This window comes from Rhizobium sp. WYCCWR 11146 (assembly GCF_013591995.1).
GTDB lineage: Bacteria > Pseudomonadota > Alphaproteobacteria > Rhizobiales > Rhizobiaceae > Rhizobium > Rhizobium indicum.
The window spans coordinates 7296-48716 of record NZ_JACCEY010000019.1 but is presented as its reverse complement, the minus strand read 5'-3'; the positions used below and the strand labels follow the sequence as shown (position 1 = coordinate 48716).

38 protein-coding genes are annotated in these 41421 nt (G+C 61.0%); 17 read left to right on the top strand and 21 right to left on the bottom strand.

The genetic code is table 11. From position 1 onward, the window contains the following. The 8 genes from phaZ to HX899_RS13455 form a co-directional block, all read left to right on the top strand. A partial coding sequence (phaZ, locus tag HX899_RS35060) for a polyhydroxyalkanoate depolymerase (RefSeq protein WP_246697104.1) occupies positions 1-769 on the top strand: 769 nt, incomplete at its 5' end. Between the two features lie 145 nt (positions 770-914). Beyond that, complete coding sequence (locus HX899_RS13485) at positions 915-1349, top strand: DUF2852 domain-containing protein (protein ID WP_181292650.1); 435 nt, start codon at positions 915-917, stop codon at positions 1347-1349. 107 nt (positions 1350-1456) lie between these two features. Beyond that, complete coding sequence (locus tag HX899_RS13480; protein ID WP_138331994.1) at positions 1457-2215, top strand: M48 family metallopeptidase; 759 nt, start codon at positions 1457-1459, stop codon at positions 2213-2215. A gap of 178 nt (positions 2216-2393) precedes the next feature. After that, positions 2394-3062 (top strand): phosphoribosylanthranilate isomerase, encoded by a 669-nt coding sequence (locus tag HX899_RS13475; RefSeq protein WP_138331995.1) that lies wholly within the window; start codon positions 2394-2396, stop codon positions 3060-3062. Positions 3063-3064: 2 nt separating this feature from the next. After that, positions 3065-4285, top strand: a complete 1221-nt coding sequence (trpB, locus tag HX899_RS13470) for a tryptophan synthase subunit beta (protein WP_003544114.1) — start codon at positions 3065-3067, stop codon at positions 4283-4285. A 3-nt stretch (positions 4286-4288) separates the two neighbouring features. Continuing rightward, positions 4289-5128 carry a tryptophan synthase subunit alpha gene (gene trpA, locus HX899_RS13465; protein WP_029874599.1) on the top strand — a complete coding sequence of 280 codons (840 nt, stop codon included), beginning with the start codon at positions 4289-4291 and terminating at the stop codon, positions 5126-5128. Between the two features lie 39 nt (positions 5129-5167). Next, a complete protein-coding gene (gene accD, locus HX899_RS13460; RefSeq protein ID WP_181292649.1) occupies positions 5168-6073 on the top strand; it encodes an acetyl-CoA carboxylase, carboxyltransferase subunit beta in 906 nt (301 codons plus the stop codon). 27 nt (positions 6074-6100) lie between these two features. Beyond that, on the top strand, positions 6101-7453 hold the full coding sequence (locus HX899_RS13455; RefSeq protein WP_029874597.1) for a folylpolyglutamate synthase/dihydrofolate synthase family protein: 1353 nt from the start codon (positions 6101-6103) through the stop codon (positions 7451-7453). Between the two features lie 70 nt (positions 7454-7523). On the opposite strand, the gene trxA is transcribed toward HX899_RS13455, so the two are convergent. From trxA to HX899_RS13395, 12 genes are all read right to left on the bottom strand, one after another. Continuing rightward, complete coding sequence (trxA, locus tag HX899_RS13450; protein WP_003544118.1) at positions 7524-7844, bottom strand: thioredoxin; 321 nt, start codon at positions 7842-7844, stop codon at positions 7524-7526. 75 nt (positions 7845-7919) lie between these two features. Continuing rightward, entirely contained in the window at positions 7920-11471 is a 3552-nt protein-coding gene (gene addA / locus HX899_RS13445; RefSeq protein WP_181292648.1) for a double-strand break repair helicase AddA, read from the bottom strand. Continuing rightward, positions 11464-14655 carry a double-strand break repair protein AddB gene (addB, locus tag HX899_RS13440; RefSeq protein WP_138331999.1) on the bottom strand — a complete coding sequence of 1064 codons (3192 nt, stop codon included), beginning with the start codon at positions 14653-14655 and terminating at the stop codon, positions 11464-11466. The genes addA and addB overlap by 8 nt, the downstream gene beginning before the upstream one ends. A gap of 3 nt (positions 14656-14658) precedes the next feature. Next, positions 14659-15390, bottom strand: a complete 732-nt coding sequence (locus HX899_RS13435; RefSeq protein WP_138332000.1) for a nucleotidyltransferase family protein — start codon at positions 15388-15390, stop codon at positions 14659-14661. Between the two features lie 13 nt (positions 15391-15403). Beyond that, positions 15404-16921 carry a tRNA (adenosine(37)-N6)-threonylcarbamoyltransferase complex ATPase subunit type 1 TsaE gene (tsaE, locus tag HX899_RS13430; RefSeq protein WP_138332001.1) on the bottom strand — a complete coding sequence of 506 codons (1518 nt, stop codon included), beginning with the start codon at positions 16919-16921 and terminating at the stop codon, positions 15404-15406. Beyond that, entirely contained in the window at positions 16918-19503 is a 2586-nt protein-coding gene (locus HX899_RS13425) for a PAS domain-containing sensor histidine kinase (RefSeq protein WP_181292647.1), read from the bottom strand. Before HX899_RS13425 ends, tsaE begins: the two co-directional genes overlap by 4 nt. Positions 19504-19706: 203 nt before the next feature. Next, entirely contained in the window at positions 19707-21107 is a 1401-nt protein-coding gene (gene ahcY, locus HX899_RS13420) for an adenosylhomocysteinase (RefSeq protein ID WP_003544127.1), read from the bottom strand. Between the two features lie 158 nt (positions 21108-21265). Then, positions 21266-21541, bottom strand: a complete 276-nt coding sequence (locus HX899_RS13415; protein WP_138389322.1) for an HPr family phosphocarrier protein — start codon at positions 21539-21541, stop codon at positions 21266-21268. Positions 21542-21550: 9 nt separating this feature from the next. Further along, the gene (locus HX899_RS13410) at positions 21551-21952 is read right to left on the bottom strand and encodes a PTS sugar transporter subunit IIA (RefSeq protein ID WP_003544139.1); all 402 of its coding nucleotides are present in this window, start codon (positions 21950-21952) and stop codon (positions 21551-21553) included. 148 nt (positions 21953-22100) lie between these two features. After that, on the bottom strand, positions 22101-22553 hold the full coding sequence (locus HX899_RS13405) for an HPr kinase/phosphorylase (protein ID WP_138389321.1): 453 nt from the start codon (positions 22551-22553) through the stop codon (positions 22101-22103). Continuing rightward, a complete protein-coding gene (locus HX899_RS13400) occupies positions 22550-24340 on the bottom strand; it encodes a sensor histidine kinase (RefSeq protein ID WP_017989882.1) in 1791 nt (596 codons plus the stop codon). Before HX899_RS13400 ends, HX899_RS13405 begins: the two co-directional genes overlap by 4 nt. Before the next feature lie 185 nt (positions 24341-24525). Next, positions 24526-25260, bottom strand: a complete 735-nt coding sequence (locus tag HX899_RS13395) for a response regulator transcription factor (RefSeq protein WP_197725694.1) — start codon at positions 25258-25260, stop codon at positions 24526-24528. Between the two features lie 337 nt (positions 25261-25597). Here HX899_RS13395 and HX899_RS13390 point away from each other — a divergent pair, with 337 nt between their 5' ends. The 3 genes from HX899_RS13390 (at position 25598) to HX899_RS13380 (ending at position 28379) form a co-directional block, all read left to right on the top strand. Next, a complete protein-coding gene (locus HX899_RS13390) occupies positions 25598-27208 on the top strand; it encodes a phosphoenolpyruvate carboxykinase (RefSeq protein ID WP_138389319.1) in 1611 nt (536 codons plus the stop codon). A 108-nt stretch (positions 27209-27316) separates the two neighbouring features. Further along, complete coding sequence (gene arfB / locus HX899_RS13385) at positions 27317-27760, top strand: alternative ribosome rescue aminoacyl-tRNA hydrolase ArfB (RefSeq protein ID WP_025396530.1); 444 nt, start codon at positions 27317-27319, stop codon at positions 27758-27760. Position 27761: 1 nt separating this feature from the next. Next, a complete protein-coding gene (locus HX899_RS13380) occupies positions 27762-28379 on the top strand; it encodes an alpha-ketoglutarate-dependent dioxygenase AlkB (RefSeq protein WP_171600315.1) in 618 nt (205 codons plus the stop codon). Positions 28380-28490: 111 nt separating this feature from the next. Here HX899_RS13380 and coaA read toward each other — a convergent pair whose 3' ends face one another. From coaA to hisB, 9 genes are all read right to left on the bottom strand, one after another. Continuing rightward, entirely contained in the window at positions 28491-29486 is a 996-nt protein-coding gene (gene coaA, locus HX899_RS13375) for a type I pantothenate kinase (RefSeq protein WP_003544165.1), read from the bottom strand. After that, positions 29483-29806: a phosphoribosyl-ATP diphosphatase gene (locus tag HX899_RS13370; protein WP_017962659.1), complete on the bottom strand. Its 324-nt coding sequence runs from the start codon at positions 29804-29806 to the stop codon at positions 29483-29485. Before HX899_RS13370 ends, coaA begins: the two co-directional genes overlap by 4 nt. Positions 29807-29823: 17 nt before the next feature. Continuing rightward, positions 29824-30612, bottom strand: coding sequence for an imidazole glycerol phosphate synthase subunit HisF (gene hisF, locus HX899_RS13365; RefSeq protein WP_138389317.1), 789 nt, complete (start codon positions 30610-30612; stop codon positions 29824-29826). Beyond that, positions 30613-31359 (bottom strand): 1-(5-phosphoribosyl)-5-[(5-phosphoribosylamino)methylideneamino]imidazole-4-carboxamide isomerase, encoded by a 747-nt coding sequence (gene hisA, locus HX899_RS13360; RefSeq protein ID WP_138389316.1) that lies wholly within the window; start codon positions 31357-31359, stop codon positions 30613-30615. It abuts the gene before it with no gap. Positions 31360-31365: 6 nt separating this feature from the next. Then, complete coding sequence (locus HX899_RS13355; protein ID WP_138389315.1) at positions 31366-31923, bottom strand: hypothetical protein; 558 nt, start codon at positions 31921-31923, stop codon at positions 31366-31368. Next, positions 31920-32102, bottom strand: coding sequence for a hypothetical protein (locus HX899_RS13350; protein WP_029768237.1), 183 nt, complete (start codon positions 32100-32102; stop codon positions 31920-31922). Before HX899_RS13350 ends, HX899_RS13355 begins: the two co-directional genes overlap by 4 nt. Before the next feature lie 141 nt (positions 32103-32243). Then, a complete protein-coding gene (gene hisH, locus HX899_RS13345) occupies positions 32244-32894 on the bottom strand; it encodes an imidazole glycerol phosphate synthase subunit HisH (RefSeq protein ID WP_029874585.1) in 651 nt (216 codons plus the stop codon). Between the two features lie 2 nt (positions 32895-32896). After that, positions 32897-33382 (bottom strand): DUF2628 domain-containing protein, encoded by a 486-nt coding sequence (locus HX899_RS13340; protein ID WP_181292646.1) that lies wholly within the window; start codon positions 33380-33382, stop codon positions 32897-32899. A gap of 22 nt (positions 33383-33404) precedes the next feature. Then, positions 33405-34013 carry an imidazoleglycerol-phosphate dehydratase HisB gene (gene hisB, locus HX899_RS13335; RefSeq protein WP_181292645.1) on the bottom strand — a complete coding sequence of 203 codons (609 nt, stop codon included), beginning with the start codon at positions 34011-34013 and terminating at the stop codon, positions 33405-33407. Between the two features lie 156 nt (positions 34014-34169). On the opposite strand from hisB, the gene hslV reads away from it, so the two are divergent. The 6 genes from hslV to HX899_RS13305 all read left to right on the top strand — a co-directional run. Continuing rightward, positions 34170-34697: an ATP-dependent protease subunit HslV gene (gene hslV, locus HX899_RS13330; RefSeq protein ID WP_012759582.1), complete on the top strand. Its 528-nt coding sequence runs from the start codon at positions 34170-34172 to the stop codon at positions 34695-34697. Next, positions 34684-35196, top strand: a complete 513-nt coding sequence (locus tag HX899_RS13325) for a GNAT family N-acetyltransferase (RefSeq protein ID WP_138332013.1) — start codon at positions 34684-34686, stop codon at positions 35194-35196. The genes hslV and HX899_RS13325 overlap by 14 nt, the downstream gene beginning before the upstream one ends. Continuing rightward, positions 35193-36500, top strand: coding sequence for an ATP-dependent protease ATPase subunit HslU (gene hslU, locus HX899_RS13320; RefSeq protein ID WP_129422190.1), 1308 nt, complete (start codon positions 35193-35195; stop codon positions 36498-36500). The genes HX899_RS13325 and hslU overlap by 4 nt, the downstream gene beginning before the upstream one ends. Before the next feature lie 291 nt (positions 36501-36791). Continuing rightward, the gene (locus HX899_RS13315; RefSeq protein ID WP_138389312.1) at positions 36792-37739 is read left to right on the top strand and encodes a DUF1402 family protein; all 948 of its coding nucleotides are present in this window, start codon (positions 36792-36794) and stop codon (positions 37737-37739) included. A 48-nt stretch (positions 37740-37787) separates the two neighbouring features. Then, positions 37788-39200 (top strand): cytochrome P450, encoded by a 1413-nt coding sequence (locus HX899_RS13310; protein ID WP_138332016.1) that lies wholly within the window; start codon positions 37788-37790, stop codon positions 39198-39200. Between the two features lie 86 nt (positions 39201-39286). Continuing rightward, positions 39287-41421 (top strand): malate synthase G (locus tag HX899_RS13305; RefSeq protein WP_181292789.1); only part of this gene is annotated, 2135 nt, incomplete at its 3' end.

The window sequence follows — 41421 nt, the reverse complement described above, 5'->3', positions numbered from 1 at the left end:
CACGCATGTCATCGCCGTCTGCCAGCCTTCCGTCCCGGTGCTGGCACCCGCTGCCGTGATGGAAGAAGCCAGGGATCCGCTTTCGCCGGCGTCGATGACGCTGATGGGCGGCCCGATCGACACGCGCATCAACCCGACGGCGGTCAATAAGCTCGCCCAGGAGCGATCGCTGCAGTGGTTCTCCGACAATGTCATCATGAATGTGCCCTGGCCGCAGCCGGGCTTCATGCGCCCGGTCTATCCGGGATTCCTGCAGCTCTCGGGCTTTATGTCGATGAATCTTGATCGCCACCTCGTCGCGCACAAGGAATTCTTCATGCATCTTGTGAAGAACGACGGCGAGCCGGAAAAACATCGCGATTTCTACGACGAATATCTCGCCGTCATGGATCTGACCGCCGAATTCTATCTGCAGACGGTGGAGGAGGTCTTCATCAAGCATTCGCTGCCGAAGGGCGAACTGATGCATCGCGGCAAACGCGTCGATCCGGCGGCAATTCGCAACGTGGCGCTGCTGACCGTCGAAGGTGAGAATGACGATATCTCGGGGGTCGGCCAGACAGAGGCGGCGCAGACCATCTGCGTGAACATTCCCGAAGATATGCGCATGCACTATCTTCAGCCGGATGTCGGCCATTATGGTGTTTTCAATGGTTCGCGTTTCCGCCGCGAGATCGCGCCGCGCATCATCGATTTCGTCCGCCAGCATTCGCGTTCTGCCGTTAAGCCTCCGGTCCCGCGTGTCATCAAGGGCGGCCGGGCGGGCTGAATCAGGGATAGCTGAATTAGCAAAACGGATTCAAGGCCTTGTCCGATTTCGCGGGCAATCGTCTTGAAGGCGGTTATTGCGGTAACCACATCGATTTCAGCGTTCGGTATTCTACCGGGCGCGGAAAGCGAGGGATACCCGCACGATGAACCAGTCAGCATTGCTTCGACCGGATTGGACTCCGGCTACCATTGCCCTGATGATTCTCGGCTTCATGGTTTTCTGGCCTCTGGGTCTTGCCATGCTTGCCTACATCATCTTCGGCGACCGTCTGCGCGGCTTCAAGCGTGACGTCAACCAGGCGACCGATGGCTTCTTTGCCTCCTGCCGCCGCCCGCATGGCCGTCACCGCCCGCATTTTTCGACCGGCAACGTCGCCTTTGACGACTGGCGCAAGGCCGAACTCGACCGCATGGAGGAAGAGCGCCGCAAGCTTGACGAAATGCGCGAGGAATTCGACTCCTATCTGCGCGAGCTCCGCCGCGCCAAGGATCAGGAAGAGTTCGACCGTTTCATGCGCGACCGCAGAAACGCCAAGCGCGATGACAACGGCCCGATCGCTGAATACCAGACACCGTAAACGCCTGAACGATGAATTGATGACCGGCATCTCGCGATGCCGGTTTTTCCACGTCTGCCCTTCCGGCGATCATTTAGATTTGCCGGCGAATCGTATAGAAAACACGCATGTTCTCGCTTCTGAAAACAAGGTCGAAGGCGCGAAAGCCGGCTCCGCCCGAAATGCGGACGCTCGATGTCGCCGGCCGGCTCATGCCGCTGACGATCAAGCAGCACGACCGGGCGACACGCATCACGCTGCGCATCGAACCGGGTGGCCGCGCCTTGAAGATGACGGTGCCGAAAGGCCTTGCGGCGCGTGAGGTCAATGCTTTCCTCGATCGTCACCAGGGGTGGCTACTCACCAAGCTTGCCAAGTTTTCGACCGATACCGGCCTGCGTGACGGCGGCGAAATCCTCCTTCGCGGCGTTTCCCATCGCATCCAGCACAGCGGCAGCTTGCGCGGGCTGACGGAGGCGGTTTCCATAGACGGCATCCCGGTGTTGCGCGTCAGCGGCATGCCGGAACATGTCGGACGGCGCATTGCGGCCTTTCTCAAGAAGGAGGCGCGCGCCGATCTCGCAAGACTGGCGACGATGCATGCAGCAACGATCAGAGCGCCGATCCGCTCGATCTCGATGAAGGATACCCGCAGCCGGTGGGGCTCGTGCTCGTCGGAGGGAAATCTGAGCTTTTCGTGGCGTATCGTCATGGCGCCGCCTTCGGTGATCGATTATCTCGCCGCCCATGAGGTCGCCCACCTCAAGGAAATGAACCACGGCCCGCACTTCTGGGCTCTCTGCCGTAAGCTTTGCCCCGGTATGGAGGAAGCGAAGTCCTGGCTCAAGCGGCATGGCAGCCAGTTGCATGCCATCGATTTCGACTAGCGCATAACCCCGAAAATCGGAATCGATTTTTCGGAAAGCATTATGCGCAGATTTAAAGTGATAGAGCGTCCCTAGTGCGTCCTTTGCATGCGCGGCACTCTAGCCGAGAGCCGCGCTAAATTCAGTGTCCGTCGCAAATTGGCTCGACTCTTTCCGCATTTCGTGTCACTTCGCTGCCATGAGACCGGATATCAAGATCTGTGGTTTGAAGACGCCTGAGGCTGTCGATCGCGCGCTGAAGCGCGGCGCGACCCATATCGGTTTTATCTTCTTCGAAAAGAGCCCGCGCTATATCGAGCCGGACCTGGCGGCAAAACTTGCGGAACCTGCGCGTGGCAAGGCGAAAATCGTCGCTGTCGTCGTCGATCCGACCAATGACGAACTCGACGAGATCGTGTCGTTGTTGAGGCCGGATATACTCCAGCTTCACGGCAATGAGAGCCCCGAACATGTGCTGACCATAAAGGCGGTCTATGGTCTGCCTGTGATGAAGGTCTTTTCGGTACGCACGGCAGACGACCTGAAGCGCGTCGAGGCCTATATCGGCATCGCCGACCGTTTCCTCTTCGACGCCAAAGCGCCGAAGGGTTCGGAACTGCCTGGCGGCAACGGTATTTCCTTCGATTGGAGCCTTCTCAGCTGGCTTGACGGCAGCGTCGACTACATGCTTTCCGGCGGGCTGAACAAGGACAATGTCGCGGAAGCGCTTTTCATCACCAAGGCACCGGGTATCGACGTCTCCTCGGGAGTCGAAACTGCGCCTGGCGTGAAGAGTGTCGCGAAGATCGATGAATTTTTTGACGCGGTCGAAAAGGCGAATACGCCGATGATGGCCTCAGGGAGTTGAGAGTGAACGAGACGCCTAAACCGAATTCCTTCCGTTCCGGCCCCGATGAAGATGGCCGTTTCGGCATTTATGGCGGTCGTTTCGTGGCCGAAACGCTGATGCCGCTGATCCTCGACCTGCAGGACGAGTGGAACAGGGCAAAGAACGATCCGGCATTCCAGGCCGAATTGAAACATCTCGGCGCGCATTATATCGGCCGCCCGAGCCCGCTCTATTTCGCCGAGCGGCTGACAGCCGAACTCGGCGGCGCGAAGATCTATTTCAAGCGCGAAGAACTGAACCACACCGGCTCGCACAAGATCAACAATTGCATCGGCCAGATCCTGCTCGCCAAGCGCATGGGCAAGACCCGCATCATCGCCGAAACCGGTGCCGGCCAGCACGGCGTCGCCTCCGCGACCGTTGCAGCCCGCTTTGGCCTTCCCTGCGTCGTCTATATGGGCGCCACCGACGTCGAGCGTCAGGCGCCGAATGTTTTCCGCATGAAGCTGCTCGGCGCGGAGGTCAAACCGGTCACGGCAGGCAGCGGTACGCTGAAGGATGCCATGAACGAGGCGCTTCGCGACTGGGTCACCAATGTCGAGGATACCTATTACCTGATCGGAACGGCAGCCGGTCCGCATCCCTATCCGGAGATGGTCCGCGATTTCCAGTCGGTGATCGGTATCGAAGCGAAAGAGCAGATGCTGGCGGCCGAAGGCCGTCTTCCGGATCTCGTCATCGCTGCCGTCGGCGGCGGCTCGAACGCCATCGGCATTTTCCATCCTTTCCTGGATGATCCCTCTGTCAAGATCGTCGGCGTCGAAGCCGGCGGCAAGGGTCTGCAGGGCGACGAACATTGCGCCTCGATCACCGCCGGTTCGCCAGGCGTGCTGCATGGCAACCGCACCTACCTGCTGCAGGATGGTGACGGTCAGATCAAGGAAGGCCATTCGATTTCGGCCGGTCTCGATTATCCCGGCATCGGCCCCGAACATTCCTGGCTGAACGATACCGGCCGTGTCGACTATGTGCCGATCATGGATCACGAAGCGCTCGAGGCTTTCCAGACCCTGACCCGCCTCGAAGGCATCATCCCGGCGCTCGAGCCCTCGCACGCGATTGCCGAGGTGATCAAACGCGCCCCGACGATGGGCAAGGACGAGATCATCCTGATGAACCTCTCCGGCCGCGGCGACAAGGATATCTTCACCGTCGGCAAGATTCTGGGAATGGGACTGTAAGACATGACCGCACGCATGGACAAACGCTTTGCCGAGCTGAAGGCCGAGGGCCGTCCGGCACTTGTGACCTATTTCATGGGCGGCGATCCCGACTACGACACCTCGCTCGGCATCATGAAGGCGCTGCCGGAGGCAGGCTCCGACATTATCGAGCTCGGCATGCCCTTTTCCGATCCGATGGCCGACGGCCCGGCGATCCAGCTGGCCGGTCAGCGGGCGCTGAAAGGCGGCCAGACGCTGAAGAAGACGCTGCAGCTGGCGGCCGATTTCCGCAAGACGAACGATGCGACGCCGATCGTGATGATGGGTTATTATAACCCGATCTATATTTACGGCGTCGAGAAATTCCTCGACGACGCGCTCGCTGCCGGTATCGACGGCCTGATCGTTGTCGACCTGCCGCCCGAGATGGATGACGAGCTCTGCATTCCGGCTATCCGCAAAGGCATCAATTTCATCCGCCTGGCGACGCCTACGACGGATGAGAAGCGCCTGCCGAAGGTCCTGAAGAACACTTCAGGCTTCGTCTACTACGTCTCGATGAACGGCATCACCGGTTCGGCGCTGCCCGATCCGTCGCTGGTTTCGGGCGCGGTCGAGCGCATCAAGCAGCACACCAAGCTGCCCGTCTGCGTCGGCTTCGGCGTCAAGACGGCGGAACACGCAAAGGTCATCGGCGGTTCGGCCGACGGCGTCGTCGTCGGCACCGCGATCGTCAATCAGGTTGCGACCAGCTTGACGCATGACGGAAAGGCAACGGCGGACACCGTTCAGGCGGTTGCCACGCTCGTGCGCGGCCTTTCCACGGGAACACGTTCGGCGCGCCTTGTTGCTGCCGAATAGTTTGCCCACACTGGAAAAAGTTTATCAGGAGTATTCGAGTTGAACTGGATCACCAACTACGTTCGCCCGCGGATCAATTCCATGCTGGGCCGTCGCGAAGTGCCAGAGAACCTCTGGATCAAGTGCCCGGAAACGGGCGAGATGGTCTTCCACAAGGACCTGGAAGGTAACAAATGGGTCATTCCGGCGTCCGGTTATCACATGAAGATGCCGGCCAAAGCGCGCCTTATCGATCTTTTCGACAATGGCGAGTTCGAATCGCTGCCGCAGCCGAAGGTCGCGCAGGATCCGCTGAAGTTCCGCGATTCGAAGAAATATAGCGATCGCCTGCGCGACAGCCGCCTGAAGACCGAACAAGAGGATACGATCCTCGCCGGTGTCGGAAAGGTGCAAGGACTGAAACTCGTGGCCGTTGTGCACGAATTCAACTTTATCGGCGGTTCGCTCGGCATGGCCGCCGGCGAGGCGATCGTCAAGGCTTTCGAGCGTGCGACGTCTGAAAAGTGCCCGCTGGTGATGTTCCCCGCTTCCGGCGGGGCACGCATGCAGGAAGGCATCCTGTCGCTGATGCAGCTGCCGCGCACGACCGTTGCCGTCGACATGCTGAAAGAATCCGGCCAGCCCTATATCGTCGTGCTGACCAATCCGACGACGGGTGGCGTCACGGCCTCCTATGCCATGCTTGGCGATATTCATCTGGCCGAGCCCGGCGCCGAAATCGGCTTTGCCGGCAAGCGCGTGATCGAACAGACGTTGCGTGAAAAACTGCCCGAAGGCTTCCAGACCGCCGAATACCTGCTGGAGCATGGTATGGTCGATATGGTCATCAAACGTCACGATATTCCGGAAACGCTGGCGCGCCTCTTGAAGATCCTGACGAAGAAGCCGGTTTCGGCAGCGAACGACATCAATGGCGGCGCGATTGCCCTGGCGGCGAGCGCCTGATAACCGACAAGCAGGCGGGGTGCCGAATTGATACCCAGAGGCCAAACCGCGGTGAGTGAGGCAGCGCAGGAGATCGACAAGCTCATGGGATTGCATCCCAAGGGTTTTGATCTGTCTCTCGATCGCATCACCCGTCTTCTCGATGTGCTCGGCAATCCGCACAGGAAACTGCCGCCGGTGATCCATGTCGCCGGCACCAACGGCAAGGGGTCGGTCACCGCCTTCTGCCGCGCCCTGCTCGAAGCCGGCGGCTACAGCGCCCATGTCCACACCTCGCCGCATCTCGTCAATTGGCACGAGCGTTATCGCATCGGCGTCAAGGGCGGACGCGGACAGCTTGTCGACGACGCCGTCTTTGCCGAGGCCGTGCGTCGCGTGGCCGATGCCAATGCAGGACAGCACATCACTGTCTTCGAAATCCTGACGGCGGTCACCTTCATCCTGTTTTCCGAACATCCGGCCGATGCCGCGATCATCGAAGTCGGTCTCGGCGGCCGGTTCGACGCGACGAATGTCATTTCCGATCCGGCCGTCTCGGTGATCATGCCGATTTCGCTGGATCACCAGCCCTATCTCGGCGACAGGGTCGAGCTGATCGCGGCCGAAAAGGCTGGCATCATGAAGCCGGGATTTCCCGTTGTCATCGGTCATCAGGAATATGACGCAGCACTCGACGTGCTGATGTCGACGGCCGAACGACTGCATTGCCCGAGCACCGTCTTCGGGCAGGATTTCATGGCGCATGAGGAATATGGCCGGCTCGTCTACCAGGACGAGTTCGGCCTTGCCGACCTGCCGCTGCCGCGCCTTCCCGGCCGCCATCAATATGCCAATGCCGCCGCCGCCATTCGTGCCGTCAAGGCGGCGGGTTTCACGGTCACCGAGACGATGATGGAAAAGGCGATGAGTTCGGTCGAATGGCCGGGCCGGCTGCAGCGTCTGAGCGAGGGCCGGCTGCTGTCGCATGCGCCCGCCGGTGCCGAGATCTGGATCGATGGCGGACATAATCCCGGTGCCGGCGAAGTGATCGCCGAAGCCATGGCCAATTTCGAGGAGCGCCAGTCTCGGCCGCTTTTCCTGATTACCGGCATGATCAATACCAAGGATCCGGTCGGCTATTTCAAGGCCTTTACCGGCTTGGTCGAGAAGGTTTTCTGCGTGCCGATCCGCGGCAGCGAAGCGATGATCGACCCGGTAATATTGTCAAATGCCGCTTATGATGCCGGTTTGGTTGCCGAACCGATGTTGACGGTCGGCGATGCGCTGGAAGCGATAAAAGCTGTTCTCGATCCAGAGGCATTGCCGCCGCGCATCCTGGTCGGCGGCTCTCTCTATCTCGTCGGTGACGTGCTTGCCGACAACGGCACGCCGCCGAAATGAAGGCTGCGAAATGAAAAAAGCCCGGTCGAGCCGGGCTTTTCGTCAAGTAATATAAGTTGGCCGATATCAATCAGGCGGCGCTCGAAATCCAGTTCGACAGAGCCGTCTTCGGCTTTGCGCCGACAGAGATATCGGCAACTTCGCCGCCCTTGAAGATTGCAAGGGTCGGAATGGAGCGCACACCGAACTGTGCAGCGAGTTCCGGGTTCTCATCGATATTCAGCTTGGCGACCTTGACCTTGCCTTCCATCTCGACGGCGATTTCTTCGAGGCTCGGTGCAATCATCTTGCACGGGCCGCACCATTCGGCCCAGAAATCGACGACGACGGGTTCTGCGGATTCCAGAACTTCCGACTGGAAGTTATTGATATCGACTTTCACGGTAGCCATGGGCTGCTCCTTTAACGGAATTGGGTGTTGAACCACATGTGATGGTGCGGTGCCGAATTTTCAATGTCCGGTATTTCACTTTGTCTTGACCGCTGCAAGCGCCAAACAGAGCGCCTTTTCGCTCAGTGTAAAGAGCGAGGCGTTCTCGGTATAGACAAGCATGCAATCGATACGCCTATCAGGATAGAGTGGCGCCAGGATCTCGCGATAGATCGCCAGCTGCGCCCGGTGCGCGAAGGGGATAGCCTCCTCCGTTGCCGGCGGCACCCGATTGGTCTTGTAGTCGAGAATGACGACGCGATCGGCAAGGACGGCAAGCCGGTCGATGCGCCCGGAGACGGCATAGCGCCGATCTTCGAGCGTCAATGTTCCCATGATCGAAACCTCTGGCTGGGCCTGCGCACCGAGGACAGCCTGCAGACCTTCCTCGTCCAATAGTTTCAGAACCGAATCGACAAGCTTGCGCCGTTCGGCTTCCGGCCAGAATCGAGCCGCCCGTTCAGCATAACGGCTCGCCGCATCAGGTCGCTCCGCAAGCGGAATTTCGGGAAGCGCCTGCAGCATGCGATGGATCAGCCTGCCTTTCTCCAGTGAACGATCGCTGCGCTCCTTTTCGCCGAACAGCGGCGAAACGACCAGCAGGCCACCCGCGTCTTCATCGATGATCGTCCCGGCACCGGAAGGGCTGAGCGGCCGGGGCAGCTCAGCCTGCGGCGGCAATGGCCGCAACAGGCCGTCCGGCAAGGTCTCCTCGCTGCCGCGCTCTTCGCTGCGATCGATACGCTCGAAGCTTCGTTCTACCCGCGGCACGCGCCATTTGATGCCCGGCCATTCCCCATCGGGACCGGAGAATGTGGTCGCCTCCACATGCGGATGGTCGTCGCGCAGTGCCGTCGAAATCATCATATGCCAGGTGTCATTGTTCACACGCACGCCACGATAGCCGCAGACGACCAGCCGGTCGGCGGCGCGCGTCATGGCGACATAGAGCAACCGGCGGTATTCCTCCTCCGCCAGCATCTGGATACGTGCGGCATCATCCTGGGTAAGCGAATTGGAAAGATCCGAGACAGGAACCCAGACGGGCATCGGCGGCTCGTCTGGGCCGGTCTCGATCAGGCGAAGCTTCGGAAGATGGGTATGGGTGAAGGCCTTCGAACCGCCGTCGACGAGGAAAACGATCGGTGCTTCAAGACCCTTGGAGGCATGCACCGTCATGATCCGTACCTCGTTGCGCCCCTTGTCCTGCTCGCGCTTCATCACCGGGGCTTCGAGTTCCAGCGTCGAGATGAAGGATTGCAGACCGGGAAGGCCGGCGCTCTCATGGTCGAGCGTGAAGGTCAGGAATTCGTCGAGAATATCGCTGACCTCGGTGCCGAGACGGGCAAGGAATTGCCGCCGCCCGCCATAGCTGCCCAGCACGCGCGCATAGAAATCATGGACGGACAGGCTCCTGGACTGCCGGAGAAACAGCTCCAGCCTCTCGACGGCAGCGCGGAAGCGCTCGGTGCCGTCTGCTGCGAAGCTTTTGAGATGGCTCCAGACGCTTTCATTGTCGCCGCGCAACGCGGCGATCGCAAAGATGTCGTCCTCGGAGAGATCGAAAAACGGGCTCTTGAGCACGGCGGCGAGCGAAAGGTCGTCTTCCGGCAGAAGCAGGAAACGGCCGAGCGCCAGCAGATCCTGCACGGCGATATGGCTGGTCAGCACCAGTCTGTCCGCGCCGGCGACGGGAATGTCGCCGCGGCGCTTCAGCGCCCGCGTCAACGCATTGACGAAGGCGTCGCGCTTGCGCACCAGCACCAGGATGTCGCCGGCCTCGATCAGGCGCTCCTTGCCTTTGTCGACGATCGTTTCGCGGCCAACAAGCGTGCCGATCGAATGGGCGATCCGCCGCGCGAGGATCGCGGCCGGCGCGCTTTCCGGCGTCGCATCGAAGGGCGCCGTCCAGTCCTCCTCCTTCACCACCGCTTCCGGCGCAACCATCTCCCAGAGATCGACGGCGCCAGGATGTCCGATGCGGCTGGAACGATGCACGACCGGTTCGCCGACCGCACTGAGGCCGCGCGCGTTTTCGGGTGTCTTGAAAATGTGGTCGACCGCCTCGAGCACGTCGGCGGTCGAGCGGAACGACAGCGGCAGCCTCACGGAGGAAAAACTCTGCCCGCTATCGGAAACGCGCCGCCGCGTTCGGTCGCTCTCCTCGGAGAAACGCTCGGGCCTTGCCCCCTGGAAGGAATAGATCGACTGCTTTTCGTCGCCGACGGCAAAAAGCGTGCGCACGATCGGCCGGGCGCTTTCGCCGGAGAAGAAATCTTCGGCGAGCGACTGGATGACGCTCCACTGGATCGGGCTGGTATCCTGCGCCTCGTCGACGAGGATATGATCGATGCCGCGATCGAGCTTGTAGTGGATCCAGGGGCCGACGCCACTTTTCGTCAGGAGGTCGGCGGTGCGGGTGATCAGGTCCTCGAAATCGAGCTGGCTGCGCTGCTTCTTCAACTCGTCATAATCGTGATTCAGCCGATCGGCGAGCACGAGCGCTGCATGTGTGGCGCCGTACATCCGCATCAGTTTCAGCCGGTCACGGCTTGCTGCGACATGCGCGCGGGCAATGGCGATGGCCTTCGCCAGCTGCGGTGCCTCGGCAAGCATGGCCTTGACGAAGAATTGCGAGTCCGCCTTGGGCTCGCCCTTCACGGTCAGAAAGATTTTCTCGAGAAATTGCGCGCGCCTTGCGTCATCGCGCTCCCGCCCGGCGAGCCTGAGGCCATAGGCAACCTCCTGCGCCTTGGCACCGCCCTTCTGGTCGGCAAGCGAAAGATAAAGTTCCAGCGTGCCGCCCGAAAGCTCCGGCAAAGGCCAATATTGCGCCGCGATCCTGTCTTCCGTGTCGCCGACGGCAAGGCCGAGCCTTTTGCGCAGAACCATTTCCACGCCGCCCTGCTGTTCAGCCGTCGCGGTGAAACGACGAATGGCATTGCGATTGGCGACGATGTCGCCGAGCAGGTTCTCAAGCCCGGATTCGTCGCCGAGATTGAGCACGTAGGCGAATGCCTCGGCAAGGGCGCTGTCTTCGTCCGGCGCGGTTGCCGTCAGCAGTGCCCGGCGCGCATCGGAAAGCAGCGCCACCGCCGCGCGATCGTCGAGAACCGAGAAATGCCCGGCAACGTTGGCTTCCAGCGGGAACTGATGCAGCAGTGCCTCGCAAAAGGCATGGATCGTCTGGATCTTCAGTCCACCTGGTGTCTCCAGCGCCTTGGCAAACAGCCGGCGTGCCTCGGCAAGCTTCAGTCCGTCGGGAGCCATGCCTTCGATCTGTGTGATGCGGCGGCCGAGGTCTTCATCGTCAAGCACCACCCATTCCGCCAGCCGTTCGAAGACGCGGTTCGACATTTCCGACGCCGCGGCCTTGGTGTAGGTGAGGCATAAAATGGCGGAAGGCCGCGCACCTGATAGCAGCAGCCGGATGACGCGCTGTGTCAGCACATGCGTCTTGCCGGAACCGGCATTGGCCGAGACCCATGCTGAACGCAGCGGATCGGAGGCAATCGCCTGCTGGATCGTCGTCCAGCCGATCCAGGCGCCCGGATCGTCATCGTTGGGAAGGGCGGTCACATCACTCATCGCCGCCCTCTTCGGTTTCGGCCGTCGACCATTCGGAGACGCGGGCGAGATGATCATAGTCGCCGCCGAAATCGAATTGCTGGGCCGGGATCAGCCGCGAGGTAAAGCCTCTCTCGCTGGATTGCAGCAACCCCACGAATTTGACCAGCTGGTCGATCGATTCGGCGGCCAGATCCATCGCCGATTTCGCCTTGTCGCTGCGCGCCGAGCTCTCGTTGTTGACGGTATCGACTTGGAAGCGGCTTCCGGGTCGCAGACGCACATAGAGAAGGTCCTGCGGCACGAGGCTGCCGGCATCGCGGAAGGCACCGGCGCTCAAGGCGGCCGCTTCAAGCGCAAGCTGCGGATCGAGAAGCACACGTGCCTGCGCCGGTGAGGGATTGTAGCCGGTCTTGTAGTCGATGATGTCGGCCGAGTTTGGTCCTGTGACGTCGATCCGGTCTGCAACGCCGGTGAGCCGGATATTGATCGGCTCCAATTCCATGCCGCCCCGTACTTCCGTCAGCGTTTTCAGGATGCCATGCTGGCGTCCGGCCTCCCATTCGAGGAAGACGCGGGCCACCGCGCGAAAGCGCGGCCGCCACACCGCGTCGATATGCGGCGGCAACTTTTCCATGTCGAAAAGCTCGGAAAGGATGGCCTCCATCGCCGCTGCCGCATCCGGCGTGCCGGCGATGTGAGCCTCGCGGATGAATCGATCGATGATCTCGTGGTAGAGCGTTCCGCGTTCGGCCGCCCCTGGATCACGATTGAACGGGTCGACGGGGTCAAGCCGCAGGATGCGACGGGCATAGATGGCATAGGGATCTCGGCGCAGCCGGCCGACTTCGCTGAAGGAATAGGATTTCGGCTGCAGCGCCAGCGGCGGTTTCGGCGAGGGGCGCTGCACCGGCGCCTGAGCATCTCCCCGATCGATGAGAGCGGCCCATTGGAGGAACCGATTGCCGCGTCCCTTCAATTCCGCTTCGAACGCCTCTCCGCCGAGCGCCAGCAGCCGCTGCAGCCAACGCGAGGCGACGGTCGGCGTCGAGCCCTGGCGCAGCGCGCGCGAATAGATCAGATGGCGTGTGCCGTTTGCCATCTCGAAATCATGCGCCAGCTGGCCGATGCGCCGCTCCGGCGGCTCGAGGCCGATCTCCGTCTTCATCATTCGCGGAATGAAGGGGTTGTTGGCGGTCTGTCCCGGCCAGGTGCCTTCGTTCAGGCCGCCGAGGATCAGCGTATCGACGCTCTGCAGGCGGGCTTCCAGCGTGCCGAAGATGAAGAGCCTCGGATGGCTGAGCGCCCGTGGTTTCACCGCATGACCGGCGGCGAGCGCTGCCATGATGTCGATCCATTGCGGTCCGTCGGCCTCCATCTGGCCGTCCGTGTCGATCACTTCACTGAGCAGGGCGGCGAGGGCGTCTCCCGCTTCGTTCGACCAGAGATCGGCGAGATTGCCTTGCGGATCGACCGCGACCGCTTCAAGCGAACGGCCAGTGCGCTCGGCCCATTCGGACAATGTGAAGCGCACTGTTCTTCCACGATCTTCCGGCCGGTGCCGCATCAGCGCCGAAGCCAGAGGCTCGGTCGCTTGTGTGACCCGGCGGGCAAGGTCGCATGCGGCGTCGGCGGCCTCAGGCGAAAGCGATTTTCGCCATTGCGGCGCGTGCCTGTCCAGCGCCTGTTCGGCAAGTTGGTGCGTGAGGAGAGGTTCGAGCGTGCTGATATCCACCTCGGCCACACCGCCGCGCAGCGCCAGCAGCTCGAGCGCCTCGGTAGCGGAAATCAATGCGCCGCGCTCCAGGCCGAAGCGGGCAAGCGGATGTTTGAGCAGTGAGATGATTGCCACCGGATCGCCCGGTCGCAGCGCTGCCTCCAGCAGCAATTGCAGCAAGGTGCCCTGCGGCATGGCCGAAAGCGGTGTGCCCGCCGAATCATCGGCGAGAATGCCGAAGCGGGAAAGCTCGGCCATCACCCGCCGCGCGAGATTGCGGTCCGGAGTGATGAGTGCTGCCCGGCTCTCGCCGTCCTGTCCCGGTCTTTCCAGCGCCAGCCGGAGTGCGATGGCAATCGCCGTTGCTTCCTCGCGCTCATTGGCGGCTTCAATCAGCGAGACATCAGAGAAGGCCGAAGACAGCGCGCCGGCCGGCAGATCGCTCTTCCACGCTCCCCAGTCGCTGGTCGCCTCCGCTGGAGCAAGGGCCCGCGACAGGATTTCGGCCCGCCGGTCAAGATCGGCCTCCGGTCTGTCGAGGAGCGTGACGTCGGCGCGTGTCAGCTTCAGCCGCTTGAGCAGCAGTGACAGGCCATATTGCGGATGGCTCCGGCTTGCGGGATTGGCATGTTGGCCGGGCGCCGGTTCCGGCGCGACCATCTGCCAGTGCATTTCGGGCATGGAGAGATCGAGACCTGGAAGCACGATCACACCTTCAGGCAGATGGGCGACGGCGGCGATGAGATCGGCGGTGGCGGGAACGGAACCCGTCGAACCGGCGATGATGATCGGTCCCGCGGGTTTCGTCGCCGAAAGCCGGCCTGCTTCGGCCCGCAGAATGGCGTTTCTATGCCGTGCCGGCGAGGATTTGCCGAGTTCGGAAAGCCGTTCGGGCCAGAAGGCGCTGGCGATCTGCAGGAACTCCGCCGTCAACTGCCACCAGGCGGCATAATCGCCGGTATCGAGTTTCGACAGCTCCGACCAGTCGAGATCCTCGGTCTCGATGGAATCGATCAGCTCGGCAAGATTGCGGGCGAGCCAGATCGCATCCGCCGGGCTTGCCGGCGCGACGAGCGGCGAGTCCGAGTGAATGTGGCGGACGATCTCCGGCAACTTATTTCGCCAGGCAAGGATCAGACGCGCAAGCTCCAGCAGACGGGCGGTATTCGATAGCGGCTGGGCGAGATCGATCGTTGTCGGCAGCGCCTCGTCGAAATAGCCGCTATCGTCATCGGTTTCGCCGAGCGGGCGGATGACGGGGAGGATCGCTGATCGGCCGCCGAGCAGGTCGACGAATTCAGAACGCAGCACACGCACGGCGCGCCGGGTCGGCAGGTAGATCGTGACTTTGGCAAGCGACAGCGGATCATCGGCGTCGTGCCGGAAAATCGGCGTCAATCGGCCGTCGCAAACTGTCGTCGCCAGCGTTTTCAGGAAGGAGAGGCCCGCCGGGATCGTCAGGATGCGTGGCTGGTGCCGCTCCGCCATGGCTTAAGCAAACGTCCGCAATCGCCGGATCGTTTCCTCCGCCTCGCCGATTGCCTCCGGCGTGCCGACCGTCAGCCAATGGCCTTCGAGCACCATGCCGAAAAGCCGTCCACGCGCGATCGCCTTGTCGAAATAGATATTGAGGTTGAAGGCATCCTTCGGCGCATCGTCGAACAGCGACGGGTTCATGGCGATCGCGCCGGCATAGACGACGGGATTGGACGGATCGTCGCGATAACGCGTCAGCCGGCCATCGGCCGCAAGACTGAAGTCGTTCTTGCCATTGTGACCCGTCGTATCCTCGATCCCGACGCAAAGCAGCGCCATATCCATGCGTTTGGCATCGAAGAATCCGGCTAAGCGTTCCAGGTTCGTCGGCCGCCCCGGCTGTTCGCCGATCCAGAAGAGATCGGCATTCATGACGAAGATATTGTCGCGGTTAAGCAGCCTCAGCCCCTTCGCCAGGCCGCCGCCGGAATTCATCAGTGCGTCCCGCTCGTCCGATATGACGATGTCGAGGCCGCGATAATTCCCGAGATGGTCGAGCATCTGGTTGGCGTGATGGTGAACGTTGACGACGGCGCGTTCGACGCCGGCCGCCACCAGCGAATCCAGCGCGTAGTCGATCATCGGCTTGCCGTCGATCTTCACCAGCGGCTTCGGGATCTTGTCGGTGATCGGGCGCATGCGGGTTCCGAGACCCGCGGCCAGTACCATGGCTTGTCTGATGGTCATTCTGATCCGAAACTTATGATTCGCTCTGGCCTATTCCAGCCCTTGCGCACCAATCGCGCAAGGGGGCAAGCGTTTCATGCTCGAGCGCGACGTTCAGATAGGAAAGCGTGCGCGGCATGTGTTTCAGATAGCCTGGCTTGCCGTCGCGCTGCAACAGGCGCACCCAAAGACCGGCAAGCTTGCAATTGCGCTGCGCCGACATGATCGCCCAGGCCTTCATAAATCCGGCTTCGTCGAAACCGCGCTCCGCGCGGCGAAGCGTCAGATAATCATCCATCAGCTGCCGGAAGAGGTCCGGCTCGATCGTTACGCGCGCATCCTGGACGATCGACGCAAGGTCATAAGCCGTTGGGCCGATCATCGCGTCCTGGAAGTCGATCAGGCCGATCTTGCGAATACCGCTTTCATGTTCGCGCCAGATGATGTTCGGCGAATGGAAGTCGCGCAGCAGCAGGCTCTTCTCGGCCGTTGCGAGCTCGTCGATGAGTGCATCCCAGATCGCCAGATATTCCGCCCGTTCGGCTTCCGTTGCGGGTGCGCCCTGGCGCTTCCAGGGCAGGTGCCAGTCGAGCACCAACCGCACCTCCATCTTCATCGCCGTGCGGTCGAAATCAGGAATATGGTGGATATGGCCCTTTCCAACGGGGATGTCCTGCGGAAATTTCAGGGCGTGCAGCTTGGCCAGGCAGGCGACGCTTTCGCGATAGCGTTCTATAACCGGCTGTCCGTGGATATCCAGCACGCCTTCGCTGCCGAGATCTTCGATCAGCAGGATACCCTTGTTATAATCCACCTTGTAGACTTCGGGCGCCGCAAAACCATCCTTGCGCAGCGTATCGGCGATCGCCACGAAGGGATAAGCGTTTTCGGCAAGATGCGCGACTTTGGGATAGGGTTTGCCGTCGAGAACCGGCGGGCCTTCAGCAAGCGGCGGCCAGTCCATCAGGATGATGCGTTGGTTCCCGGCTTGCGGATAGATCGCCTCATAGGCGCGCAGCGAGGCGTCGCCGGTCAGGAAGCGGCGTCTCGCTTCGGGATAACCTGCACCGTCAAGGAAATCGCGGATCGCCAGGACACGGCGGATGCGTGTATTTTGCGCGCCCGCGGCTCTGATTGTCGCCCGACGGCCATTGACCTCATGTTCAAGTGTCAGCGCGATGCGCTCCGCGGGCAGTTCGCTCTCCGCCATCTCAGGCCATTCGACGAGACAGATACCGTTCTGCAGGGCCTCGTCGAAGCCAAGCTCTGTCAGTTCGGCGGCATCGCCGAGCCGGTAGAGATCGAAATGCGAAACGGCGATGCGCAGATCGTAGGATTGTACCAGCGTGAAGGTCGGGCTCGGGACCTCGAGCCCCTCGTCATCGGCGATGGCGCGCAGGATCGCGCGGGCGAGCGAGGATTTCCCCGCGCCGAGATCGCCAGAAAGGGCAAGGCAATCGCCGGCCTTCAGGGCCAGCGCCAGGTCCTCGCCGAGGCGGATGGTAGCCGCCTCGTCTTTCAGGAAAAGCGAGATCGTATCGCTGGTCGTCATTCGGCGGCGGCGGAATGCGGGACATCGACCGAGGGGATACGGCAGACGACGGTCGTGCCCTTGCCCGGCTCGCTGTCGATCGTCACATCGCCATGATGCAGACTGACGAAGCTGTCGACGATCGAGAGGCCGAGGCCGGCGCCGCCGCGTTTGCCGCTTTTTGCCCCCGTGGCAAAACGGTCGAAGACGGTCGCGATCATATCAGGTGAGATGCCGGGGCCGCGATCGCTGACGGCGAAGACGAAATCCGTGCCTTCGCGATGGCATTCCAGCGAGATTGAGGTGCCTTCGGGCGAGAAATTCGCCGCATTGGACAGAAGCTTCAGAAGGATCTGCTTCAGCCGCTGCGGATCGGCAACGATCGAGCCGAGATAGGCGGGTGCGGTGATTTCAAGCGCGACGCCGCTTTCGTGGAGGCGATCGGCAATCTGCATCGAGACGTCGTCGAGCAGATCGTTGAGATCGATATCCGCATAATTGAGGCGCATGATGCCGGCATCGACGGTCGCAAGGTCGAGAATATCGTTGACGAGCGTCAAGAGAACCGAGGACGAGGTCGAGATGTGGTCGATATATTCGGCCTGCCGTTCGGTAAGCGGCCCGACGCCCGGCGTGCGCAGGAGATCGGTGAAGCCGATGATGTTGGTCAATGGCGAGCGCAGTTCATAGGAAACGTGCTGGACGAAATCGTTTTTCAGCTCGTCGGCCTTGCGCAGTGCTTCGTTCTTCTCGGTCAGCGCGCGCTCGGCACGCACGCTGTCCGTCATGTTGACGAAGGTCAGCATGGTCTGCGCGTTCGGTAGCGGGATGACGGCATAGTCGAGCACGAGGCCGGAGAAGAGTTCCAGCGTTCCCTGTCCTGAGCGGCGTTCGTCGTCGAAGCTGGTGATCAGTTCCGCGAAGGTCTTCCAGCCGTCCGGCCGATCATAGGACGGGGCGCAGGCCTCGCCCAGCGCACGGATATGGGTGCCGGGCTTGGCTTCGGTTTCGGTGATCCCCCAGAGCGCGCGGAAGGCCGGGTTGGAAAGGCGGATGCGTCCATCAGGACCGAACACCGCCACACCCTCGGAAAGGTGGTCGATCGTTTCGCCCTGCACCTTGACCAGCGTGTTGTAGCGCGTTTCGAGATCGACCTGCTCGGTCAGGTTTTCGAACACCCAGGTGGCGCCGCCCTGCGGATGGGCGGTCGCAAAGACCCGTAACGTCTGCCCGTTCGGCAGATGCCAGAGATCGGTTTGCGTGTCGAGCGCGCGATAGACCGAAAGTGCGGCTTCCTTCCAGCTTTTCCAATTAAGCTGGTCCGGCAGTTTCTTGGCCGCCCGCAGCCGCTCGAGCAGCTCGCTATTGTCGGGCCGGCCCTCGAGGAAGGCGATATCCAACTCCCAGAGCGCGACGAAGGCCTGGTTGTAGAATTGCAGCCGGCGCTCGCCGTCGAAGATGGCAACAGGCGTGGCGAGATGGTCGAGCGTTTCGGCATGGCTCTTCAGCGTCCGTTCCAGCTCGGCGCGCACGGCCTCTATGTCGGACACATCGATCGCGATGCCGGCCGAGCCGCCGGGAACCCTGACGTCGACGACGTCGAAGAATGTGCGGTTGCCGTGCACGACCGTCGAGATCTTGTCGTGGAAGGGCGATTCCGGCGTCGTCGTGGCGCGAATGCGTTCGCGCGCCACGGTCGTCAGCATCTCGCGGCCTTCATTGATCGCCTGCTGCGGCGATCGCGCTTCGACCGCCTCGCCATAAGCCTGGTTGACCCAGGTGAGGCGGCCCACCGGATCGCGCTGCCAGGCCGGCATGTCGATCGCGTCGAGCATGGTCTGGAAGGCCGAGATCGAGGTCATCAGCCGGTCGCGCTCGATCCTGAGCTCTGCGAGCTCGGCACGCAGATTGTTGAGCGCCACGAAACGGACGAAGGCCCGCCCGCCGGAAACCCGGCCCTGCGCCTCGAGGATTTCGTCGCGGATGGTTTCGACCACCATGTCGAAGCTCTGCGCCTCGTCGCGCAGCCGGTCGATCGCCTTTTCCAGCTCGGAAGCCGAACGTGACTTCAGCCATAGGCCGAAGGCCAGGAATTCGCCGTCCTGTGGTGCGCCGGTCTCGGGCGGAAGCTGGCCGAGCAGTTCGGGACGTGCATTGCCGTCCCAGATGACGATCCGCCGGTTCTTGTCGGCGATCAGAGCCTGGTATTGCGAAATGCGCTGCTGGGCATCGGAGAGCGCCGAGCGGATTTCTCGGCTTTCGTTTTCCAGGTTGCCGCGCTGACGCACGAGCCACAGCGTCGACAGCAGTGCTGCCGATATGACGCCGATGACGACGGAAACACCGATCACCTGCGAGGATGTGAAGAGGTGAGCCGTGGCCGCCGCCTGCTGCTCCGCCTGTGCCAGAGCCGGCCGCGCCAGGGCGGCAAGCGCCGTGCCGGCCGCGCAGCTTTTCAGGAAGCGCGCCAATGGTCCGCGCTCTTGCTTTACGGCCTCGTGTGCCGTTGCAGATTTATATCCTTGACCTGCCATCAGCGGGCGGCGATCGGCGCGTGCGCCATCATCCGCCTGACCGGGCAGGCTGCTTTTTATTTCCGACATCCGCGGTATGTCTCCGTCCTTCAATGTGCCGCATTACGACAAGACATCCCATTTTCGCAGCGGCCGAACAGGGTCCGGCGCCACGAATCAAGTCTTAAAACAATACTTCGGAAGGGAATCGGCGGGAAGGGAGCGTCCAAAAAATAAGCCGCGGCATTTGTCAATGCCGCGGCTTCTACATCTTGTGGATATTAACGATCAGATCAATATCTGTAGTGGTCGGACTTGAACGGGCCCTTCGGCGAGACGCCGATATAGGCAGCCTGTTCCGCAGAAAGCTCAGTCAGCTTCACGCCGAGCTTGTCGAGATGCAGGCGTGCGACCTTTTCATCGAGATGCTTCGGCAGGATATAGACCTGGTTGGAATACTGGTCGGGCTTGGTGAAGAGTTCGATCTGCGCCAGCGTCTGGTTGGTGAACGAAGCCGACATCACGAAGGACGGATGGCCGGTGGCGTTGCCGAGGTTGAGCAGACGGCCTTCGGAAAGGAGGATGATGCGGTTGCCCTTGGGGAATTCGATCAGGTCGACCTGCGGCTTGACGTTGGTCCACTTGAGATTGCGCAGTGCAGCGACTTCGATTTCGTTGTCGAAGTGGCCGATATTGCCGACAATCGCCATATCCTTCATCGCCCGCATATGGTCGATGCGGATGACGTCCTTGTTGCCGGTGGTGGTGATGAAGATATCGGCCGAGGAAACGACGTCCTCGAGCAGAACGACTTCGTAACCGTCCATCGCAGCCTGCAATGCGCAGATCGGATCGGCTTCTGTCACCTTGACGCGGGCGCCGGCGCCGGAGAGCGAAGCGGCAGAACCCTTGCCGACGTCGCCGTATCCGCAGACGACGGCAACCTTGCCGGCCATCATGACGTCGGTGCCGCGGCGAATGCCGTCGACCAGCGATTCCTTGCAGCCATACTTGTTGTCGAACTTCGACTTGGTGACCGAGTCGTTGACGTTGATCGCCGGGAAGGGCAGCAGGCCCTTCTGGCTGAGCTGGTAAAGGCGGTTGACGCCGGTCGTCGTTTCCTCGGTGACGCCCTTGATCGCGTCGCGCTGCTTGGTGAACCAGCCAGGCGAAGCGGCAAGGCGCTTCTTGATCTGTGCGAAGAGGATTTCCTCTTCTTCGGAATGCGGGTGAGACAGTACGTCCTCGCCGGCTTCGGCGCGGGCGCCGAGCAGGATGTACATGGTGGCGTCGCCGCCGTCATCGAGGATCATGTTGGAAAGGCCGCCATCGGCCCACTGGAAGATCTTGTCGGTGTAGACCCAGTAATCTTCGAGCGATTCGCCCTTGATGGCGAAGACAGGCACGCCGGAAGCGGCGATCGCGGCAGCGGCGTGATCCTGCGTCGAGAAGATGTTGCACGAGGCCCAGCGGACTTCGGCACCGAGCGCGACCAGCGTCTCGATGAGCACGGCCGTCTGGATGGTCATATGCAGCGAGCCGGTGATGCGCGCGCCCTTCAGCGGCTTCGTCTGGCCGAATTCGGTGCGGCAGGACATCAGCCCCGGCATTTCGGTTTCGGCGATCGTAATTTCCTTGCGACCGAAATCCGCAAGCCCGATATCGGCGACGACATAATCTTTTTCAGTGCTCATAGAGGCCTCCAGGCTGAAAAACGTCTCAAAATTGGCGCAGGCGCGAAAAATGACCCGCGTGCAAGCGCACGGCATGTCCGCCGTTTAGCAGGCTTCGCCGGTGATAGCAATAAGGATATAAAGAAGTCTTTATATGTTTATATGAACTCGATCGGAGCTCATATCTCCTCGCCGAACCTGTTCTGGATCAGCTTGTCCAGGGCCTCCAGCGCTTCCTCGGCCTGGCTGCCGCTCGCCGAAACGACGACGCTTGAGCCGGGACTTGCCGCAAGCATCATCAGGCCCATGATGGAGGTTCCGCCGACCGTCATTCCATCCTTGGAAACGGTGATGGCGGCATCGAAGGTCTCGACCATCTGCACGAATTTGGCGGAAGCGCGCGCATGAAGACCGCGCTTGTTGATGATGAGGAGTTCCCGGGAGAGCGATGTCATGAATGCCCGTTATTTTCCGCTGAGCACACGGCTCGCGACATTGATATATTTCCGCCCGGCTTCGGAGGCCTCGACCAGCGCCTTCTCCATGTTGTTCTCGCCGCGCACCCCGGCAAGTTTGATCAACATCGGCAGGTTGACGCCGGCAATGACTTCGGTATGGCCGCTGCTCATGACTGATATGGCGAGATTGGACGGCGTGCCGCCGAACATGTCGGTCAGGATGACAACGCCGTGGCCATCATCGGCACCGGAAACGGCTTCCAGAATGTCCTGCCGTCTCTGGTCCATGTCGTCTTCGGGGCCAATACAGACCGTCTCGATGAATTTCTGAGGACCGACGACGTGCTCGACAGCATGACGAAACTCTTCAGCCAGCTTGCCATGAGTGACAAGCACAAGTCCGATCATGATATTACTGCTCCCATATACAAACGGTGGCCCCAATATCGCAATGCAGCAATTACGTCCACCGGTGGGGGCACATCTTGGCTATGAAAAGCCGAAGTGCAAGATAAAAATGCGAATATATAAGGCAGATTGACCAATCCGGAAGGCCTCAGTGCCCGATGCCAGGCACTTTTGCCATCAGGATCGCAAGGGGTGAAGAGACGCCTGTGAGCAACCGCAATGCGGGAAGCGAAAAACCGGCGGCAAGGCCTACGGTTTCGCCTTCTGGAGGCACCCGGTTTTCACCGGAGGCGCTGCCAGGAAGCACGGCATAATGCATGGTCGCCCGCGGAATATGGTCCTGCCGAACGATGCCGGTGCCGCGAAGCTCCATCAGCCCGGCGATCGACGGCGGGCATGTAGCGATCACCGCGCCGGCCTCTCCGGAGAGAAGCACCTGGTCGTCGGCGACCAGCGCCGTGAAAAGCCCGAGCCGGCGCGCCTCGGTCATGCAGGTGAAGGCCAGCATCGATTTTCCCCAGCCGGAGGGACCGCTGAATAGCAGCCCCGTCTTGCCGACGACGATCGCCGTCGCATGGACGTTGAAACCTGCCTCGGTCATGCTGCGGCGCCGATTGGCAAAGAGAGGATGAACCGCGCGCCGAGTATATGCCCGCTCTCGGCATCGGTGATGTTTTCGGCTCTCAGCGAACCGCCATGCGCTTCGGCGATCTGCCGGCTGATCGAAAGGCCGAGCCCCGAATTCTGGCCGAAGCCTTCCGCCTCCGGCCGGTCCGTATAGAAGCGCTCGAAGATGCGGTCGATATTTTCCGCCTGGATGCCGGGGCCGTTGTCTTCGATGGTGGTGACGCAGCGCGAGCGTGTCCGCACCAGCCGCACGGTAATCTTGCCGCCCTTTTCCGGCACGAAAGAGCGGGCATTCTCGATCAGGTTGGCGATGATCTGGCCGATGCGTAGATCGTGGCCGTTGACGACGAAGCGCGTCTTGACGTTCGGCTTGCGTTCGATCGCATATTCGATTTCCACCTGCTTCTTGGTGCTCCTAACCTGGCGCGAAACCTCGATCAGGTCGCGCAGCAGCACCTCCATGTCGACGGAGCCGGCATCGACGCGTGCGAGTTCGGCGTCGAGACGGGAGGCGTCGGAGATATCGCTGATCAGCCGATCGAGGCGGCGGACATCGTGCTGGATGACGTCCATCAGCCGCTTCTTGGAATCGTCGGATCGGGCAAGCGGCAGCGTTTCGACGGCACTGCGCAGCGAGGTCAGCGGGTTCTTGAGCTCATGGCTGACATCGGCCGCGAAACTCTCGATCGAATCGATGCGGTCGTAGAGCGCCGTCGTCATCTCGCGCAATGCGATGGAAAGGTTGCCGATTTCATCCTGGCGGGCAGAGAAGTCGGGGATCTCTTCGCGCGTCTTGGCGCCGCGGCGGACGCGGATGGCAGCTGCCGAAAGACGGCGCAGTGGATTGGCGATGGTCGATGACAGCACCAGTGAAAGCAGCACGTTGACGAGTGTCGCCACGCCGAAGACGCGCATGATAGCAAGCCGCTCGGCATGGACGATATTGTCGATGTCGCCCGCCTGTGTCGACAACAACAGCACGCCGAGCACGGCGCGGAAGCGCTGGATCGGCACGGCGACGGAAACGATGAGTTCACCTTTTTCGGTGGTGCGCACGACTGCGCCGCGCACGCCGGTGAGCGCGTTCATCACTTCGGGATAGATCGAGCCGTCGCCGCCCGGCGCTTCCTTATAGAGCGGCAGATTGCCGGGCTGCAGCGCCTTGTTGAAGAGGGTGGCGAACCACTCGCTCCAGGTCTGTTTCTCTTCCTCCACCGGCGGCAGGTCGAAGCGCAGCACTTGGCCGCGCGAATAGAGATGGCGCGAATCGAGCAGCAGGTTGGCATCGGCATCGAAGATGCGGGCGCGTGTGCGTGTCGGAGAGATCAGCCGGCGCAGGACCGGCGCAACCTTTTCGGGATCGATCGGGAATTCAAGGTCCTCATCGTTCGGCACCGGGGTGATGCTCTGGCCGGCCTGCAGCTCGAGCAGCTTCTGCGGATCGATGGTAATCGAGTTCGTATCGACCGACGCGGAGGCCGAAACGGCGCCGGCGATGATTTCGCCCTGCGTCAACAGGCTTTCGGCGCGAGCGTCGATCAATCCTTCGCGGAACTGGTTAAGGTAGAGAATGCCGCCGACGAGCACCACCAGCGCGACGAGATTGAAGAACAGGATGCGCCGTGTCAGGCTCGAAAAGACGGCATTGCCGAAGATCCGGCGGATCAGGGTGAAGGGATGCGACCAACGGCGGCCTCGGACGCGACGGGTGCTCACGCCCTCCGCATCGTCCAGATCCCTTTCCTGCACCAACTGTGCCAATGACAGGCCCTTTCGAAGGGCGGGGCCGGATGGACCGGCCCGCAGCCCTCAACATTTCCGACAGCGCCGCGGGTCTTCTCAGACGCGCAAAGGACGCTGTGACATTTTGAACTGCTGCATAATTAAATCCTTAAATCGATGCCGATTTAGGAAATTATGCAGGAGCGCGCTGCGCCGCTCGGGGCTCAGGCTGCTTCGCGGAAGCGGTATCCCACTCCGTAGAGTGTTTCAATCATATCAAAGTCGTTGTCGACCATCTTGAATTTCTTGCGCAGCCGCTTGATGTGGCTGTCGATGGTCCGGTCGTCGACATAGACCTGTTCGTCATAGGCTGCGTCCATCAGCGCGTCGCGGCTTTTGACGACGCCGGGGCGCTGCGCCAGCGAATGCAGGATCAGGAATTCGGTCACCGTCAGCGTCACTGCCTCACCCTTCCAGGTGCAGGTGTGGCGTTCCTGGTCCATGACCAGCTGCCCGCGCTCCAGCGAGCGGGCCTGCTGCACTGCGCCGGTCTTCGGGGCGCCAGTGGGGCTCGTGCCGGCAGCAGCGGCTTCGCGGCTTGACGCGCGACGCAGGACGGCGCGCACGCGCTCCACCAGCAGACGCTGCGAAAACGGTTTGGTGATGAAATCATCGGCACCCATCTTCAGGCCGAAGAGTTCATCGATCTCCTCATCCTTGGAGGTGAGGAAGATGACCGGGATGTCCGACTTCTGCCGCAGGCGGCGCAGCAGTTCCATGCCGTCCATGCGCGGCATCTTGATGTCGAAGATCGCCAGCTGCGGCGGTCGCGCCAGCAGGCCGTCGAGCGCCGAAGCACCGTCCGTATACGTCTCGACCTTATATCCTTCAGCCTCCAGTGCGATCGACACCGAGGTGAGGATGTTGCGGTCGTCATCAACGAGCGCGATTGTCGGCATGGTGTTGGTCTCCGTCATCAGTGCGCAATCTCCCGGATTTGCTCTCCCCAGGCGGTCTCAGTGACCGGATGCGCTTATGGAGGATAAAGGTGGAACAAATTGTGGCAAAGATAAAGGGGAAGATTGTCGTAAAATTCGCGAGCAATCTTAGGTAGTGCGTCCGAATCTTTAAACGCGATCTATTCAAACGATTTAAAATTAGGACGATAAATTTAAATCGATTAATTGTTTGATATCACTGCATTTTCTCAAGTTTTCCATCTTGTGTTTTAAAATTTCTGCCCGTATTTTCGCGGTTAGTTTTAACGGCAACGAGCCTGAGTGAAGGGAACTAGCCATGGAAATGTTCGGAGTTCATAACCCGGCAATAGAGCTGGCAACGGTTGGATTGGGCGGCGCAGCCAGCGTTCGCTACAACTTTTCCGCCGCCGCGCTCTATGAAGAAGCGATCCGCCGGGGCGAAGCCGAACTGACCGCTCAAGGCGCATTGCGGGCTATCACCGGCCAGCACACGGGCCGTTCGCCGCGCGACAAGTTCGTCGTTCGCGATATCAATACCGATGGCGAAATCTGGTGGGACAACAACAAGCCGATCTCGCCGGAGCATTTCGCCGTTCTGCGCGACGATATGCTGGCGCATGCCGCGGGCAAGGAGCTTTTCGTCCAGGATCTCGTCGGTGGCGCCGAGGAAGGTCATGCTCTGCCGACCCGCGTCGTGACCGAATTCGCCTGGCATTCACTGTTCATCCGCAATCTGCTGATCCGCCCCGACACTGCAGCGCTGTCCAGCTTCGTGCCGAAGCTGACGATCATCGATCTGCCGAGCTTCAAGGCCGATCCGGCCCGCCACGGCTGCCGTTCGGAAACGGTGATCGCCTGCGATCTCACCAACGGTCTCGTCCTCATCGGCGGCACCTCCTATGCCGGCGAAATGAAGAAATCGGTCTTCACCGTGCTCAACTATCTGCTGCCGGCCAAGGGCGTGATGCCGATGCACTGCTCGGCCAATGTCGGCCCGGACGGTGACGCGGCGGTCTTCTTCGGCCTTTCCGGCACCGGCAAGACGACGCTTTCGGCCGATCCGGCCCGGACGCTGATCGGTGATGACGAACACGGCTGGAGCGAGAACGGCATCTTCAACTTCGAAGGCGGCTGCTACGCCAAGACCATCCGCCTTTCGGCCGAAGCCGAGCCGGAAATCTACGCGACGACGCAGCGTTTCGGCACCGTGTTGGAAAACGTCGTGCTGAACGAAAGCCGCGAGCCGGATTTCGACGACGGGTCGCTGACCGAAAACACCCGTTGCGCCTATCCGATGGACTTCATCCCGAACGCTTCGGAAACGGGCCGTGCCGGGCATCCGAAGACAATCATCATGCTGACCGCCGATGCCTTTGGCGTCATGCCGCCGATCGCCCGATTGACGCCTGATCAGGCGATGTATCACTTCCTCTCCGGCTATACCGCCAAGGTGGCCGGCACCGAAAAGGGTGTCGTCGAGCCGGAAGCGACCTTCTCCACCTGCTTCGGCGCTCCTTTCATGCCGCGGCATCCGGCCGAATATGGCAATCTGCTCAAGGAGCTGATCGGCCGTCATGGCGTCCAATGCTGGCTTGTCAATACCGGCTGGACCGGCGGCGCCTACGGCACCGGCAAGCGCATGCCGATCAAGGCGACGCGTGGACTTCTCGCTGCCGCCCTCAGCGGCGAACTTGGACAGGCCGAATTCCGTGCCGACACGAACTTCGGCTTCGCCGTGCCGGTCTCCGTCGACGGTGTCGATGGCAGCATTCTCGATCCGCGCTCGACCTGGGTCGACAAGGCAGCCTATGACGCGCAGGCCGAAAAGCTGGTCTCGATGTTCATCGCGAACTTCGCCAAGTTCGAAAATCATGTTGACGGCGGCGTCCGTGATGCGGCCCCCGGCGTAAAGGTCGCTGCCGAATAGGCAGATCAAACCTCTGACTCACGTGAAACCCGGCATCGCAAGATAGCCGGGTTTCCCATATCACAGCCGATATTTTCAATTCGCCGCCGATGTGAGATAGAACGCCGCATGGCCAGCGACGCGCTCTATATCGATGACAGGATCACCATCGCCGGATGGGAGCTGACGGAACAGTTCGTTCTGGCGGGCGGTCCCGGTGGGCAGAATGTCAACAAGGTCTCGACCGCGGTCCAGCTGTTCTTCAACATCGCGAATTCGCCGTCCCTGAACGATCGTGTCAAAACCAATGCGATCAAGCTCGCCGGCCGGCGGTTGTCGAAGGAGGGCGTGCTGATGATCGAGGCGAGCCGGTTTCGCAGCCAGGACCGCAACCGTGAGGATGCGCGCGACCGGTTGAAGGAACTGATTCTCGAGGCCGCCAAGCCGCCACCGCCGCCGCGCAAGAAGACCAGGCCGACCAAGGGTTCGGTCGAACGCCGCCTGAAGGAAAAATCCGGTCGCTCGGAAGTCAAGAAAATGCGCGGCCGCCCCGGCGGCGGCAGCGGTGAGTGACATGCCGGAGCTCTTGAGCGGCATCCGCCATCTCCCCAGTTACCTCGACCGAGCGCGTCAGGAGGCATTGGTCGAGGTGATCCGTGCCGTCGTCGCCGAAGCGCCGCTTTATGTGCCCGCCATGCCCGGCACCGGCAAGCCGATGTCCGTGCGCATGACCAATTGCGGGCCGCTTGGCTGGGTGACGGACAAAGAGCGCGGCTATCGCTACCAGCCCACGCACCCGGCAACCGGCAGACCTTGGCCTGATATGCCGCAGCAATTGCTCGATATCTGGAATGACGTTTCGGGTTACGACAAGCCGCCGGAAGCCTGCCTCGTCAATTTCTACTCCGACGAAGCGCGCATGGGCTTGCATCAGGACAAGGACGAACAGGATCTCAAAGCCCCGGTCGTCTCGATCTCGCTCGGCAACAGCTGCCTCTTTCGCGTCGGCGGCCTCAGCCGCAATGATCGCACGCTATCTTTCAAGCTTTCGAGCGGTGATCTGGTGGTGCTGGGCGGCGAGGGGAGGCTGTGTTTCCACGGCGTCGACCGCATCCATCCGGCGACGTCGACGCTGCTGAAGAATGGTGGCCGCATCAATCTGACGCTTCGCCGCGTCAATCCCACCGCCTAGAGCAATTCCAGCAAAAGTGCGCAGCGGTTTTGCGCCCGGAATTGCGTAAAAACAAAGCGATAGAGCGTGTCCGTTATTCGGAGAAAAACGGAAAGGCTCTAACGACCGCTGCTATAGCTTTCGCAGCGCGACCTGTTCGATCAGGTGATCCTTGCCCTTTTTCAGGATGAGATCGGCGCGTGGACGCGTCGGCAGAATGTTCTGCCGCAGGTTCTTCAGGTTGATGTTTGCCCAAAGATCCTCGGCGATTTCGAGCGCTTCCGCGTCGCTGATCGAGGCATAGCGATGGAAATAGGAATTCGGATCGCGGAAGGCGGTCTCGCGTAGCCGCATGAAGCGCGTGACATACCAGTTGTGGATCTCGTCTTCGGCGGCATCGATATAGATCGAGAAGTCGAAGAAGTCGGAGACCATCGGCACGATCTTGCCGCCGGCAGGCAGGTCGCGCGATTGCAGCACATTGATGCCCTCGAAGATCAGGATGTCCGGCCGGTCGACGATCTTGTATTCGTCCGGCAGCACGTCGTAGACGAGGTGCGAATAGCTGGGCGCCTTCACATCCGGCCGCCCGGCCTTGATCGCCGAGAGGAAGCGCAGGATTGCACCCGTGTCGTAGCTTTCCGGAAAGCCCTTGCGCTGCATCAGCTTTTCCCGCTGCAGCACGGCGTTGGGGTGGAGGAAACCGTCGGTGGTGACGAGATCGACCTTCGGGCTGGAAGGCCAGCGCCCCAGGAGTTCCTTGAGGATACGGGCGGTGGTCGACTTTCCCACCGCGACCGAGCCGGCGATGCCGATGACGAAGGGCGTTTTCGTCACATCAGACAGGCTGAGGAAGCGGTTGCGCTGTTCAAACAGCATCTGCGAGGATTCGACATGTGCCGAGAGCAGCCGCGACAGCGACAGATAGATGCGCCGGACCTCGTCGAGATCGATTGGATCGCCCATCGAACGCAGCCGTTTGACCTCGTCGCTCGTCAGCGTCAACGGCGTGTCGGCGCGGAATTTCGCCCATTGTTCGGAAGAGAAGAAGTGGTAGGGCGAATAGGATTCCGACTGGAAGTGATCCAACGTTTCCGGCACCCCGATAATCTCAGTCGCGATACTCATGAACTCTGCCGGCTGGCCTTTTCCTTGAGGCCGGACTGCGCGGTTCTGCGCTCGAGCTCGGCCATGACATTCTCTAACGGTATTTCAGCAATCTTCAATACGACCAATAGGTGATAGAGCACATCGGCAGCCTCATAGGTCAGATTGTCGCGGTCGCCGGTCACCGCCGCCATCACGGCTTCGATCGCCTCTTCACCGAGCTTCTTTGCCGCTTTCGGCTGGCCGGCGGCCACGAGCTTGGCTGTCCAGGATTGCTCCGGCGAAGCTTTCGATCGTTCTGCGACGATGCTTTCGAGATCGGAAAGAGAAAATCCGCTCATAGGTCCGCTTTCAAGGTTCAGTCGAGACGCATGTCGATGCCGCACTTCGACATATAGTGCTTCGCCTCGCTGACGGAATAGGTGCCGAAGTGGAAGATCGACGCGGCAAGCACCGCATTGGCATGGCCCTCCTTCACCCCGGCGACGAGATCGTCGAGATCGCCGACGCCGCCGGAGGCGATCACCGGCACACGCACCGCATCGGCGATCGCTCGCGTCAGTTCCAGATCGTAGCCGACCTTGGTGCCGTCACGGTCCATCGAGGTGACCAAGAGCTCGCCGGCGCCGCGCGCCACCATCTTCTGGGCGAATTCGATGGCATCGATGCCGGTCGCGTTGCGGCCGCCATGGGTATAGATTTCCCAGGCGCTGAGATTGTCGCCGCCGACCGCCTGCGTGCGCCGGCGTTTGGCATCGATCGAAACAACGATGCACTGGTCGCCGAACTTGTCGGCTGCCTCAGTGACGAAGTCGGGATTGCTGACGGCTGCCGAATTGATCGAGACCTTGTCGGCACCGCACAGCAACAGCTTGCGGATATCGGCGATGGTGCGCACCCCGCCGCCGACCGTCAGCGGCATGAAGCATTGGTCGGCCGTGCGAGACACGACATCGAAGATCGTCTCGCGATTGTCCGAGGAAGCGGTGATGTCGAGGAAGCAGAGTTCGTCCGCGCCGGCCGCATCATAGGCCTTCGCGGCTTCGACGGGATCGCCGGCATCGACGAGATTGAGGAAGTTGACGCCCTTGACGACACGGCCGTCCTTGACGTCGAGGCAGGGAATGACACGGGCCTTGAGGGTCATTTATGCGGTCTCCTTGGCCCGGGCCGCCTTGATCAGCGCCAGCGCTTCCTTGGGATCGATACGACCGTCATAAAGCGCACGGCCTGAAATCGCCCCTTCCAGCTTCCGCGCATCGGGCTCCAGCATGCGGCGGATATCGTCGAGAGAGGCAAGGCCGCCCGAGGCGATGACGGGAATGGAAATGGCGTCGGCAAGTTCCAGCGTCGAACTCCAGTTGATGCCGGCCAGAATGCCGTCACGGTCGATATCGGTGTAGATGATCGCGGCGACGCCGGCGCCCTCGAATTTCCTGGCGAGCTCGATGATACCGAGTTCGGAGGCCTCCGCCCAACCCTCGACGGCCACCTTGCCGCCCTTGGCATCGATGCCGACGGCGACACGATCAGGAAATTTCCGGCAGGCCTCGATGACCAGCGCCGGATTTCTGACCGCGACGGTGCCGAGAATGACGCGCCGCAGCCCGCGCGACAGCCAGGCCTCGATATGATCGAGGGTGCGAATGCCGCCGCCGAGTTGCACGGGATTGTCCGTTGCCTTCAAGATCGCTTCGACGGCATCGCCATTGGCCGAATGTCCCGCAAAAGCGCCGTCGAGATCAACCACATGCAGCCATTCGAAACCCTGATCTTCGAAGGATCTCGCCTGGGCGGCCGGATCGGTGTTGTAGACCGTCGCCTGCTGCATGTCGCCGAGCTTCAGGCGGACGCATTGGCCGCCTTTCAGGTCGATCGCGGGAAAAAGGATCATGTCGTCTTACATCCGTAGAGTGGTCGGTACCATCAGCGCATTCCACGCATCTACGATATCCGATTGGAAAAAGACAGCGGCAATGGCCGCCGCGCCGAAAAGCAGAAGGAGGAGAAGGGTGACGGCAAAACCGGCCCGGACCTGACGCCAGAAGCCCAGGCGCCTCTTGATCGATTTCTCGATGCTTCGTACCTGGCGCAATGCATCGCTGTTGACGGCAGTCAGCCGGATCTGCGGCTCCATCGCCTCGACATAGGTTTCGGCATAACTCGAAAGGATCTGCGAGGCGCGGTCGCGCAGCGTGTTGCGCAGGTCGGTCGAGAGATAATTGCTGTTGACGGCGGCAAGCTCGGCCTCATCGGGCGAACGGCCGGCATTTCGCTTGCGATGGCTGAGAACGAAATCGCGCTTTTGCCGCTCGTAGAGTGCGTAGGCGAGCAGGCCGATCAGATCGTCCTCACCTTCGATATAGAATTCCAGCACGGCCTCGGCGATATCGCCGGCGCTGACCCCGTTTTGCCGCCGGCTCGAACCGTCGTTTGCGGGGAAAGATTCATGGATCATCGGTCCAGCCTTTCTTTCAGCGCCTTGGCTGCATTGGAAAGCGCCTTCCTGTGGATGGCTTCGTCGACACGGCGGATGATCGTGCCGCCGGGAAGCTTGATATCAGAAAAGGGCGGCAAGCCTTCCCTGGAGGGCCGCAACGTGTAGAACACCTTGCCTGATTTCCGTGAAGCCGGCATCGAGCGCACTCCTGTTCCGCCGTTTCCATACAAGGGAAATAAGGCGGCTGTATTAAAAGCCAGCCCTTGGAGAAATTCCAGCAAAACCGTGTAGCCGCTTTGCTTCGGGATTGCGTGAACAATGCTTGACGGGTTCGGGCTCTACGGGTTCCAGCGCAGAAAATTGGCGATCAGGGCCAGGCCGAGCTTCTGGCTCTTTTCCGGGTGAAACTGCGCTCCGACCATGTTGTCGCGCCCGACAAAAGCGGTCATCGGACCGCCATAGTCGGCCGTCGCAATAACATCCTCGGCGTTTTCGGCGGCAAGATGGTAGGAATGCACAAAATAGGCGTGCAGTCCCTGCGACCCCGTCGGAATTCCTTCGAAGAGCGGATGTTCGCGTTTCAGGTCGAGCGTGTTCCAGCCGATCTGCGGGATCTTGAGTGCCGGATCATCCGGCGTCATCTCGACGACGTTACCGGGAATCCAGCCGAAACCGTGCGTCACGGTCTTCTCGAGGCCGCGCGAGGACATGAGCTGCATGCCGACGCAGATGCCGAGGAACGGCCGCGCCTTCTTCTCGACAGCCTCGATCAGCACCTCGGCCATATCAGGCACGGCATCGAGGCCGCGCCGGCAATCGGCATAGGCGCCGACACCAGGAAGCACGATACGATCGGCCGCGGCAACATCCTCCGCCCTGTCGGTGAGATCGATATGGGCATCGATGCCAGCTTCGTGGGCGGCGCGCTCGAAAGCCTTGGTCGCCGAGCGCAGGTTACCGGAGCCATAGTCGATAATCGCGACGCGCATCGTCAGCGTCCTCCATCAAAACCAAAGAGACCAAGCGATGTGTCATGGCCGTGCTGGCTGTTCGGACGGGCCTTGCTCTGCCAGTCCGGTGCCGCGGTGTCGTCACTAACTGCGATAGCCGTCTTGTCCGAAAAATAGACCTGCTCAGCAATGCCGATCGTATCGGCCGCAATGAATGCGTCTTCGGTCCAGCCCTTGGCAGCAAGGTTGCGGACACGGAAATTCTGGCCCTCGAGACCGACCAGCATATTCACGCCCAGCAGGATTGCCGCTCCCGCCGGCCCGAGGCCGGGTTCGTCCATCAGCGCACCACCAATCCCCTGCAGCAGAAAGGCCGCGGCCGCATGCAGCCAAAGCCGATGCGCCAGCAGCCAAACCCATGGAAGCAGGAAGCCGAGCAGCGTGAAGCCATCACGGATGGTTCGCGTCTCATCGGCCGTGGCGCTCGTGCCGCCGGGCGGTGTCAGGAAGATATAGCTGGATGTCATTGCCGCCGCTCCCTTGAAGGGCTCAGACCAGCGTGCCCTTGGTCGAGGGAACACGGCCCGCCTGTCTCGGATCGATCTCTGTCGCCGTGCGCAACGCGCGGGCAACGGCCTTGAAGCATGTCTCGGCAATATGGTGATTGTTGGCGCCATAATGGTTGAGAATATGCAAGGTGATGCCGGCATTCTGGGCGAGTGCATGGAAGAATTCGCGAACGAGCTCGGTGTCGAAAGTGCCGATCTTCGGCGCACTGAAGGCGACATTCCAGGCGAGGAACGGCCGGCCGGAAAGATCGACCGCAGCCTTGGTCATCGTCTCGTCCATGGCGAGATCGATCGAAGCGTAGCGGGTGATCCCGCGCCGGTCGCCGAGTGCCTTGGAGATCGCCTGGCCGATGGCGATGCCGGTATCTTCGACCGTATGATGGTCGTCGATATGCAGGTCGCCCTTGGCATCGATCTCCATGTCGATGAGGGAATGTCGGGAAAGCTGGTCGAGCATATGGTCGAAGAAGCCGACGCCCGTCGAGATCGTCGATTTGCCGGTGCCGTCGAGATTGACGGAAACGGAAATCGAGGTTTCGTTGGTCTTGCGGGAAACGCTGCCCGTGCGGCTTGCTGCGGTCTCGGCCATATGGCCCTCCATCGGGAATAAGGCCGTTCCTTATCAGGCGCATCGGGAAATATCCAGAAGCCGGGCAAGAGAAAAGCCGGCCCATTTGCAATCCGCTCCGGCCCACTTACATAGGGCTCAACAGGGCCGGCATGCGGCCCGGCAGACAGGTGTTTTATGACAACAATCATTACAGTTCGAAAAGGCGGCAAGGTGGTGATGGCGGGCGATGGCCAGGTGAGCCTCGGCCAGACCGTCATGAAGGGCAATGCCCGCAAGGTGCGCCGCATCGGCAAGGGCGAAGTCATCGCCGGTTTTGCCGGCGCCACCGCCGATGCCTTTACCCTGCTCGAAAGACTTGAAAAGAAGCTGGAGCAATATCCCGGTCAATTGATGCGTGCCGCCGTCGAGCTCGCCAAGGACTGGCGCACCGACAAATACCTGCGCAATCTCGAAGCCATGATGCTCGTCGCCGACAAGTCGATCACGCTGGCAATCACCGGCAATGGCGACGTTCTGGAGCCGGAGCATGGCACGACGGCAATCGGTTCCGGCGGCAATTTTGCCCTCGCGGCCGCCCTCGCACTCATGGATACCGACAAATCGGCCGAAGAGATTGCTCGCCGCGCCCTCGATATCGCCGCCGACATCTGCGTCTACACGAACCACAATGTCGTGGTGGAATCGCTGGATGCCGAAGGCTGAACCCTATGCCTTCCGGCCGCTTGCCGCGGTTGACCTGCCGCTCCTCGCCAAATGGCTGGAAAGCCGGCACGTCAGGCGCTGGTGGAGCGATCCGGCCAAGGCGCTGGCTTCGATGGAAAAGCATATCGATGCGGCCTCCGTCTCGTGCTTCATCGTCACGCTGAATGGAAAGGACTTCGCCTTTATCCAGGCGGCCGATCTCGACGACGAGGACGATGAAGCGCTCGCCGGTCAGCCGAAGGGCACCTACGGCATCGACCAGTTCATTGGCATCGAGGAACTCGCGGGCAAAGGTCATGGACCGGCCTTTATGATAGGGTTCTGCGATATGCTCTTTGCAAAGGGCGCGCAGCGGATCCTGGTCGATCCGCATCCTGACAATGCATTCGCAATCAGAGCCTATACCAAGGCGGGCTTTCAAGGACTTGGCGAAACAACGACTAATTACGGCCGGGCGCTGTTGATGGCCCTGGACCGCCAGGAGAATGATACGCAATGACCACTTTTTCCCCCCGCGAGATCGTTTCCGAGCTCGATCGCTACATCATCGGCCAGCATGATGCCAAACGCGCCGTTGCGATTGCGCTGCGCAATCGCTGGCGCCGCCAGCAGCTCGATCCGAGCCTGCGAGACGAAGTCATGCCGAAGAACATCCTGATGATCGGCCCGACCGGCGTCGGCAAGACGGAAATCTCCCGCCGCCTGGCAAAACTCGCAGGCGCGCCCTTTATCAAGGTGGAAGCCACCAAGTTCACCGAAGTCGGCTATGTCGGCCGCGATGTCGAGCAGATCATCCGCGACCTCGTCGAGGTCGGCATCGGCCTGGTGCGCGAGAAGAAGCGGGCCGAGGTACAGGCCAAGGCGCATGTGAGCGCCGAGGAGCGCGTTCTCGATGCGCTGGTCGGCACCACGGCATCGCCTGCCACGCGCGAAAACTTCCGCAAGAAGCTCCGGGACGGCGAACTCGACGACAAGGAAATCGATATCGAGGTGGCCGATGCCGGTTCCGGCATGGGTGGCTTCGAAATTCCCGGCATGCCGGGCGCCAATATCGGCGTGCTGAACCTGTCGGAAATGTTCGGCAAGGCGATGGGCGGCCGCACCAAGAAGGTTCGCACGACAGTCAAGGCTTCCTATGGCGACCTCATCCGTGACGAATCCGACAAGCTGATCGACAACGAAGTGATCCAGCGCGAAGCTGTTCGCTCCACCGAGAATGACGGTATCGTCTTCCTCGACGAAATCGACAAGATCGCCGCCCGCGACGGCGGCATGGGCGCCGGCGTTTCACGCGAAGGCGTGCAGCGCGACCTCTTGCCGCTCGTCGAAGGCACGACGGTTTCGACCAAATACGGGCCTGTGAAGACCGACCATATCCTGTTCATCGCCTCCGGCGCCTTCCATGTCTCCAAACCCTCGGATCTTCTGCCGGAATTGCAGGGCCGCCTGCCGATCCGTGTCGAATTGCGTCCGCTGAACAAGGATGATTTCCGCCGGATCCTGACCGAGACGGAAGCGAGCCTCATCCGCCAGTACCGCGCTCTGATGGAGACGGAAAGCCTGAGCCTCGAATTCACCGACGACGCAATCGACGCGCTTGCCGATGTCGCCGTGCATCTGAACTCCTCCGTCGAAAACATCGGCGCACGCCGTCTGCAGACGGTGATGGAGCGGGTGCTGGACGATATTTCCTACAACGCGCCAGATCGGGGCGGGACGGCCGTGACGATCGATGCTGCCTATGTGCGCGAACATGTCGGCGATCTCGCACAGAATACCGATCTCTCGCGCTTCATTCTGTGATATCGACGCACCGCTTCATGTCTTTCCCGGCATGAATGACGGATTGTGACGAACGCGACTCTCGACAACGGGGCTTTTACTTTCTACTGCATAATTCCCTAAATCGGAATCGATTTAGGGATAAAATTATGCAGCAATTCAAAGTGCTACAGCGTCCTTTGCGCGTCTCGAAAAGACGCGCGGCGCTGTAGTGAAGGCCCGGTTTGTTTCCGCTCGGCTTTATTCGGCCAAGATTCTGGTCCAGGCAGCCGCATCACAAACAGGACGATGGAACGGACGGGATAACGGATCGTGCGACGCCTTTTGACAAGCCTTATGATTGCCGTTGCCCTGGTGAATTCGGCGCCTGCCTTCGCAATGCAGACGGTGCCGGCGGGCAATCGTCATGCCGAGCAGCCCGATATTCCGGGCGCTTCCATCCGGCGCACCAAGGGCACCAAGAGCAGCTTCGATCTGAAATACGAAAAGGTTCATGAGCTTCTGGCGACCGATCGCGAGCTGATGAGCAAGATCCGCAAGATCTCCAGCGCTTACGGCATCAATCCGATCCATGTCGTCGGCGCGATCGTCGGCGAACACACCTATAATGTCGATGCCTACGACCGGCTGCAGGCCTATTATGTCAAGGCTGCCTCCTATGCCGGAGAAAGCTTCCGCTTCGCTTATGATGGCGAAAGCGTCGACGAATTCGTGGCGCGGCCGCAATTTTCCGAATGCAAGGGCAAGAGCGATTCCTACACGCTCTGGTCCTGCCGCGAAGATGTCTGGGAAACCGATTTCCGCGGCAAGACGGTGGGTGGCACGAGCTTCCCTAACAACCGTTTCAGCGCGGTTTTCTTCCAGCCCTTTTATGCCGGCCAGACCTTCGGCCTCGGCCAGGTCAATCCGCTGACGGCGCTGATGCTTTCCGATCTTGTGACCCGCGTGTCCGGCTATCCGAAGCTGAACGAGAAGAATGCCGGCGCCGTCTACAGGGCCATCATGGATCCCGATATCTCGCTCGCCTTCGTCGCGGCCTCGATCCGCAGGTCGATCGACGATTACAAGGAGATCGCCGGCATGGATATCTCGGGCAATCCCGGCCTGACGGCGACGCTCTATAATGTCGGCAATTCGCGCCAGCGCGCCGCAGCACTTGCTGCGAAAAACCGCGGCGCCGGTGCGGCGGTCTGGCCGGAAGAGAATTATTACGGCTGGCTGATCAACGACAAGCTGGACGAACTCAAGGGCCTGCTCTAGCTTCAAGCTTGCCGGGAAGGCCTAGATCTTCCCCGAAAGGCTTTTACGATGGACATGCGTCCGGACCCCTTCGTCCCGCCAGCACCGCTGCCGCGTACCGTGCCGCCGAGCCGGCTGGAAATCATTCGCATCATCCTGCGCAATCCGCTCGAACTCTGGGGCGAGCCGTCCTACACGCTGCCGTGGATCCGCACCAATTTCTTCGGCCAGAGGACGCTGATCGTCAATGATCCCGGCCTGATCAAGCACGTGCTTGTTGATAATGCCAATAATTACCGCATGTCGGATGTGCGCCAGCTCGTCCTGCGTCCGATCCTCCGCGACGGCCTTCTGACCGCCGAAGGTCCTGTCTGGAAAAGATCGCGCAAGGCGGTGGCGCCTATTTTCACGCCCCGCCATGCCCAAGGCTTTGCCGGGCAGATGCTGCGCCAGTCCGAAGATTATGCCCGCAAATATGAGGGCGCAGGCGAGGCAGGCGCAATTTTCGATATCAGCACCGATATGACCGAGCTGACCTTCGCGATTCTGGCAGACACATTGTTCTCCGGCGAAATCGTCACATCGAGCGGCCATTTCGCCGACGACGTCAATGAACTCCTGCATCGCATGGGCCGCGTCGATCCGATGGATCTGATGCGCGCTCCCTCCTGGGTTCCACGTGTGACACGCATCGGCGGTCAGAAAGTGCTGGAGAAATTCCGAGCCATCGTGCGCAACACGATGGATATGCGGCTTGCAAAGATGAAGGCAGACCGCAGCAGCGCGCCCGAGGATTTCCTGACCCTGCTCCTGGAGCAGGCCGGCCCCGACGGGCTGACCAAAGAAGAGATCGAAGACAATATCCTGACCTTCATCGGCGCGGGGCATGAAACCACAGCCCGGGCATTGGCCTGGACGCTGTATTGCGTATCGAACAGCCCGCATATCCGCGAGGGGATGGAGGAAGAAATCGACGCGGTGCTCGCCACCGGGGCCAAACCTGTGGAATGGCTGGATATGATGCCGCAGACGCGCGCCGCCTTTGAGGAGGCCTTGCGCCTTTATCCGCCGGCGCCATCCATCAATCGCGCCGCCATATCAGATGATTCCTGGACAAGCCCCAAGGGGGAGCGGGTCGAGCTTGAGGCCGGTGTCACGGTGCTCGTCATGCCCTGGACGCTGCATCGCCACGAACTTCACTGGGACAGGCCGCGCGCCTATATGCCCGAACGCTTCCTGCCGGAAAATCGCGGTTCTATCGGCCGCTTTCAGTTCCTGCCTTTCGGCGCTGGCCCGCGTGTCTGCATCGGCGCAACCTTTGCACTTCAGGAGGCAGTGATCGCGCTTGCTGTCCTGATGCATCGTTATCGCTTCGATTCCACCGATCAGACCAATCCTTGGCCGGTGCAGAAGCTGACGACGCAGCCGCAGAATGGACTGCCGATGCGCGTGACGCCGCGCACAATTTCCACGAAGGCATAAATCTTTCGAATTATTGCAGAATTGACTATGAATGAAAGCCGGGCAAAGTGGCAGCATTCAAAAGTCGTTGCCAGGGAGAATGTCGCATGAGCCGCGTTGATAAGAACGGTCTTGCCATCGAAACCGTCCTTCGTGATTTCCTCGTCAAGGAGGTGCTGCCGGGTCTGGCGGTCGATGCGGACAAGTTCTTTGCCGATTTTTCGGCGATCATCCACGACCTCGCCCCGAAAAATCGTGCGCTGCTGGCAAAACGCGACGAACTGCAGGTAAAGATTGACGAATGGTATCGTCGGCATGGCGCCCCGGCGGATATGGACGAATACCAGTCCTTCCTCCGCGAAATCGGCTATCTGCTGCCTGAGGGATCGGACTTCCAGGTTTCGACCGACAATGTCGATCCGGAGATTGCCTCGATCGCCGGCCCGCAGCTCGTCGTTCCCGTCATGAACGCCCGTTACGCCTTGAACGCCGCCAATGCCCGCTGGGGCTCGCTCTATGATGCGCTCTACGGCACGGACGCCATTCCCGAGAGCGATGGCGCCGAGAAGGGTAAGGGCTACAATCCGAAGCGCGGCGAGAAGGTCATCGCCTGGGTGCGCGATTTCCTCGATACATCAGCGCCGCTGCAGGACTGCCGCTGGAAGGACGTCGGAAGCTTCGCCGTCAAGGATGGAGCGCTGGTCGTCAGATCGATCGATGGCGAGCAGGCCATGCTGACGGACGGCAAGCGTTTTGCCGGCTATCGCGGCGATCCCGCCGCTCCCACGCATATTCTCCTGAAGAACAATGGCATTCACATTGAAATCGTCATCGATGCGGCGACGACGATCGGGAAAGCCGATCCGGCTGATATTTCCGATGTCTGGCTGGAATCGGCAATCACGACGATCATGGACTGCGAGGATTCGATTGCCGCTGTCGATGCCGAGGACAAGGTCACCGTCTATCGCAACTGGCTCGGCCTGATGAAGGGCGACCTGCAGGAAGAGGTGGCAAAGGGCGGAACGAGCTTCATCCGCAAGCTCAACCCGGATCTGCAATATGCTGGCCCGGATGGTGCCGCCTTCGAGCTGCACCGCCGCTCGCTGATGCTGGTGCGCAATGTCGGCCACCTCATGACCAACCCGGCGATCCTCGACCGCGACGGCAACGAGGTGCCTGAAGGCATCATGGATGCTGTGATCACCGGCCTGATCGCGCTTTATGATATTGGTCCCTCCGGCCGGCGGAAGAATTCCCGCACCGGCTCCATGTATGTGGTCAAGCCGAAGATGCATGGGCCGGAAGAGGTGGCCTTCGCCGTCGAAATCTTCTCGCGTGTTGAAGATGCGCTTGGCCTACCGCGCAACACCATCAAGATGGGCATCATGGATGAGGAGCGCCGCACGACCGTCAACCTCAAGGAATGCATCCGTGCTGCCCGCGAGCGCGTCGTCTTCATCAATACCGGCTTCCTCGATCGGACCGGCGACGAGATCCACACCTCGATGGAAGCCGGCCCGATGATTCGCAAGGGCGACATGCGCCAGGCGGCCTGGATTTCCGCTTATGAGAACTGGAACGTCGACATCGGCCTCGAATGCGGCTTGTCCGGCCACGCCCAGATCGGCAAGGGCATGTGGGCGATGCCGGATCTGATGGCGGCAATGCTCGAACAGAAGATCGCCCACCCGAAGGCCGGTGCCAACACCGCCTGGGTGCCATCGCCGACGGCCGCGACCCTGCATGCCACCCATTATCACCGGGTCAATGTCGCCCGTGTTCAGCAGGGGCTGAAGGATCGCGCCCGCGCCAAACTCTCCGATATTCTCTCCGTGCCGGTCGCGGTGCGGCCGAACTGGACGCCGGAGGAAATCCAGCGCGAGCTCGACAACAATGCTCAGGGCATCCTCGGCTACGTCGTGCGCTGGGTCGATCAGGGCGTCGGCTGCTCGAAGGTGCCCGACATCAACAATGTCGGCTTGATGGAAGATCGCGCCACACTGCGCATTTCGGCCCAGCACATGGCGAACTGGCTGCATCACAAGGTCGTCACCGAAGCTCAGATCATCGAGACGATGAGGCGCATGGCCGCCGTCGTCGACCGGCAGAATGCGTCTGATCCCGCCTACCGGCCGATGGCCGGCAATTTTGACGATTCGGTCGCCTTCCGGGCCGCCCTCGATCTCGTCCTGAAGGGTAGGGAACAGCCGAACGGTTATACCGAGCCGGTGCTTCACCG

Bases quoted from the DNA above. Each gene is read 5' to 3' on its own strand.
- hisH (WP_029874585.1), bottom strand. From the start codon at position 32,894: ATGCGCGTCGCGATTATCGACTATGGCTCCGGTAACCTGCGCTCGGCG.
- HX899_RS13415 (WP_138389322.1), bottom strand. From the start codon at position 21,541: ATGACATCGCTCTCCCGGGAACTCCTCATCATCAACAAGCGCGGTCTT.
- HX899_RS13370 (WP_017962659.1), bottom strand. From the start codon at position 29,806: ATGAGCGGATTTTCTCTTTCCGATCTCGAAAGCATCGTCGCAGAACGA.
- HX899_RS13435 (WP_138332000.1), bottom strand. From the start codon at position 15,390: ATGACCATCAGACAAGCCATGGTACTGGCCGCGGGTCTCGGAACCCGC.
- HX899_RS13410 (WP_003544139.1), bottom strand. From the start codon at position 21,952: ATGATCGGACTTGTGCTTGTCACTCATGGCAAGCTGGCTGAAGAGTTT.
- trpA (WP_029874599.1), top strand. From the start codon at position 4,289: ATGACCGCACGCATGGACAAACGCTTTGCCGAGCTGAAGGCCGAGGGC.
- hisB (WP_181292645.1), bottom strand. From the start codon at position 34,013: ATGGCCGAGACCGCAGCAAGCCGCACGGGCAGCGTTTCCCGCAAGACC.
- hisF (WP_138389317.1), bottom strand. From the start codon at position 30,612: ATGACCCTCAAGGCCCGTGTCATTCCCTGCCTCGACGTCAAGGACGGC.
- tsaE (WP_138332001.1), bottom strand. From the start codon at position 16,921: ATGACGACCAGCGATACGATCTCGCTTTTCCTGAAAGACGAGGCGGCT.
- hslV (WP_012759582.1), top strand. From the start codon at position 34,170: ATGACAACAATCATTACAGTTCGAAAAGGCGGCAAGGTGGTGATGGCG.
- HX899_RS13340 (WP_181292646.1), bottom strand. From the start codon at position 33,382: ATGACATCCAGCTATATCTTCCTGACACCGCCCGGCGGCACGAGCGCC.
- HX899_RS13405 (WP_138389321.1), bottom strand. From the start codon at position 22,553: ATGACCGAGGCAGGTTTCAACGTCCATGCGACGGCGATCGTCGTCGGC.
- HX899_RS13395 (WP_197725694.1), bottom strand. From the start codon at position 25,260: ATGCCGACAATCGCGCTCGTTGATGACGACCGCAACATCCTCACCTCG.
- HX899_RS13425 (WP_181292647.1), bottom strand. From the start codon at position 19,503: ATGTCGGAAATAAAAAGCAGCCTGCCCGGTCAGGCGGATGATGGCGCA.
- hisA (WP_138389316.1), bottom strand. From the start codon at position 31,359: ATGATCCTTTTTCCCGCGATCGACCTGAAAGGCGGCCAATGCGTCCGC.
- arfB (WP_025396530.1), top strand. From the start codon at position 27,317: ATGGCCAGCGACGCGCTCTATATCGATGACAGGATCACCATCGCCGGA.
- ahcY (WP_003544127.1), bottom strand. From the start codon at position 21,107: ATGAGCACTGAAAAAGATTATGTCGTCGCCGATATCGGGCTTGCGGAT.
- HX899_RS13325 (WP_138332013.1), top strand. From the start codon at position 34,684: ATGCCGAAGGCTGAACCCTATGCCTTCCGGCCGCTTGCCGCGGTTGAC.
- HX899_RS13380 (WP_171600315.1), top strand. From the start codon at position 27,762: ATGCCGGAGCTCTTGAGCGGCATCCGCCATCTCCCCAGTTACCTCGAC.
- addB (WP_138331999.1), bottom strand. From the start codon at position 14,655: ATGGCGGAGCGGCACCAGCCACGCATCCTGACGATCCCGGCGGGCCTC.
- HX899_RS13355 (WP_138389315.1), bottom strand. From the start codon at position 31,923: ATGATCCATGAATCTTTCCCCGCAAACGACGGTTCGAGCCGGCGGCAA.
- HX899_RS13475 (WP_138331995.1), top strand. From the start codon at position 2,394: ATGAGACCGGATATCAAGATCTGTGGTTTGAAGACGCCTGAGGCTGTC.
- HX899_RS13485 (WP_181292650.1), top strand. From the start codon at position 915: ATGAACCAGTCAGCATTGCTTCGACCGGATTGGACTCCGGCTACCATT.
- HX899_RS13480 (WP_138331994.1), top strand. From the start codon at position 1,457: ATGTTCTCGCTTCTGAAAACAAGGTCGAAGGCGCGAAAGCCGGCTCCG.
- addA (WP_181292648.1), bottom strand. From the start codon at position 11,471: ATGAGTGATGTGACCGCCCTTCCCAACGATGACGATCCGGGCGCCTGG.
- coaA (WP_003544165.1), bottom strand. From the start codon at position 29,486: ATGAGTATCGCGACTGAGATTATCGGGGTGCCGGAAACGTTGGATCAC.
- hslU (WP_129422190.1), top strand. From the start codon at position 35,193: ATGACCACTTTTTCCCCCCGCGAGATCGTTTCCGAGCTCGATCGCTAC.
- HX899_RS13310 (WP_138332016.1), top strand. From the start codon at position 37,788: ATGGACATGCGTCCGGACCCCTTCGTCCCGCCAGCACCGCTGCCGCGT.
- trxA (WP_003544118.1), bottom strand. From the start codon at position 7,844: ATGGCTACCGTGAAAGTCGATATCAATAACTTCCAGTCGGAAGTTCTG.
- HX899_RS13350 (WP_029768237.1), bottom strand. From the start codon at position 32,102: ATGCCGGCTTCACGGAAATCAGGCAAGGTGTTCTACACGTTGCGGCCC.
- HX899_RS13390 (WP_138389319.1), top strand. From the start codon at position 25,598: ATGGAAATGTTCGGAGTTCATAACCCGGCAATAGAGCTGGCAACGGTT.